Source organism: Bacillus cereus group sp. BfR-BA-01453 (genome assembly GCF_022662915.1).
Classification (GTDB): domain Bacteria; phylum Bacillota; class Bacilli; order Bacillales; family Bacillaceae_G; genus Bacillus_A; species Bacillus_A paranthracis.
Map to the genome: position 1 here is coordinate 345203 of NZ_JAKUEN010000004.1, position 57671 is coordinate 402873.

The following is a 57671-nucleotide window of genomic DNA, read 5'->3' on the forward strand; positions in this document are numbered from 1 at the left end:
ATACAGCACAAAGAGATCCTGAGTATGGTTTTCAAGATGAAGTAGATTTAGTTCAAGTAGATTGGGAAGGAAACATAGTCTGGAGATTTAACCGTCTGGAATACATTAAAGACCCAGGCCATGATTCGCAGTGGATGGCTAGAGCTCATCATGATTATCAACGTGAGGGGAATCCCGTTGGCTACTATGCACCAGAATTAGAACCGAAAACAGACAGTGGAAATACGCTAATTTTAGCACACAAAAATGTACATAATCCAAATATATCCGATAAGCCGTTATTAGATGATGTAATTATTGAAGTAGATTGGGAAGGGAATATTATTTGGGAATGGGCTGTCAGTGATCATTTTGAAGAACTTGGATTTGATGAAAGTGCTAAAAATGTACTATTCCGTAATCCTAATATTAGATCCTTTGGTGGTAATTCGGATGGAGATTGGATGCATATAAATTCTATGTCTACAATTGGTCCGAATAAGTTTTATGACCAAGGAGATAAACGTTTTCATCCTGATAATATTATTTGGGATGCTAGGGAGTCAAATATAATTGCCATTATTGATAAGAAGACAGGAAATATAGTTTGGAAACTAGGTCCTGATTATTCTAGCCCAGATGTTAAGCATTTAGGATGGATTATTGGACAACATCATGCACATATCATTCCAAAAGGATTGCCTGGAGAAGGGAATTTACTCGTATTTGATAATGGTGGTTGGGCAGGATACGGTCTCCCAAACCCTGCATCTCCATACGGTTCCAAAAATGCTGTTCGTGATCATTCGAGGATTTTAGAAATTAATCCAGTAACTTTAGAAATTGAATGGCAATATACGCCAACTGAAGCTGGATATCAAGCTCCATTAGATTCGTATCGATTTTACAGTCCATATATTAGTTCGGCCCAAAGGCTACCAAACGGAAATACATTGATTACAGAAGGAGCAGATGGTCGGATTTTTGAAGTTACTCGTGAGCATGAGCTTGTATGGGAATATATTTCACCCTATAAAAATAACAGAAACTCAAATATGGTTTACCGTGCGTATCGTGTTCCGTATGAGTGGGTGCCTCAATTAGAAAAAACAGAGGAGAAAGAAATCATTCCTCTTGATATAGCTGCATTTAGAGTGCCAAATGCAGCAGAAACTGGTACGGAATCCGTTGTGACAGTTGAAGGGACACAATCTTACGGCACCGGAGATTTCTGTGTAGCGACATTGGATGAAACAAATAAAAAACGAGGTTAACGCTAAGAGTTTAAAGTGTGGGGAGAGTAATTTCCCCCACTTATTAAAATTAACTGACAAAATGTTGCCATTTCTTTATTTGTAATAATGTAACGTAATATTTTAGTGAGACGAATTGTTCGGGAGGAATGATAAATGGTGAAACTAAAGCCTTTATTTTTAAGCTTATCAATGATTACTAGTTTAGCTGTCGCAGGATGCTCGAATGGAAGTGCGGGAACGACAAAAAGTAATGGGAAAGAAACGACCATAGTAAAACTAGCTATAGATACAGCTGCAGGCGGATCTTTTCAGTTTAGAGCTGCCGAGAAACAAGGATATTTTGAGAAAAATGGTATTAAAGCTCAACTATCGAATTTTGCTTATGGAATTGATACAGTTAATGCGGTATTAACCGAACAAGCTGATACAGGTCTTGCTGCCGATTATGCTCTTTTAAACTCTTTAGGAAAAGGGGATATGGTCGTAATTTCAACACTTACTCGAGGAAATGAAAAATCATCAAAAGACAATGAGCTTCTAGTTAAAGAGGAGATTAAAACAGAAAATGATTTAAAAGGTAAAAAGTTAGGTGTACCTAAAGGGACAGTAACAGAGTATGTTTGGGCGAAATATTTGGCAGCGAAACATATTAATGAAAAGGACATTACCTTCGTTCCATATAGTACACCAGACGAAGCTATTGTAGGGATGAAAAATGGTGATATAGATGCTGTTTGGAGTTCTGGTGCATTAAAGGATAAATTTAAAAATATAAAAGGTGTAACAAAATTAGGTGATTTAGAAAGTGCGGGTGTCACAATTGACAGCTATCTACTAGCAAAAAGATCATTTGTTGAGAAGAATCCAAAAGCTGTTGAAAACACACTTAAGGCTTTATCTGAGGGTATTAAATATGTAGATAACAATAAAAAAGAAACCGCTAAGCTTGCTTTTGAGCAATTGAAACTACCAGAGAAAGATGCGTTAAAAGATATTGAAAGACAAAACTATGTTCTTGGATTTACAGAGGAGGACGCAAAACATTTAGAAGATATGAAAGTATGGTTAGAAGAGAAAGGGAAACTGAAAGATAAATATGAATTGAAAGATAAAATTAATCTTGAAGCACTTAAAAAAGCTTTCCCTGAATCTGTTACTTATAAATAGAATAGGAGTGAAATATGTTGAGTACAGTAAGTGAAAAAGAAGTATTGAAATCTCCTGTAGCCATTTCTATTTCTGGATTATCTAAATCATTTAATAATGAACAATTTGTTTTAGAAAATGTAAATTTAACAATTGGGAATGGTGAATTTTTTATATTACTTGGCCCGAGCGGATGCGGGAAATCTACATTACTCAGTATGATTGCTGGATTTGTTGAAAGAACATCAGGAGAACTTATGGTAAATGATGAAGAAATAAAAAAGCCGGACAGAAATCGCGGTGTTGTTTTTCAACAAGCAGACGCAGCACTTTTTCCGTGGCTAACAATTAAAGAAAATGTTGAATTTGGTTTGAAAATGAAAAAAATGATAAAGCAGACTCGAAACGAAATATCCTCTTATTATATAAAACTAGTTGGGCTAGATGGGCATGAAGGAAAATATCCAAGAGAACTTTCTGGAGGTATGAAACAAAGAGTCCAATTAGCACGTGTTTTAGCCAACGAATCGGAATTTTTATTAATGGATGAACCATTTGGAGCGCTCGATGCAATGAATCGAAGAACGATGCAAATAGAGTTAATTCGAATTTGGAAAGAAACAAACAAAACGATTATTTTTGTCACTCATGATATTCAGGAAGCTCTATTACTTGGGCAAAGAATAGGGGTAATGTCTAAAGGACCTTCTTCAAAAATTGAAAAGATTTACGATATTCCACTACCGTATCAGAGAACATTTACAGATAAAGAATTTAATTACTATTATCAAATGATCCAATCACACTTTGATTGAAAGGAGGTCCCAATATGAGCGCATTGAAAGATGAGAGTGCAAGAAAAGATACTATTTATGAAACAAATAATTTCAAAACTGGTTTAAAAAAGAAGCTATTACAAAGTGGAATTATCGCTTGGATACTTATCCTTGCAATATGGAGTGTTGTGGCGAGGTTTTCTGATCCGCAATTTTTGCCAAGTCCGATAGCAGTTTTGTATGGAGCGATTGAACTGAGTCAAAATGGTTCCTTATTTATATATATAGGAGTTAGTTTTTTAAGAGTAGTAGCTGGATGGATTTTAGGGAATTTTGTAGCTATTCCAGTAGGGTTATTAATTGGCCGAATCCCATGGCTAAGAGCGCTATTTGATCCCGTTATCAATTTTATTCGCTTTATTCCACCTCTTGCCTTTATAACATTATTTATGCTTTGGTTTGGTATTGGAGAGCAATCTAAAATTTTCCTCATTACGTATGCAACTTTCTTTATCGTGACGATTAACACAATTACCGGTGTGCAAGCTGTGGAAGAAGATAAAATTCGTTCAGCGAGAAGTATGGGAGCATCAGAATGGCAAATTATGTTCCATGTCATCATACCTGCTGCACTTCCTTATATTTATACGGGGGCAAAGCTTGCGATGGGATCCTCATTTATGGCCATTGTTGGAGCTGAAATGGTTGCAGCTAATGAAGGAATTGGCTATATGATTTGGAATGCAAGGTTATATTTCAAAACAGATTGGATTTTTGTTGGTCTTGTTATTCTTGGATTGATGGGCTTCTTGATGGATCGGATATTTAATAAATTCGGAAGTGTAGTTTTGAAAAGATATAATGTGGTGAAAAAATAAAAAAGAGCCATTTAGCTGACTAAAAACGGTTAGATAAATGGCTCTTTTGTATGAATAAAAGTCGATGTGTGCTTTCGTCTTATTATTTTTCTATTTCGGTTTCAATCCTCTTCACCAAATCAGCTGACACTTTATGAAAATACCCTAGAACGACCTTTCTAATATCATCGGATATAACTTTCAAGTCACTAGCTAAGTTTTCAGCAAGATGTTCTTTTTCTATCGGTTTTAACTTCGCATAAAATTCACTAGGCTGCGTAAAGTCATCTTGTTTCGGTATAGAAGTTCTCTCAAGTTTACCTTCAACGTACCTTCCGTCACCGCTCGTTATTTGATTAGCAGGTGTCCAATCTTGCTGTTGGTTAATTGCTAATTTACGAAATTCAGGACCAATTCTTCTTCTTTGAGAATCACTATAAATGTTTGCACGTCCTTGCAACATTTTATCATCTGATAATTCAGCACCGTCAAGTAAATTAGAAGGGGAGAAAGCGACTTTTTCTATTTGTTCCATAAAATTTTCAGGGTTTTTGTTTAATACCATTTTGCCTACTGGTATAAGAGGATACACCTTTTCATCCCATACTTTTGTATCATCTAGAGGGTCATAAGAAAGATGCGCTTCATCTTTCGGGTTCATGAGCTGGACATATAAACCATATTCCACTGGTTTACCATTTGCAATTGCATCATATAAATCTTTCCCGCTATAATCTGGGTTTTCAGCAGCCAGTTTATTTGCTTCCTCGCTAGTAATGAATTGTACACCTTCAAATGGGTACCAATGATACTTTACATACTTTCGATTGCCTTCTGCATTTCTCCAAACATATGTATTTACACTATGTCCTGGGATGTGGCGAAGGCTTTTGGCCGTACCATTATCAGAGTACAAACGGACAACGAAATGTATGGATTCAGGTGCTCTAGCGACAAAGCTCCAAAATCTATTAGGGTCTATTAAGTTATTTTTAGGTGAAGGTGACAACGCTTGAATGGTTTCAGGGAAACGCATCGGATCGCGTACAGAAAAGACAGGAATGTGATTACATAATAGATCGAAAATACCTTCTTTAGTATAAAATTTTGTAGAAAAACCGCGTACATTTCTAGAAGTATCAGGTGTTCCTTTCGTGCTAACAGCTAATGAAAATCTCACCATAACGGGAACTTTCTCATTAGCATTTTGTAGGAAATTTAGTTTCGTATGTTCGGGCATTGGATAGATTGTTTGAAAATAACCGAACGCACCAAATCCTTTTACATGAACAGGTCTTTCTAAAATTTTTTCGTGAATAAATTGTTGTAACGCCTCGTGAAGCACACTATCTTGCTCTAGAACAGGTCCACGTGAACCAACTGTTTGAGAGTGAAGTATAGCTTGTTCATTACGTTCTCCATTATCATTAAAGTCTTTCCTTAGTAAAGATTGTCTCTGTTTATCATAGTGTTCATTCATCAATATAGCCTCCAAATCTTTTTCGTCCATTGTTACTAAATATGATTTTATTGCCTTGATTATGTATAACACGCAAAGCTCAAAATAGTAACAGACCGCTAGATGAGAAAAACGCGTATGTAGTGGACCTGTTGAAATAGAAGAAATTATGGAAAAATGAATATCGGGAAGAACATTACTATTAAAATTTCAATCTTAAAAATGAATTTATACATGACTTTATAGAAAATGAACATAAATAAAACAGGGAAAATAACTAGGAGGAATGTAACATGTCAGATTGGTTTCAATTAGATAAAGAGTATATGATGTCAACGTACTGTCGTACAAAGCTTGCGATAGAAAGAGGAGAAGGGTGTAAGCTGTATGATGTGGATGGTAAAGAGTATATAGATTTATTTTCTGGTGTCGGAGTAAATGTATTAGGATACAATCACCCGAAAATCGTACAAACAACAATGGATCAAGTTACGAAATCGTTGCATCTACCGTTTCATTTTTTAAATCCAGTTGCGATTGAATATGCAAAGAAATTAGTTGATTGCTCTTTAAAAAATGGAAAGGTCTTTTTTACAAACTCAGGTACAGAAGCGACAGAAACAACGTTGAAATTAATTGATAAATATAGAGCTATTATGCATGAAGAACGTGAAGGAATTGTAGTGTTGAAGAATAGTTTCCACGGGCGTACGTTGGGGGCACTTCATTTTACAAGACAAGAAAGTGTATATCAAAATTTCCCGAAAACATCGATCCCAGTATATGAAGTTGAGCGCGAGAATATAGAGCAATTAGAAGAGACAATAATTCATGAAAATCCAATTGCAATTCTGTTAGAACCTGTATTAGGAAGCGGGGGAATTTATCCATTATCGGGTGAATATTTACATGGTGTTCAAAACTTATGTGAGAAATATAATGTACTACTTATCGTTGATGAAGTGCAAAGTGGTATGGGGAGAACAGGGAAACTATTTGCCTATCAAAATTGCAATATTACACCAGATATTATTCAAATTGGTAAAGGAGCAGGAGGCGGGATACCACTTGGCGGAATTATTGTAGGTGAAAGGTTATGTGATGTATTTGCGCCAGGAGATCACGGCACAACATTTGCTCATTCATCAATGGGGACGGCTTTAGGATTAACTGTATTAAATACATTACTTGATGATGGGTTAATGCAAGAAGCTTATGAAACGTCACTATATTTGAATGAAAAACTGCAAGACATTCAGAAAGAAAATTCGTATTATATTCAGGAAGTGCGTCATGCGGGGATGATGTTTGGGATAAGTGTGAATGACACGAATGAAAATGTGAAGAAATTACAGATTGAGTTAATGAATAAAGGAATGTTAGTCGATGTAACACAAGGGAATATTATTCGATTACTTCCGCCGTATATAATTACAAAAGAAGAAATTGATGCATTTATTACTCAATTTATTTCTTGTATGGATAAAGTTGCTGCTGTAGTAAGTGCTTAAAAGTTAAAAGCTAAATTTTATATAAAGTGCACTCTAATTGTTAAAAATAGTTTTGCAATTGGGGTGCATTTTTTATAGTAGAATTTTGTGAAATACAGTCGTTATTAAATGATAATGAAAAAATAGAAAAAATTTTATTAGATTTGATACATTATATATTGATATTTAGTTGGTGAGGAAAAGAGAAAGTAAATGAGTAAAGATAGTAGATAAAACGAGTGGTACTAACAACTAATGATAGAACGTTTTAAAAATAATAGCATACGAATATATAAATAATAAGAATGAGGTGATATATTGGAAAATAATGATATTCAATTTACTTCTTTACAAATGAGAACGGATAAATATGGTTGGGCTAGTATTCAATATACAAATAAAAAGCAAGCCATCTTATATACTCAAAACGGAGGAGTAGAATGGGATGTTGTTAATCCTTTGAATTCAATTGTATTATTTGCATATCCAATAAATACTCGAAGCTCTTGGGTATATGGTTTAACAAAAACGAATGATGATTTATTGCCAGCTATATTTTATACAGTTAATAGAGGGGAAAGGTGGAGTGAGTTTATATTACCAATTGAAGAAGGTTGGGAAAAATCGACTGATGTTCAAGTACAATTGCATGCCACGAATATGGATCGTATATGGATTGTATTATCTAGAAAGCTTGCATCAAATAAATTTGAACATAATTTATACTATTTGAAAACGAAAGGGAAAGTATGGAAAGTAATAAAAAATATAAGTATTAGAGATAGTATTTCAGGGATAACATTTATAAACGATCTAATCGGATTTATTTCAGTACAAAAACAATATGAAACATCGGTGGTATTTAAAACAATAAATGGTGGGGAAAGTTGGCATCCTATAAAAGATATTCCAAGTCTTGAAGGAATGAATAATGGGATTGCTATGGCTTATAAAGCAATCTATAAAAATAACCTATTAGTAATACCAACAAAAACGAATGATGATAAATTTTTAATGAATTACTCATTTGATAAAGGGAATTCATGGCATATTTCAAATAAAACAATAAATACGAGTAAAGTGGCTGTTTCGTTTTTTAGTTCCTATTATGGCTGGGTGATAAATAGTGAAAATGGAAGTGTGTATCAAATAATAAAAAAAGGAGCAAAATGGATTAAAGTATCAAGTAATCCATTATTAAAAAATGTATTTTGTTTACATTTTTTTAATCGGCGTAAAGGTTGGGCGTGTAATAAAAAAGAAATATTTACTACAAAAGATCGCGGTATAACATGGAAAAAGGTAGTATATAAAATTAATAATATTAATAAATTTATTTAAAAGAGGGCTGTCCCAAAAGGTGCTTTTTATCCAAAAATAAATAGAAAGTAAAAGGAAGAAACGTTGATTTCATAACGTTTCTTCCTTTTTGATTTCATGTGATTTTACTTCTAAAGAGACTTATGAGACAGCCTCTTTTTTGTACTTTTTATGGTGAGAGTTGTAAGAAACAATGATAAGAGGAAGGAGGTAAGTTCAGAACTTATATTTTCAAAAATAGACGATTGTTTTTACACAGTATAATTCACTTTTGAATATGTTAATAAAGTAGCAAATTCATAGGAAATGGTAATACTTAATATTTTATCCCGCTTTAATGGGCAGTAAGACCCCCACCTCAAAATTCAGCGAAAGCAAAGAATTTAGGGGGAGCGGGCTGCCCATTAAAGTCCGATTGGTGAGGGTTAATAATCAGTGGGGGACGAAGAAAACCCCACTGATTAAAGTTTCACTTTATGTCACATGATGTGTAAAGGGGGCGTGTAATGAAATCGTTAACGGTTATTATTTTGTATAGTGAAAGAGAGCAGATATTAGAAGAGTCAATTCAATCTATATGGAAGCTAAATCCTCTTGAAATTATAATTTTCGTTCCTAACGATAGAAGTAATTTGTATGAAATAGCAAAAAAAAATAAATGCCATATTGTTTTGATGGATAAATATAGTACGTATTATGATGGGTATGAAGCTTCTGTAAAGGAAGCAAAAGGAGATGTTTTGTTATTTGTAGATAGTAATTTTTCAATATCTACAAATGAGATGAAGAAATTTATTGAACCAGTTGTTACAAATCAGGCTGATGTAGTATTAAACAAAATAGATAAATTTGTAGAAGTTGGTAAATGTCCAAATATGGATATTGTATGGAGAAAAATGTTAAATGAAATTTTAAGTCGACCAGATTTAAAAAGCAATTCAATACTTTCATTACCATATGCACTTACGAAGGAAGTAGTAGTAAATATTGGCTTTGATTATATGAAAAATATCGTTCTAGCTCATATGAATATAGTGAATCAAGGCTGGCGGATTAACGATCGATATGCAATAAAAACGTTATCTAGAGATGAGACATTACAAGAAGAAGGGTATTTAGTTAAAAAAGAATTGTTAGAAAATGAAAAAGAGAAAGTGGAAAAATATTTAATCGGTATTTCTAAATGGATAGAGAAAAAGGGAAGAAGAGTAGGGTTTACTGATGCAGGAAAAAGAAGAGATATTATTCAAAGATTAGGTGAAAGCAAGCAATATCCTTTTTATCATCGAGGCTGGGGAATGCATTCTTCAATTTATGACGGGAAGCAACTTTCTGTCATTATACCAGTGCAAAATGAAGAAGAAACTATAGAACAAGTAATACTTGAGGCAAGAAAAATAGAACCGCTAGAAATAATTGTCGTTGTAAATGGTTCGACAGATCAAACGGCCAGTATCGCTAAAAGACTTGGTGCTACTATTATTGAATATAACGAACGACTTGGTCATAATGTTGGACGTGCTATTGGAGCACTTGAAGCTACAGGAGATATTCTTTTATTTATTGATGGTGATTTTAGTGTTTCAGGAAGTAATTTGCATCATTTTACAAAAGCAGTTTCAGCTGGTGTAGACATAGCATTAAATGATTTGAATCCGATGTTACATCCTCCGTTTTATGTTGTAGATGTCGTAAAGTATATGCTTAATTTAGCATATGCTCGTCCAGAATTAAGTAATGGCTCATTAGTAGCCATTCCACATGCTATGAGTAGATCATGCTTAGATGCAATAGGCTGGGAAAGTTTACTATGCCCTAGTCTTGCACAAGTAAAAGCTATATTACAAGGGTATAGAGTAGAATGTGTGCATTACGTTGATGTTGTAAAACCGAATAGAATTCGTTTAATGGAGAATGTAAGTCACAATGGACATCCTCCGGCAGTATTAAGAATAATTGGTGATCACGTTGAAGCTCTCTCTTACTTAATAAAACATCTTAAAATGGATGGAAAGGGTGATTAAACTGTTAGACCAGTACAAAAAAATTAACATTTCATATGAAGAATTATGGCAATTAGATTTTCAAACTACGGAACCATTTATACTCAAGGTTGATTGGGATAAAGTAACGTATGAATTTTTAATTCGTATTAAGCCTAATGCTTCCAACACTATTGTTTTTGGATCTGGAGCAGGTGGATTTCAAGAACAGCCAATTGGTCCGCCTATTTTTCATCGACATTCATGGATGGATGAATTTGAAGATACTGTTATATATTATAATGATCCTACATTATATCTCGGAAAATTATCTTTAGGTTGGGGACAGGGGGAGTTAGATAGATTTTACTTGCAAGATATAGCAAATATTTTAGAAATAGTATTTACAAAGTTAAAAATTGATTCGAAAAATGTGTTGTTTTATGGCAGTTCCGGGGGAGGGTTTATGTCTTTAATTTTAGCTGGATTCGTTAAGGGCTCCACAGCTTTCATTAATAATCCTCAAACAAATTTATTAAAATGGATACCTGTACCAATAAATCTAGTTTTCGATTTGTCTTATCCAGGTTTATCAAGAGAAGAAGTTGAGGAGAAATTTGGGGAAAGAATTAATGTTGTGAAATTTTTTAATCACATTAAATATGTACCGAATATTTATTTTTTGCAAAATTTCGCATGTGAATTTGATGTGCAAAATCATTTACTACCATTCATTTCTGAGTTAGAACAACTGGATAAAGATACGGAAATAAATCAAATTGTAATAGATTTATATTTCGATAAAAAAGCAGGGCATGCAGCTGTAGGAAAGTATGAAACAATTGAATATATAAAAAAAGTAAGGCCTAATCCGACTATGAAAGAAGAACAAGAAGAAGTGGATTTGTCAGTCGTTATAGTTTTAGGAGAAGAAAAATCGAAATTGAATCAAATTTTAAGCAAAGTGCAGCATATAAAACCACTAGAAATTATAATTGTAGCTGATGATAGAATGAGTGCAATACAAGCTATACCTACATTTGTTGAGAGTAATGTTGTTGTTATTGAAGAGAAAAATAAATGGAAAGCACCGGTTCATGGGGCGAAAATTGCCAGTGGAGATATAGTTTTATTTTTAGATGGAGAAGATATTATCTTTTCGGTAGAATTAGAACGATTTATAGAACCACTACTAAAAAAGGAACAGGATGTAATTTTGAATAACATAGACTCTGTCTGTTTTGAAAAGATGAGTGTAGAATGGCCAAGTATTGCTATGGTGTATAGAAAAATAGTAAACGATGTATTGGGGCGTATGGATTTAAAATATGATTCGATGTTATCTATGCCATATGCTATTACTAAAAAAGCAATTGAAGACATTGGATATGACACTTTGCAAAATCCCGTTCTATCTCAAATAACTCTTATTGAGAAAGGGTGGCGACTACATTCCTCATCAGCTATAACTAAAACCTCTTTAAATGATATACCCGCAAACAAAACCTCTTTCTATAAAAATGAATTAACTAAATTAGAAGTATGTGAAATTAAAGAGAATATAAAAGCTTTGGAACGTTGGTTACACCGAAAAGATGACAGAGGTAACTATACAGATGGAGGAAGAAAAAGAGAAATTATAGAGCAATTAAAAAAACAAAAAAATTATTCGCGTTTCTATAAAGGTTGGGGGATGAACTCATCAATTTATAATGGAAAGCAGTTATCAATTATTATACCAGCACAAAATGAAGAATCAACGATTAAAGAAGTTATTCTTGAGGCAAGAAAAGTTGAACCGAAAGAAATAATTGTTGTCATTAATGGGTCAACAGATCAGACAGAAGTAATCGCTAAGCAATTAGGGGCAACAGTAATTGTTTATCAAGAAAGATTAGGGCATGATGTAGGACGGGCAATTGGTGCACAAGAAGCCACAGGGGATATACTTCTCTTTATTGATGCTGATTTTGCTATTCCAGCAAAAGACCTTCATCCGTTAACGCAGGCTGTTGCGGATGGTGTTGATATAGTTTTAAATGATTTAAATTTAAATCTTAGATTTCCTCTATATATTGTAAGTTTATATAAATATATGTTGAATATTGCTTGTAACCGTAAAGATTTAGGTGTGGGATCCACAATTGCTGTTCCCCACGCTATTAGTAGAAAATGTTTAGAGGGAATCGGGTGGGACACTCTTCACACAGCGTGCGTTGCACAAGTAAAGGCAATATTAGAAGGGTATAAAGTCGAATGTGTCCATTTTGTAGATGTAATGAAACCAAATCGTATTCGTCCAAATGAGCACTTTGCAACAGTAGGACATCCACCAGCTGTATTGAGAATTACTGGGGATCATTTAGAAGGACTTTCATATTTATTGAAGCATAGGGATTTTAAAGATTTATTTTAAAAGGTAAATTTGTCTATTGATTGAGTAATGTAAACATTTCATTTAAGAACTTGACGATATTTAGTATTGCAATGAAACTAAATCAAAAGTTTTTATTATTTTTAGCTTAGGTACAAGTAAAGAGCATGTTTCACTGACTGATAATAAATGAGCAAGTAACAAAAAGGTAAAGGTTTCTTTATATACATGAAGAAGCTTTTATCTTTTTTATTTTAAGTATGTAAAGTAAAGAATGGATAAAGTTGTAACAGTATTTTTATTTCTGCATAAATTGATGTTAGATATAAGAAAGGAGGGAATACTTTGTCTTGCATCAATAAAAGTTGTTTTAATATTTGTTTAGAAACTAAAGTCAATCCAAATGGTGGCGCAGAAATATTCGTAAGGTGCAATGATGAATGCTCATCTAATTTTAATGTAATACCATTTACCGCATGTGTTTCTATTTCAGTAAAAGATGACTTGAGTTTCTTAGTTGATTTAGATAGTTTAATCAAACGTTAATTGCCTATTAAACGAATAGTAAAATAGCATCTAATTTATAAAATTTAGTACGAGAGTCGTGTCCAAATTTAATCAACTGCATATATTGTTAAAGGAAAGGAGGGAGAGTTATGGCATGTATTACGAATAATGTTTGTTTAGATGTGTGTCTTAAAATTACAATTACCCCTGGTAGTGGAATTGATGCAGAAGTAGATTGTGGGGACACATGTGGGACAAGTCCTACAATTGTAATTAATCCTAGTGGATCCATTGTTATTACTTTACCATTAGTTGCATGTTTCTCAATTGCACTAAATGATGATTTAAGTGTTGAATCTTCATTAACAAGCCTCTCTTTTCAAACTTCTTAAGAAATGAAAAGCCTACCTTCTACTTTTCTTTTGAGTTGATGTAAAAATAAAAAAGATGGTTACAAACCATCTTTTTTATTCTGTCATATATTAAAAATGAGATAACATATTACTTAGTAGGCAGGATGTAGAATTAAAAGTATTCTTTTTGTTCGATCAGGTAAGAAATTGCTTCTATATGATCACCAATGATTTGTTGTGTTGCTAATGAAAGGCAACCTTCCTTAGAGAAGTGTTTTTCAGGTCGAACACGATTCAATTTATCAACGTCGACAGAATGGACATTTTGTACATGAAAGCCTGCTAAAATTGTTTTCACTTGACTTAAAGTTGGTGAAAGAAGGGAATCAAATCCAATTGTATCAATGCATTTTCGACTAAAAGCATGAGGGACAGCAGTTGTGGATCCCATACCTAAATCTTTTCGATTACATGCTAAATTAACAGCATACTTACATGCGGTGACGATAGTATAAGGAAGGCGATACATGTAGTAGTGCTCTAGTTTATTTAAAGCTAAATCGGCTCCGTTTTGAATAGATTGTACAAATGGTAATAAATCAGAACTAGGAATTAAGAAATCACCATCGATAAATAATAATATATCACCTTTTGCAAAATATGCACCAACGGCACGTCCGGTATCAATGCCGAGTGCTTCTTCGTAACTTATAACTGTTGCACCGCAACCCTTCGCCAATTCTTCTGTTTTATCTGTTGATCCATTAACAATAACGATAATTTCAAAAGGTTTTAATTTTTGCACCTCAAAAATGATAGATTCTATCGTTTTTTCTTCATTTTGAACAGGGATAATGATGGATAATTGTTTATTTCCATAAGTATTCGAATAAAACTCTTTACCTGTAATTATTTTGGGTATAGCTCTTTGTTCGCCGTTTTGAAGTTCCAAAATAATATCCCGTCTTCGATTATTATCGGTATAGTTTCCTCGTGGATTTTGCTCTATATTGATCCAATTTGCAATAGCTTCAAGATGATAATGAATGAGTTGAGTTGAAGGAAAAGAGGGAACTTGAGGGATAGAAATGTTGAATTGATCGCAAATCCGAAATTTATGTTCAATAATTTTCATTTGAGCCAATATTGGATTTGATAAACTATTTGGAGTAATTACGTCAAGCACTTCTTTTGTCATTGCATAGGGAGGAAATAATAAGGAGTTAACATGTAAATCTGGGCGATGAAAAAAATGATTCGTAACTTGTTGCCAAATCATTGCTATATTTGGCTGTTGTTTTTGATAAAAAAAATCGTCTAAATTATTTAATACGACGTCAGTAGATCCATTTTGTAATGGTTGAAGAAATTGTATAAGTAAGGGGGGAGGAACCATGTAATTTTCATCTAAAAATAAGAGATACTGCCCCTTTGCTTTTTTTGCACCAATTACATAAAGATTAGTAGAATCTATCGGTTCTTCTAGTGTAATGATTTCAAAATTGTAGGGATCTGCACTCTCAATTGAATCCTGGATATCTCCGTTAATAGTAAGGATAATTTCTAAAGGCTGTAGTTGTTCACAGGCTTTCAAAATTTCAGGTAAAACTCTTATGTTATGCTGTATACGAATAATAATAGAAATAGGATTTTTACACATAAGCAGTCTCCTTTTTAATCAGAGGTAGTTGTTAATAAGATTAGATAAAATAGGAGATAAATTTTCTTCTTGTTATAAACATAACAATCATTTATTTTTATCAGACTCACAATTTTCATTGCTTGCATTAGAGTTTTTATTTATTCCAGAAGCGAGTAAATTATTGAGAACGCTAAGGTCTAATTGCATAGGGATGGAATTTTCGGATGAAGTTTTCTCATTTTCTTTTTTTGTAGTTAATATAGTCTTTATATTTTTTATTTCTTTATATTGTTTTAAGGTAATGAAAAATCCTGAAATAATTAAGAGAAAAGAAACAGTAGCAAATAAAAGTATTATTTCCAACATAAAAGAGCCTCCTTTAAAACTATAATAATATTATAGTTGAATGTCATAAGACAAAATTCGAGCTAATGAGTTCACTTTTTAAATATATGCAAATCTTTAGTAAAAGTTACTGATTTCTAGGTTAAAGGAAGCAATTATAGAAACGTTATAAATATAAATAAATTAAAGTTTTATTTGTAGTGTAAAGGTATGTATTATATAAGCTAAACGTCATTTTATAACAAGTTCAATAGGGTGTAAATTTATATAAAAAGAGCATTTAATTGGACAAATAATTAATTATGTGAAATAATAATAACAGAAAAGGAGACGTTGTTTTTCCTTAAGTGCTTCGAATTAATTTTATTCAATAAGAGAAGGTGTGCTTAAAGAAGTTAAATTAAATAAGGAGCTGTTTTATTATATGCAACAAAATAATGATTTAAATTTTGAACCTCAAGACGTTAATATTGTTAATCCTAAACAAGCCAGGAAAGCAGTAGTTGCTACTGGTATTGGGAACGCAATGGAGTGGTTTGACTTCGGATTATACGCGTATTTAGCGGTAATTTTAAGTCAATTATTCTTCTCAGGTGTTGATAATAGTGGATTGCAACTTGTACTTACATTCGGTACATTTGCAGCGGCCTTCCTCGTTCGACCAATCGGAGGTGTATTCTTTGGTAGAATAGGAGATAAGTACGGCCGAAAAATTGTGTTAAGTACTACTATTATTTTAATGGCACTTTCTACATTATTCATCGCATTACTACCAACCTATGAACAAATTGGTGTATGGGCACCAATACTACTTTTAGTTGCCCGAATGATTCAAGGCTTCTCTACAGGCGGCGAATATTCAGGAGCAATGGTTTATATCGCAGAATCTTCTCCAGATAAAAAGCGTGGTATACTCGGTAGTGGTCTTGAAATTGGAACACTCTCAGGTTACATTGCTGCATCGGTAATTGTTACCATTTTGACGTTATTGTTAACAGATGAACAAATGCTCAGCTGGGGCTGGCGTATTCCTTTCTTAATTGCTGCACCAATTGGTTTGGTCGGTTTATACTTACGCCGTCATTTAGATGAATCTCCCATCTTTGAAGAGATGGAAAAAGCACAAGAGGAATCTGAAGACAATGAACAATTTTCATTTATGGATATTATGAAATATCACAAAAAAGACTTCTTATTAAGCACAGTAATTGTCGCCTTCTTTAATATTACAAATTATATGATTCTTTCGTATATTCCTTCTTATCTAACTCAAGTACTTAAAGTCAAAGAAACAACTGGCTTATTAATTATTTCTATTACGATGGCACTTATGATTCCACTAGCACTATATTTCGGTAAATTAAGTGATAAAATTGGTAATAAACGCGTCGTGCAAATTGGTTTACTTGGTTTAACTGTATTTGCAATTCCAGCATTTTTACTAATAGGTAACGGGCATATTGCAGCTATATTTGCAGGTATTTTCGTATTAGGTTTCTTCCTAAGTGTATATGAAGGAACATTACCTTCATTATTACCATCACTCTTTTTCACTGATGTACGTTATCGAGCACTTTCAATCTCATTTAATATTTCTGTATCGATATTTGGTGGTACAACACCACTTGTATGTTCATACTTAGTTCATGCAACCGGTAACCCGCTTGCACCGGCATTTTATTTAACAGGTGTAAGTATTATTGGATTAGTTGTATTTAGTGTACTATTCGTTACAACATCAGGACGTGCGCTAAAAGGTTCATATCCTACAGTAGAAACGAAGAAAGAAGCACACCAAATCGCTAAAGAAGACCCTGAAGAAACACTTTGGTGGCATGAAGAGTCATTAGAGATTGAAGCAGGAAAAAACGCCTCAATTTAAAAAGTAACGTAGAAGTATAAAAAGACTCCTATGAAAATAGGAGTCTTTTTATTGTGTTACTTCTTCCTTTTCTTTAAACTCTTCTGATACATATAAAGCTTATGAATCTCTTCCTTAAATTCATACAAAAGTACGGTGTTTTCCTCATTAGAATAACGCACTGTATTATAAGCATTTATAATAATATGACTCTCAATATTTACATTTTCTTCACTATTTATTCTTCCTAACCATGCTTCAACAGTTTCTCCGCGATTTCTATTTAAAGGAGGAATTAACTTACTCTCAAGCTTAAAAATTTCTTTTCGAATTTCGTTATGTGGCGGTTTGTTTCGTTTCAAACGTTTTTGGCTCATTCCTTCTTTATCAGTGATGATAGTAGATTCGAAAGCAGGCATATTTGGTAAAATTAATTGTTTTCGTTTTTTGATTATTTTCCAAACGACGTAAATAGCGATAGCTGTACAAGTAATTATGGTCATGCTATTTATGAGAGTTGGATCAAAATCAGGAAGTTTCCCTCTATTTTCTTCAATTTGAGGCTTTAAGAGATGCCCTTTACTTGCCCAAACCCCTTCCGTATCTTTCAATTCAGCTGCTACGAGAAATGGATTTAAAATATAACCGACTCCTAATGCTACTACTTCTATGATAAAACTAAAAATGACTCGAATAAAAGGAAATACTTGAACAATTAATATACTCATTACACCAATCGTAATGATAGAAGTGAAACGTAATAACTGTTGATTCCGATTTGCCCCGGTTAACCAAAATGTAATCATAATGTGTATAACTAATAGTAACAGTTTCTCGAGCGTTGGAAAGGGAGCATAAAATATAGCCGAAACACCAAACCAAACAATACCGCCTAACGATTTTTGAACTTGGTAGCCAGGTCCAACTACATGTACGATAAAGAAGAAAAGCGGTAACATAATTGTGCCAAATAGAGAGAAAGGGAGAAAAATAGAACAACCAATTATTTGAGTTATTAACAGTATGACAAATCCTGGCGTTCTTTTTTCCATGAACTTATGAATAAGAAATACTCCAATATAGCCAGTTGTTAAAAATATAGCAACAGCAACAAGTTCTTCCCTTTCCGTTAATAACGAAAGGAGGAGCAGCAGAATAAAGTCATTAACGTGATAGAGCCAAGTTTTCAAGCTTTTCCACCATCCCTTCGTTATTTATGAGAAACGTAGGTTGCGATAGAAGGGAGAGGTCATTCTTCTGCAAGCCAATGTAAATCATTGTAGACGATCGCTCTCCTTTTCTATTTGTATAATGGAGAAATCCTTGCTTCGGAATTAATGTGCTATCGTCTGAAATACGTGCCAATTCCTCTAAAGCTTTTGCGTAATGTGTTTGCCCTTCGTTTAATGGTAAATGCAGAGGACCACCTTCTGCTAATACACTAATAAATAATTCAAACGGTATTTGATGCTTCGTTGCGTATTGACAAATGTATGTTGCAAATGAAATAAGATCTTCTATATTATCTTTCCAACCAAACCCGCGATCAGCAGCTAATGAAAGACAAATTGTCCAACTATAATTTTTAACAGGTTCATATTGCTTCGCCTGTAATTCCTGCATTTTAGCGGATGCTTTCCAATGAATGGAGCGGAAAGATTCACGTTCGTACCGTTTCACACCGATAATAGATGTTTCATCATTGTAAAAAGAAAAATTCGTTCGATAAGATCCATTTAAAAGTTGCTGTAGTTCTTGCAAACCTGGTACTTCTTTAGGTGATGGATACACAATAATTTCAGTTCTTAATTTATCAAATACAGGTAAATGTACAGATAATAAATGAAAAGGATCTTTCAAAACACATTCGAACTGTTCAATTTGAAACACACCACGCTTCGTTGCAGTTAATGTTAAATCCCATTTTTGCGCCGAATGAGCAGGTTGTGAAAACGGGAAAGAAAATAACGTTTTCGATATTTGTTCAATACCTTGATCTTTTTGTGGCAGTAGAGACGGATTTAAATGAAAATAACAAACGCCGTTAACGAGTGGTATGTTTGCTCCATTTTTTAAATGAATAAAAAACTGTCCAGATTCATTAGGAAATAAACGAGTTGTTTGTTTTTCGTTAAGCACTTGAAACTGTTTTTCTATATATGCGACATATTTATAAATGAAAATCGCAAATAAATAGTAGAAGAAAAAGAAAAACATAATGATTCGTTGCGGCATAAAAAATGTAAATAGTATAGCGCCTGGAACAGATAGTTGAATAATATGAAGTTGGAAAAATAAAGGTACAGTTACAACGCGCTGTCCATTCATGCTTGCTCAATCTCCACAGGTACGTCCACTTCTTTTAAAATCTTTTGCATCATTTCATTTTTTGTCGTACGTAATGCGCCTTCCATTGATAAGATGATACGGTGATTCCAAACAGAAGGAACTAACAATTGTATATCTTCTGGTGTGCAATATTCTCTCCCGCGTAAAAAGGCTAGCGCTTGAACAGCACGTACTAAAGCTAGTGTGGCACGCGGACTTACACCGTTAGCGATATAATCATGATTTCTTGTAGCATGAGCAAGCTTAATGATGTAATGTTCTAACGGTTCTGATACGAAAATTTCTTTTACTTGTTTCTGTGCATCTAAAATATCATCTAAAGTAATAACAGATGTGACACTTTCTAGTGGTGCATCGTTACGAAAACGTCGCATCATTTGTAGTTCATCTTCAGGATTTGGATAACCTATAGAAATTGTCATTAAAAAGCGATCAAGCTGTGCATCTGGAAGAGGGAACGTTCCTTGTGATTCAATTGGATTTTGCGTCGCAATAACAAAGAACGGTTTTGGAAGAGGAGTTGACTGCTTTTCAAGCGTCACTTGTCGTTCTTCCATCGCTTCTAATAAACTAGACTGTGTTCTCGGCATTGCACGGTTAATTTCATCTGCCAGTAAAATGTTTGCCACGACTGGTCCGAGTCTTAACTCGAATTCGCTCGTTTTCGGATTGAAATATTCAATACCTGTCACATCACTCGGAAGTACATCCGGTGTAAATTGAACGCGAGAAAAATTACCACCAATACTTTTTGAAAGTGTTTTCGCAAGTAACGTTTTCCCTGTACCAGGCACATCCTCAAGAAGCACATGTCCATCAGCAAGCAAGGAAACGATTAATAGATCGATAACATTTTCTTTACCTATAAAAACTGATCCTATATTTTCCTTCAATTTATTTATCATATATATCATTCCTTTCAAAATATAAACGGATATTTCTATATTTTAACAAATTATTCAGAAAATTTATATGATTTTTCAATTCAAAGAAATAAATATTCAATTATTAAATTATACTCTTGCATATTTTGGAGTGTGAATATATAATATCGGTATATGATGTATCGTAAGTCGATATATCATGAAGCGATGTATCGGAGGTGGTTATATTGAATACGAAAGCGAGAAAATATATTCCGTTAACTGAGGCGACATATTACATACTGTTATCACTAGTGAAACCAATGCACGGATATGGAATTATGCAAATGGTAGAAGAGATGACAAATGGAGAAGTAAAGCTCGGTCCTGGAACTTTATACGGGAATACGACGAAGTTATTAAAAGAGAAATTAATTATTGAAGTTGCCTCAACAGATAGAAAGAAGTGCTATGAGTTAACGCCACTTGGTAAAGAAGTATTAGAGCTAGAGTATAACAGGTTGCAGAGATCTGTAAGGAATGGGAATAGTATATTAGGGGAGTGAATGGAAGATGGAGACAAAAAGGGTATTCAAGTTTTTTACGGCATGGAATTTAGAAAAAAAAGAAGCTTTTTTACGAAAGATGCATCAGCAAGGTTGGGCATTACAAAAATATAATTTAATGTATACGTTTCAGAAAACGGAGCCAAAAGATGTAATATACAAAGCTGATTTTAGATTGGTTTATAGAGATTCGAAAGAACAACAACAAGAGTATTTCGAAATATACGAAATATCAGGTTGGAAACGCGTAACAAGTTTCACAAGATGGAATTATTTTTGTAAAGAAGTAGAAGAGGTAAATGAATTGCCTGATATTTACTCGGAAAAGGAGACGAGGATACAAAAATTAAATGAGTTATTAGTATTCTTTGTTATTATGTTAGCAGCTATATTACCATCGATGTATAATCTATTTATAAGTCCGATGGAATCAAGAGTGCCAATTTGGGCGAAAGTTATAACAGGTCTTTCAGGTTGTATGTGGATATACTTCTTTATAAGACTAACTTGGAAAATTAAGGAATTAAAAAGTGAAATATTATAATAAAAAGTGGAGTTTAAAAGAAGTTGATTTTGTAAAGAGGTAATTAATATGGGAATCAACTTCTTTTGTTTCTATATAATCGTATTTTTGCTCACTCTTTTTTATATAATAAAAATCTATATGAAGGCACAAAATTAACAATATCAAAGCCCAATTACCCTGAAAATAATAAATGAAGAAAAAAGATTCATATTGAGGATCAAAAAATAAAAGATGACTAAAAAGATATGGGGTGTAACTTATAATAAGGAAGAAACACGTTTTTTATTAAAGTATAAAACGAAAAAATCCCCTATAGAAAAATCTATTTCTACAAGGGATAATCATGTTTTTATTAGAAAGACTGATTTTGAGCAGGTTTAATAAATTGTTCAGGATTTTCAACAAGTCCGCATACAGCACATTGGACACGGTAAGTAGGTCCTTGATAGGCCATATGAAAAGCATTCATCGTTTCATTTGTGTATTCTTCTTCTACTTGACCAGTTTGTGGATTTAATTTGACTGGTTTTACTTGTTGCTCAAGAATATTAAAGCGAGTGCGGTTCGTTTTACAACTTGGACATAGCATTGGTTCCATATGTATACACCTCCATTTGTAGCATTTCTTAAACTCATTAATTTTATGCAAGTAAAAAAACTTTCTCAATATAAATAGGTGTTTAATGTATTTAAAATTCAGAAAAAATAAAATATAATAAGAGTACGAACTGGTTATGTCCAAACCAAATCTCCTGTTTTATGCCAATAAGCTGGGGGGCCGAGAAATCGGCCTCATTTTTTTGTGCGCGTTATTATAGGAAACAAGGTTTTTATGAGGCTTTTGTCGAAATTTTAGGGATGGATATAAAGGGGGATTAATAATGGATTTGAAGATGAAGTACATCATTTTATACGTAGAAAAGTTTGAGGAATGTTTAAAATTCTATAAAGATATTTTACAGTTACCTATAAAAGCAGAGCACGGTACATATATTGAATTTAATACGGGATCTACAATATTAGCGATGAATACGCGGCAAGACGTGAAAGAATTAACGGGACTATCACTTACAGAAGGCGAGTTACAATCTTCTCATTTTGAATTAGGATTCGTTGTTGAAAATGTACAAGAAACGATTGAGCAATTTAGAGAACAAGGTATTACGGTTTTAGTTGAACCAATTGTAAAGCCATGGGGGCAAACCATTGCATATATTGCCGATCCAGATGGGAATTATATTGAAATTTGCAGTTCATTAGAATAGAAGGAGAAAAAGAGATGGGGTTTCCGAAACTAGAAACAGAACGTTTACAATTAAGAGAATTAACGCTGTTAGATGCAGAAACGATGTTCCGTTATTTTTCAAAAGAGTCTGTCATACGTTATTTCGGAATGGATTCTTTCGAAAATATTGAGCAAGCGAAAACAACGATTCAAACGTTTAAAAATCGTTATGAAGAGGGAAGTGTATTTCGCTGGGGAATAGAGAAAAAGGGGACGGGCCAATTAATCGGAACGTGCGGTTTTCATTTAATTAACCATCATCATAAGCGAGCTGAAATTGGTTATGAATTGGATGATACATATTGGGGACAAGGATACGCCTCGGAAGCGTTACAGGCGATTTTAACTTACGGATTTGAAATGCTGCAACTTATAAGAATTGCTGCTGTTGTATATGTAGAAAATAAAGCTTCTCAAAAATTATTAAGTAAAGCAGGATTTCAAGAAGAAGGATTACTTCGAAAACATATGATTCAAAATGGAGTTGCGCATGATACCATTTTATATTCTTTATTAAAAGAAGAGTGGAAGAAGTAATGAGTACAAACGAACTTATAACTATTATGAAGAAGCATAGGGAAAATAAATTTATTTTAGGTATAGATGGTTTAAGTCGTTCGGGAAAAACAACATTCGTTGCAAATTTAAAGGAAAATATGAAACAGGAAAGCATTCCGTTTCATATTTTTCATATTGATGATCATATAGTGGAGCGTAATAAACGCTATGATACCGGATTTGAAGAATGGTATGAGTATTATTATTTGCAATGGGATATTGAGTGGCTTCGGCAGAAATTTTTTCGAAAGTTACAAAATGAAACAAAACTAAAATTACCGTTCTATAATGATAAGACAGACTCATGCGAAATGAAAAAAGTACAGATCCCCATAGTAGGTGTAATTGTAATTGAAGGCGTTTTTCTACAGCGAAAAGAATGGAGAGATTTCTTTCATTATATGGTGTACTTGGATTGTCCAAGAGAGACAAGATTTCTACGCGAGAGTAAGAAAACACAGAAAAACCTTTCAAAGTTTGAGAATAGGTATTGGAAAGCAGAGGATTATTACTTAGAAATGGAATCGCCGAAGGATAGGGCGGATTTAGTTATAAATTGATTTGAAGAAAACCTCAACTTTTTGTTTGAAAAGTTGAGGTTTCTCTATGTAATAGCAGATTAATTATTTCAATTAATGAGAAGGAGAATATTATTATAATTTGAATTATATATTTATAGATAAATCTATAGATGAAAAGATTTCAATAAAGCGAGTGATTACATGAGTATTTTCATTTTAGAAGACGATGTCATACAAGCACAGCAAATGAAGCGGCTAGTTGAAGAGATTTGTGAGAAGTATAGGTTGCCTTTTGATTTTATTGAGGTGACTAGTAAAAGTGAAAACATTATTACTAATATTCCAAAGGCGAAGTATGTCCCAATCTATTTTTTAGATATAGAGATAAAAAGAGAAGAGCGAAAAGGGTTACACGTGGCGCAAGAAATACGAAAGTATGATACGCAAGGAATTATTGTGTTTGTAACGACACATTCTGAATTTGCACCTATTTCATATCAATATATGGTATCAGCATTAACTTTTATTGATAAAGGGTTGTCATATGAGGAGAGATATAAAGTTTTTGAACAATGTTTACTTCAATATGAAGCAAGAAATAAGCATATTATTCCGTCCGATGACTTTATCGTTGAAAATAGTAATGCCACTGTGCGGGTTCCTTTTTATGAAGTTGAATATGTTATGACTGATGAACCGCACCGGTTAGCATTAGTGACGTTAGATCGAATCGTTTATTTTTATGGAACCTTAAAGGAAATTGAAATAATCGATGAACGTTTATTGCGTTGTCATCAATCATATATCGTGAATACGAAGCAAATGTCTTCTTACGATGCGAAGCAAAAAATGATAGTTTTAAAAAGCGGAAAACGCATTCCAGTGTCACGGCGTTTAGTGAGTAAAGTACGTAACATGTTAAAGGGTGAGATGTAATGTATATTTATGATTTATATGCAATACTGCTTACTAGTATGTGTCACACGTTTTTATACATACAATTAATCCGGTACAATAGATTATCATATAAAATGTTAATAGCTTTAAGTGCGGTATTCATTATTTTACTTGCTATTGTTGTAACAGTAACGAGATATCCAGAATTGAATAGTACGATTGTGTTATTTTTAATAAGTTTAGGATTAATGCAAAATGAATTGAAATTTAAGCATAATTTATATTTTGCACTGGTGAGTATGGTGATTATAACGTTAGTGAAAATGTTGCTATTAGATTTAGGGATGAAAATCTTTATGTTAACGCCATTCAATTTATATTTATGGACAGGTAGTATTATTCATCTTATCGTATCAATCCTTACTTTTATCGGTATTTTAGTAGCGCGTAAAAGAATTCAAAAAATCGCTCAATATATAGTAGGTAGTCCGTTATATTATATAACTTACATATTATTAATTATCGGGTTTATTATTGAACTAATTTTAACTCAGCCGTCAACTGAGTTTTTAGCAAAAATAAATCAACAATACAGTGAAGTAAGTTATAATTCAGCGATTATTATTTTTTTATTATTACTAATCATCGTACTAATAAGCTCACATTTATCGAAAGAAAAGTTACGAGAAGAGCATGAAAAACGTTTAGATAAAGAGTTATTAGATTATGTGGAGAAATTAGAGGATATGCATGATGAGCTTGCTAGTTTTCGTCATGATTATATGAATGTATTACTATCGTTAGAAGAAGGAATACGTACAAAAAATGTGAAAGAAATTGAGCAAGTGTACTACGATGTTATTGCTCCCACATTAAAAACAATAAATGATCATGAACTTGATATCGCAAAATTATCTCGCATACAAATTCCTGAAGTAAGAAGCGTATTAAGAGCAAAAGTTAGCACTGCTCAGCAGCAACAAATAAAAGTAATGCTTGATATACCAGAGAACATTGAAAGTGTTTCCATGACGATTATTTCATTTATTCGTATCATTTCAGTTTTAGTAGATAATGCAATTGAGGAAGCAGTATGTAGTGAGGAAAAGATATTACAAATCGCATTCTTTGAAATGGATTCACGACAATATTTTATCGTGCGTAATAGTTCAAAGGGTGAAGCGATTGATTTACAAAAAATTTATGAGAAAAACCATTCAAGTAAAGAAGGTGCTAGAGGGTACGGGCTATTTTCGTTAAAACGAATCATAAATAAAACCAATAATGCGACGTTAGAAACAACTTATGTAAGTCCTTATTTCACACAAACATTTATATTAAATGAGATGAAATGACCATCTATGATGAAAAGGAAACCGAATAAGAAATAACTACATACTTTCTTCACTCAATTTTATACACTTCAAGTAAGAGGTGAAGCGAGATGAATGGTCTTATTTTTACAACAATGATTAGCTTTGGTTTACCGCTTATAGCACTTTTATATGCTGTTTGGAAGAAACGCTATATTCCATATATGTTAGGTATATTGGCTTTTGTTGTATCACAAATATTGATTCGCATACCAATGCTAAATTATTTAAATGGAACTAGCACAGATTTTCAAATGTTTTCTGTTATGCAGCCTATACTATTTGCAGTTTTGCTTAGTATATCAGCTGGAATTTTTGAAGAGATAGCTCGTTTTATCGCAATGCGTTATTTTATGAAGCAACGAGATTGGCAGTCTGGTTTTTTATTTGGAGCAGGGCATGGTGGTATTGAGGCGGTGTTGATAGTCGGTATCCCAGTAATATCCCTATTATTATCACAAACAGTCATTCAAAATGGTGACAGTTATTATCTCGGTGGTATTGAGCGCATCTTTGCGATGGTATTACATGTTGGGCTTTCTTTCATTGTATTGCAAGCTGTTGTCCAAAAGAAATTTCGTTATGTTGTATATGCAATTCTCATCCATGGGACTGTAAATGCATTAGCTGGCATTATATCGCTATATGTGCCAGGGAAAAGCGGGATTATTATGTCAGAAGTTTCAATAGCAATTTTTGCGTTACTCACTTTTAGTTATAGTTTCATTTTAAAAAGAAAGGGGGTATTAAAATGAGAAGAATGTTACTTCTTATTATAAGTGCTATCGCGGCGTTCGCGCTCGCAGCATGTACCGGTAATAAAGTAGATGAAAGTACGTCTAAAAAATTTATTTCAAAAGCGGAAGAAATTGTATCATTATTAAATGAGGCAAAGTATAAAGACGTGCGTGAAAAATTTGATAGTAAAATGAAAGCTGGATTACCAGAAGAAAAAATGAAAGATCTTACACCTGTAATTGAGAAAGCCGGAACGTTTGAAAAAATTGAGAAGAAATCGATTGAAGAAAAAGATGGTTTATATACTGTTATTCTTGTAGCGAAATATAGTAAGGAACAACGGACATTTATTATAACTTATAATGATAAAGAAGAAATAGCAGGTTTATTTATTAAATAAAAACAAGTGCAGTGGAAATTTCCACTGCACCTGTTTTTATAACCAAATTATGGGTATTTATGCTAATATAAACACATAGCTATAGAGAAGGGGTGGGTTAGTATGAAAACTGAAATAGTTCCTAAAAAGAAGTACAGCATAATAAGTTACATATCTTTACTCATCGGCGTTTTATGTTTTTTGTTCGTTTTTATTACTCCGACAAGGATTGCGAATGCAGGTAATATAGTGGGAGATTATATTACAGTTGCCCTCACAGTGGCAGGTATTATACTTTCTATCATTACGATGACGAGAAAAAACGAGAAGAAGGGCATTGCTATTCTTTCATTACTATTGTCCTTATCATTCTTTATATTTTGGATCATCGCGATTATTTTATTGTTTACTGGTCAAATTAGTTTTGCGCCGTAATGTGCAATAAAAAGAGTCCTTCTCGTATGAAGGACTCTTTTTATTCGCTTTCTTCTGGTTGATATTCTAAAATATCCCCAGGTTGGCATTCTAATGCTTTACAAATGGCTTCTAAAGTTGAAAAACGGACTGCTTTTGCTTTACCATTTTTCAAGATCGAAAGGTTAGCCATTGTAATTCCAACCTTCTCCGAAAGCTCTGTTACACTCATTTTTCTTTTCGCTAACATTACATCAATATTAATAATAATTGCCATATTATTCACCTCAGACCGTTAAATCATTTTCTGATTTTATATCTATCGCATCTTTTAATAGTCTTTGGAGAACGGCAGCAAAGACCGCGATTACCATTGAAGCAAAAATTATAATCATTCCAATAATAATAATACCAGGGGCGTCATCTCTCTCTGCCACAAGATAGAAAAGTGGCATACCTAATACATATAATACACTAATTGCTAGTGCGCTGTACTTAATATTTTTTAAAGCTTTAACAGATAACTCTGAGAATGCGTTGTTTTTATCAATATAGTTTAAAAGCTTAAATGTTTGGTACAGTGCGAAGTAATAAGGTATTGCTGTCGCGTATAAATTGATAAATACAAGATATTTAATATATGCCATTTCGGGATATAATTCAGCAGCGAAATTCCCTATGTTAGGGACTAAAAAAATGCACATAGCAAGAACAGGGATACCCATTAGAATCACAGCTGTCTTTAAGAAAAGTGTTGATCCTTGTTTCATAAAAAGCACCTCATTTATTTAATATCTTATTAATTTACCATGAAATTTATTGTTTAACAATAAATTTTTATTTATTTTAATTGGAGATTTGTTGTTAAGCAAGTTAATGATGGGGAATTTTCTTTATAAGATAGATGAACTATATCAGCATGTAATGAATGAGAAAGTTACTATTGTTAGCTTTAGAAGAATTGGGAACTAATAAAACATATATAGGTTGTGAAAAGTAAAACGAAACCATAACTTTGTATGTAAATGAATGAGAAACAAATGGAGGCGCAATAATGTCGGAGTTAGCTTTAAAGATGAAGAGATTACTGTTAGTAGGCACAATCATACTAAGTATGTTATGTACTGAAAATTTGATGAATGATCATACAGTGGAAGCTAAAGTGAAAAAAGTAGAACGGAAGCCTAAAAATGTAATCATAATGGTTATGGACGGAACAAGTTCTTCAGCAACTACATTAGCTCGCTTGTATAAAGGGAAACCACTTGCATTAGATGAAATTGTAACAGGAGGAGTTCGTACATATTCGGCGGAATCAGCTATAACAGACTCAGCTCCAGCAGCTACAGCTTTAGCGACGGGGAATAAATCGAATTCAGGATATGTAGGGGTATTACCTACTATTGTGAGTTCACCTGGCTTAAAATCAATAAAAGAAGAGGACAAGTTACGTCCAGTTGCCAACGTTTTAGAAGGTGCGAAACGTACTGGTCGCGCAACTGGAATTGTTGCTACAGCTGAAATTCAGCATGCTACTCCTGCTGGGTTCTCTGCTCACCATGTAAACCGCAAGCATTTTGACGTAATTGCAGAGCAACAAGTGTATCAAAATATAGATGTCGTATTAGGCGGGGGAAAAGCAGCACTTTTACCTGAGAGAGATAGTGGGATTCGAAAAGATGGTGAAGATTTAGTAAAAGTGATTCAAAATAAAGGCTACGACTTTATTGAAACGAAAGAGGCATTATTGAAATCCAAAGCTAATAAAATTTGGGGCTCTTTCTCACATAATGCTTTAGCGTTCGATATGGATCGTGAAGCAACAACTCCAGAGCAACCAACACTCTCTCAAATGACGGAAAAAGCAATTCAAACGTTATCAAAAGATAAAGATGGCTTCTTTTTATTTGTGGAAGGAAGTAAGCCAGACTGGGCAGCTCATGTGAATGATCCAATTGGGATGATTAGTGATGTATTAGCATTTGATAATGCAGTTGCAGAAGCATTGAAATTTGCAAAAAAAGATGGTAATACGATGCTAATAGCCGTAGCTGACCATGGTAATAGCGGTATTTCTATTGGGAATATGAATACGACAAAAGGATATAATACTACGCCGGTCTCTGCGTACATTTATCCATTGAAAAAAGCGAAGATGACACTTGAAGGGACTATCAATAATTTGAAAGCTGATATATCCAATGTAGAAGAGGTAGCTAAGTTATACGGCTTGGATCATTTAACTTATGGTGAAAAAGAGAGGTTACAAGCGGCTAAAAAGAAAATAGATGTAGGTCCAATTTTCACTACATTATTGGCTAACCGTGCGAACATAGGCTTTACAACAGGAGGTCATACTGGTGAGGATGTATTTTTATATTCATACGGTCCTCAAAAGCCAGTTGGTTTGATTCAAAACACGGACGTTGCAAAGACAATAGCGAAAGCGATGGGCTTTAATTTAGAAGAAGTAACAAACAAATTATTTGTAGAGAGTGAATTAGCCTTTAAGCAGAATGGTGCAACTGTAACAATAGATAAAACTGATGTAGCGAATCCTGTACTCATAGTAAAACGTAATAATGTAACAGCTCAATTATTTGTTAACAAAAATATAATTCGTATTAAGAATAAAGATTATGAACTAGGAAGTGTTGTTGTAGAAAGCAATGGTAAGTTCTATGTACCAGAAGAAGCAAGGCGTTTATTCATAAAGCATTCTCGTTAAAAAAATGCCAATTCCTTAGCTACTACTTAGGAATTGGCATTTTTTGTATAGATGAGATTTCATTCGAAAAAACGAGGAAAGAGAACCAAAAATTCTAGAGTGAACTTCCTGTAAATTTACCTATTTTATGTTTTTCATCTTAGAAACAATATTTCTCAACATTTTAGCACTTTAAAAAGATTGAATATTCGTATTATAACGAATATTATATTGCTATCGGCAAAAATCGATAATTTGCAGACACTGGGGAGGAAATACATTGAGAAAGAAAAAGAAATTAAAACCTTTAGCGGTATTAACAACAGCAGCAGTGCTAAGTAGTACGTTTGCTTTTGGAAGTTATGCAGCGTATGCTGATACGCCACCATCTCTACCAATTGATGAGCATTTAATACCAGAGGAACGCTTGGCAGAAGCGTTGAAGCAACGGGGAGTAATCGATCAATCTGCATCACAAGCTGAGACATCAAAGGCTGTCGAAAAATATGTTGAGAAAAAGAAAGGGGAAAACCCTGGAAAAGAAATCTTGACAGGAGAAAATCTTACGCAAGAAGCTTCAGATTTTATGAAAAAAGTAAAAGATGCAAAAATGAAGGAAAATGAACAGGCGCAGCAATCCGAAGTAGGACCAGTAGCTGGGCAAAGTGCAGGATTGAACCCAGGAAAATTAAATGGAAAAGTACCGACTACACCAGCGAAGCAAGCTGAGTACAATGGGGCTGTTCGAAAAGATAAAGTACTTGTATTACTCGTAGAATTTAGCGATTTTAAGCATAATAATATCGATCAAGAACCGGGGTATATGTATTCTAAGGACTTTAATCGTGAACATTATCAAAAAATGTTATTTGGTGATGAGCCATTTACGTTATTTGATGGATCGAAGATTAATACATTTAAACAATATTATGAAGAACAATCTGGCGGAAGCTACACAGTTGATGGAACTGTAACAGAATGGCTTACTGTTCCAGGAAAAGCGTCAGATTATGGTGCTGATGCGGGAACTGGTCATGACAACAAAGGTCCTTTAGGCCCAAAAGATTTTGTGAAAGAAGCATTGAAAGCAGCAGTAGCCAAAGGTATCAATTTAGCAGATTATGACCAATTTGATCAATACGATCAAGATGGTGATGGAAATAAAAATGAGTCAGATGGAATCATCGATCATTTAATGGTAGTACATGCAGGCGTGGGTCAAGAAGCTGGCGGTGGTAAATTGAAAGACGATGCGATTTGGTCTCATCGCTCAAAACTAGGATCGAAGCCATATGCGATTGATGGTACAAAATCTTCTGTTTCGAACTGGGGCGGAAAGATGGCTGCATACGATTATACAATCGAGCCTGAAGACGGAGCGGTTGGTGTATTTGCACATGAGTATGGTCATGATTTAGGCTTGCCAGATGAATACGATACAAAGTATTCAGGACAAGGTGAACCAGTTGAATCATGGTCTCTAATGAGTGGCGGTAGCTGGGCTGGAAAAATTGCAGGTACAGAGCCAACAAGTTTCTCACCGCAAAATAAAGAGTTTTTCCAAAAAAATATGAAGGGGAACTGGGCGAATATTGTTGAGGTAGATTATGATAAACTTCGCACGGGAATCGGTACTGCAACGTATTTAGATCAAAGTGTGACAAAATCAAAACGACCAGGAATCATTCGTGTAAACTTGCCAGACAAAGATATAAAAAATATTGAGTCAGCATTTGGTAAGAAGTTTTATTACAGCACGAAAGGAAATGATATTCATACAACACTTGAGACACCAGTATTTGACTTAACGACTGCAACGGATGCTAAGTTCGATTATAAGGCATTTTACGAACTGGAAGCGAAGTATGATTTCCTTGACGTATATGCGATTGCAGAAGATGGAACGAAGACACGCATTGATCGAATGGGCGAAAAAGATGTAAAAGGCGGTATAGATACAACGGATGGTAAGTGGATTGATAAATCATATGATTTAAATCAATTCAAAGGAAAGAAAGTAAAACTGCAATTTGAGTATGTAACAGATATTGCAGTAGCATATAAAGGATTTGCGTTAGACAATGCAGCATTAACTGTAGATGGAAAAGTTGTTTTCTCTGATGACGCAGAAGGCCAACCAGCAATGACACTAAAAGGATTTACTGTGTCTAACGGATTTGAACAGAAAAAACATAATTACTATGTAGAGTGGAGAAATTACGCTGGTTCTGACACTGCATTACAATATGCGCGTGGCCCAGTATTTAATACAGGAATGGTTGTATGGTATGCGGATCAAAGCTTTACAGATAACTGGGTAGGCGTTCATCCAGGTGAAGGGTTCCTTGGAGTAGTAGATTCTCATCCAGAGGCAATTGTAGGAACATTAAACGGACAACCTACTGTGAAGAGCAGTACGCGTTATCAAATTGCCGATGCGGCATTCTCATTTGATCAAACGCCAGCATGGAAAGTAAATTCACCAACTCGCGGTATCTTTGACTATAAAGGATTACCAGGAGTTGCAAAATTTGATGATTCTAAGCCATACATCAACAGCGTTATTCCAGATGCCGGACGTAAGTTGCCAAAACTAGGATTGAAGTTTGAAGTAGTAGGTCAAGCTGAAGACAAATCTGCAGGTGCAGTTTGGATCCATCGATAAAATAAAATGAAATGAAGAGGAGCTGCCATAAGCCGGTGAAACTGACTTATGGAAGCTCTTTTCTGTTTGTAAAAAAGTTCTCGGTTTTAATTGTAAAGATTGGAAATGTATTTGATAAATAAAATGCTCAATCTGTTCAATTATAGCGCTATTTTGAGCGTAAGTAATTTGTAAGTATTGAGTAAGAAAAAAGAGATTTTTATAGTATATAATATTTATTACATCTACTTTTAACACCTGATACTAATAGTATGCTATAATGTGAATTAGCAACAAAAAGGAAAGGAATTAGAAAAATGACATTAGAAAATACTAAAAATTTAAAAAAACAAGTTGCTCCGTATGAAAAATCAACGATTAAAAAAAGTGTGTGGCAACTTATTAACACAGTCGTGCCATTTATTGTTTTATGGTACCTCGCTTATAAAAGTTTGTCTGTTTCTTATCTGTTAGCATTAGTTCCATCTCTGTTAGCTGCTGGTTTTATGACACGAATTTTTATTATTTTTCATGATTGTACCCATTATTCATTCTTTAAAAGTCGACGTGCAAATAGAATAGTAGGGACATGTATGGGTGTGTTAACATTATTCCCATTTGATCAATGGGGGCATGAGCATGCGATTCATCACGCTACAAGTGGTAATTTGGATAAGAGAGGTACAGGAGATATTTGGACGCTTACAGTCGATGAATATGTAGCTGCACCATTTAGACTTCGTTTAGCATATCGTTTATATCGCAATCCATTCGTTATGTTTGGATTAGGTCCGATTTATGTTTTCTTGCTTAAAAATAGATTTAACCGAAAAGGTGCAAGACAGAAAGAACGTATGAATACGTATTTGACGAATATTATAATCGTTGCTGTAGTAGCTATCCTTTGTTGGGCAATAGGGTGGCAATCGTTTCTGTTCGTACATGGTACTATATTCTTAATAGCAGGTTCAGTAGGAATTTGGCTGTTTTACGTACAGCACACATTTGAGGATTCTTATTTTGAAGAGGATAAAGATTGGGAATATGTGAAAGCCGCAGTGGAAGGAAGTTCATTTTATAAACTTCCAAAAATCTTGCAATTCTTAACTGGTAATATTGGATTCCATCATGTTCACCATTTAAGCCCAAGAGTACCTAACTATAAACTAGAAGAGGCACACAATAATACGCTTCCGTTAAAAAATGTACCAACAATTACACTTGCTACAAGCTTACAATCACTACGTTTCCGTCTTTGGGATGAGAAAAGTAACAATTTTGTTAGCTTTAAAGATGTAAAAAATATAATTAAAAATAATGTTTCTGTTCGGGTGAAATCGGAACTATAAATTCATCGTATATAAAACTCCCCTTAATCATTTTCGATTTAAGGGGAGTTTTTCTTTAAATGTACGTATAGGTATAAAGGGTAGAAAACAATAAATATGTTATGTAAACAAAATGTCATTATAAATTATTATTATTGTGAATGCTATAATACATATAAAGTGTAAAGCAGCAGATTAATGATTAATCATAAGAATAGATACAACGTAATAAAATAATTCTTTCAAAGGGAAGGGGCAAAAGAAAGATGTTGAATTTACGAGGGAAATACAATGAAGCGAAAGTATTTACTAATAATATTGATGAAACTGCAACTGGGCAGATTATTGACCTTTGTAATCAAGAATTCGTAAAAGATAGTCAAATTCGTATTATGCCAGATACACATGCGGGAGCAGGGTGTACGATTGGGACAACAATGACAATACAAGATAAAATCGTTCCTAATCTTGTAGGGGTAGACATTGGTTGTGGTATGGAAGTTGTTGTAATTGATAAGAAAAAAGAAGAAATTAATTTCGATTGTTTAGACGAAACAATTCGTAAATTCGTTCCAAGTGGTTTTCGTGTACGAGATAAAGAACATCGATTCTCAAAAATGATTGATTTTGATGGTGTGAGAGCTCCATTTACATTACAACGCGCTCAAAAAAGTATAGGTACTCTTGGAGGTGGAAATCATTTCATTGAATTAAATGAAGATGATAAAGGTAATGTATATATTGTCATTCATAGTGGTTCGCGTAATTTAGGTAAGCAAATTGCAGAGTATTACCAAAACTGCGCATATGAACAACTCATTGATGTTACATCAATGAGAGATGAGATTATTAAGAGGTTAACTGAAGAGGGTAGAGCAAAAGAAATACAAGAAACTTTACGAGGAATTCAGAAGCCTAAGATTCGTAAAGAACTAGCTTATTTAGAAGGGCAAGGATTCAAAGATTATATGAATGATATGAATATTGCCCAAAAGTACGCTGCGTTAAATCGTAAAGCAATGATTGATGAAATTGTTACGAAAATGGACTGGAAAATTACAGATCAATTTACTACAATACATAACTATATTGACATGGAAAATATGATTCTAAGAAAAGGTGCTATTTCAGCTCAGAAAGATGAACGAGTCATTATTCCAATTAACATGAGAGATGGTTCAATTATTGCATTTGGTAAAGGTAATCCAGACTGGAATTTTTCTGGTCCGCATGGGGCAGGACGTATCATGAGTCGTAAGAAGGCTAAAGAATCATTGAGTCTAGAGGACTTCCAAAATACGATGACAGAGGTGTGGACTACATCGGTAGTAGAAAGCACAATTGATGAGGCACCAATGGTATATAAGCCAATGAATGAAATTATCGAAAATACGAAAGAAACAATAGATATAAAGCATATTATTAAGCCATTATATAATTTTAAAGCGAATTAAAATGATAAAAGACCGCACATGAAGTGAAAGCCATGTGCGGTCTTTTATATAAGCAGGGTATTACATTGTCTCGCTAATTTTAGTTTCACTATTAGTGTTAGTAGAAATTCTTTTCTTAACTTTTAAGTGATAATAAGTGTAGCAAAAGATAATAAATGGTACAGTGCAATAGATTCCAAGTCGTTGTTCAGGGATAAAGATAAGACTAATTAATATAATGCCATACAATCCAAAACCAAGAATTGGTACAAGTGGATAAAGTGGAGTTTTAAATTTTAAGTCTTCTAATCTTCCACCGTCTGCTACATAATGTTTACGGAAAAAGAATTGAGAAACACAAATTGACATCCAAACGATGATTGTTATGACGCCAGAAATAGAAATTAACCATAAGTAAACTGTTTCAGCAGCTACAACGCTTGTTAAAAGAGAAAAAGCAGAAATGGCAATTGTCATAATTAAAGCGTTTAGAGGTATTCCTCGTGATGATAATTTTTTTAAAAAGGCTGGAGCCATTTCATTTTTTGATAATGACCAAAGCATGCGAGTTGCCGCGTAAAGTCCTGAGTTTGCGACAGAAAGAACAGCTGTAAGAATAACAAAGTTCATAATATCAGCTGCATATGGAATACCGATATTATCAAATACAGCAACGAACGGGCTTTTTGTTAATCCTGCTTCTTCCCAAGGAATTAAAGCAACGAGAACAAAGATTGCTAAGACGAAGAAAAACATCGTACGCCATATAATATTTCTAATAGAACGAGGTAAAGTTTTTGCTGGATCTTCACTTTCACCTGCTGCGATTCCGACAAGTTCTGTACCTTGGAATGAATAATTGACCGTAACCATTGTTAATAAAATAGCTGCTAGTCCATTTGGGAATAAACCACCATGATTTACGAAATTTGAAAATAGCGGAGCTGGTTCGTCGCCTTTTAAATCAATTAAACCGAACATAGCGGCGCCGCCAAGAATAATAAAAGCGATAATGGCAGATACTTTTATACTTGAAAACCAAAATTCTGTTTCTGCATAACTACGAGCAGATAATGCGTTAATAGTGAAGATTGTAACGCCAAATATTAAACACCAAACCCAAACAGGAATATCAGGAAACCAGCGCTGCATTGTAATGCCGGCAGTTGTAAATTCAAGGCCGGTTGTATTTGCCCAGCTTAACCAATACAACCATCCGATTGTAAAGCCAGTTGCAGGATTGATAAACTTAGTGGCATATTCCTGGAAAGAGCCTGAAACAGGCATGGCTACAGCTAGCTCACCAAGACATAGCATAACGAAATACATTAATAATCCACCAGCCATAAAGGCAAGTACGGATCCACCAGGTCCAGCTTGACTTATAATAAAGCCAGATCCGTTAAATAACCCCGTTCCAATCACACCACCGAGTGCAATCATGAATAAGTGTCTACTTTTCATCGTACGTTTTAATTCATTGTTTGTATTATTTACTTGCGCCATTGTTTTCCTCACTTTCGTAGTTGATAGAATAAAGTTTGATGTTTTTCCGTATTATGGAATGTATTCCGTGATGTGAAATCTTGTTATAATTTTCAGATAATTAAAAAGAAAAGTCAATATTTTTTTGTTTGCGCTTTCAAATTATTGTCCGCAACATATTTTTATTTTTAGAAAATTGAATAAATAGATTGATTTCATTTCGAATGTTTGTTAAATTGATAGGTAATTGAGCGTGCTAACATATTACAAGTCAAGTAGAGGTGAGTTATGGTACAGTCCATTGATCGAGCGATAAGTATTATAAAGTTATTAAATTCTACTAATGAAAAAGAGTATTGGGCCATTTCTGATATAGCGGACAGAACACATCTCCCAGTTAGTACAGTACATAGATTACTTAACTCTCTAATCGAGCATGGGCTAGTTACACAAATTTCAGAGACGAAACAGTACAAAATTGGACCAATGTGGATGGAAATAGGATTACGACAATTGGAGAAGGTAGACTACAGATCAGTCGCAAGAGAAGTAATGAAACGATTGGCCTATGAAGTGGAAGAAAGTGTTTATTTGAACATTCCAAATGGAACACATTCTATTATCATTGAAAGAATGGATAGCCCTTTAAAAATTCGAGTGATTGATAACTTAGGGGAACAGATTCCTCTTTCGATTGGTGCTGCAAATAAAACGATGCTTGCCAATATGAAACAGAATGAAATGGAATATATTGTTGAGCAACTACTTTCTGCTTTACCAGAACAAAAGCAAATTCTTCTTGATCAAATAAAGCAAATAAGAAACGAAGGATATGCTGTCAGTTATGGAGAAAAAACAGAAGGGACAGCTTCAGTAGCTGCACCTATTATCGGATTTAATCATAAAGTAGTAGGAGCATTAAGTGTTGGGTTAATTAGTCATCGCATTAATGATGATCGACTTTCTTTTCTTATTAGTAAGGTAAAACAAGCAGCACATGAAATATCAATAAAAATCGGCAGTACATCAGAACTATAGTTTTGATAGCTGTCGTCATTTTTTATTCATATACTGGAATTCATTTTCATAATACGGAAAAATAGGGGGATTTATATGTCAAAGTGGCAATCAAAAGAACAATTGATTCAATTATTAAGCGGTCTTGTTGAAATTCCTAGTATTACAGGTACAGAAGCTGAAGTGATATTGCCAGACTTTGTTGTGGAACAATTATCTGATTTACAGTATTTCAAAGAAAACCCGCATCATTTGCAAAAAAATCCGACAGGGGACGGAAGATATTTTATTACAGCACTAGTAAAGAAAAGTGACCGTACAAAAAATACCGTAGTTCTAGTTAGTCACTTTGATGTTGTAGATGTGCAAGATTACGGAGTGTGGAAAGAAGATGCATTTAATCCTAAAAAGTTAACATCTATGTTTTATGCTCATAAAGATGAGCTTCCAGACCATGTACGTGAAGATATAGAACATGGAGATTGGCTGTTTGGTAGAGGAACAATGGATATGAAATGCGGCCTCGCATTACAAATGGCAATGATTGAGCAAGCTTGCGAAGGAAGGTTTGATGGGAATGTTCTTTTATTGGCTGTACCAGATGAAGAAGTAAACTCTGTAGGGATGAGAGCTGCTGTTCCAAGATTACTAGAGTTAGCAAGAGAACATGATTTAGAGTATAAAACGGTACTAAATTCAGAGCCTATGTTTTCAAGGCACCCTGGTGATCAAAAGAAATATATTTACACTGGTTCTATTGGTAAAGTGTTACCTGGTTTTCTTTGCTACGGAAAAGAGACACATGTAGGTGAACCTTTTGCGGGCCTAAATGGGAGTTATATGGCTTCATTAATAACAGCAGAATTAGAGTTGAATACAGACCTTTGTGATATTGTAGAAGGGGAAGCGAGTCCTCCGCCAACTAATTTACTTCAAAGGGACTTAAAGGAGGATTACTCTGTACAAATTCCGCATCGTGCAGTCACATTATTTAATTTGTTTTTACTAGAAAAATCAATGACAGATGTCGTTTCATTGTTACGTCAAAAAGTAACGAAAGTAGCAGAGAAAATAGAAGAGTCGTATGAAAAACATGCATATCGTTTTTCTAAATATAATCCATTCATACCACCTAACCTCAAAGTAAATGTATTAACGTATGAAGAGCTTATCGCATATGCAATTGAACAACATGGGCAAGAGAAAATAAATGAAATTCAATCTAGCATTATAAAAAATAGAGAAGATAAAGATGATCGTGCGGTAACGATTGATTTAGTAGATAAATTAGCCATCTTATGTAAAGAAAAAGCACCGATGATTGTACTTTTCTTTGCTCCGCCATATTATCCAGCTGTAAGTTCACGCAACAACCAATTAATTAAAGAGGTAGTTGGAGAGATGGAAAAGTATGCAAACTTCAATCATAATATTTCATTTGAAAACCAAAACTATTTTGGAGGAATTTCAGATTTGAGTTATGTGGGCTTACAAAATCCATTACATTCAATGAGTTCACTTGTAGACAATATGCCATTATGGGATAAAGGTTACTCAATTCCACTTCAGGAACTAGAAGAATTTGATGTTCCAGTTTTAAATATGGGACCGGTAGGAAAAGATGCACATCAATGGACAGAACGTCTAGATGTAAATTACGCATTTGAAACGCTATTAGACATGTTACCGATTTGCATTGAAAAATTACTTGTTTCTAATAAAATTACACAAGTATAGTAGGGAAGGGAAAAGTGAAATTATTTTAATATAATTAACAACTAAAACGGCTAAACTCAAGTAAATTCGAGTTTGGCCGTTTATTATGTAGTGCATTTCTAATGAAATTCATAACTAACGTGATCTCTTTTATAGTTTTACTTTTTCGTTTGACCAGATAGTTCGACAGACTTTTGTGTACAACGTTGCATAGCTGAAATGATGGCTGTTCGTAAGCCTTTTTCCTCTAATGTAGCTACAGCTTCTATCGTTGTTCCGCCAGGGGAACAAACCATATCTTTCAATTCACCAGGATGTATTCCTGTTTCTAGTACCATTTTTGCAGATCCTAATACAGCTTGAGCTGCGAATTTATATGCTTGATTTCTTGGCATACCATCTAGTACAGCAGCATCTGCCATCGCTTCTATTATCATATATACGTATGCTGGTGAAGAGCCACTTACAGATGTTACAACATCCATTAATTTTTCACTTACAATCTCTGATTGACCAAAACTATTGAAAATGTTTAGCACATCTTCTAAATCTTTTTCTGTCACCATTTCATTCGGGCATAATGCTGACATTCCTTCTCCAACAAGAGCAGGAGTATTAGGCATTACTCTTACAACTTTTAAGTTTTTATTAAAGGCATTTTCAGTACTTTCAATACTTTTACCAGCAGCGATCGTAACGATGATAGCATCGTTTTTTATTACTTCTTTAATTTCGTTAATTACTAACGGGTATAAGTCTGGTTTAATTGATAAAATTAAAATATCAGCATTTTTAGCGACTTCATTGTTGTCAGTAGTTATAGTTATTCCGTACTTTTCACTAGCATTTTCTAAATTTGTCGTGTTTAAATCTGAACAAATGATATGATTTGAAGACACTATCTTTTTGTTTAGCATCCCGCCAATTATAGCCATCCCCATATTTCCGCATCCGATGAATCCAATTTGTTTATCCATAATAATTCAATCTTGCTCCTTTTTAATAAATTATATCATTTCGAAATTGTTATCTTAATATAACAATAACATCTCTGTGCAATATAAAGAAACATTCTAAGAGAATATATTCCTTTTTGCAACATGAAAAGATAAAAAATAATTATATTCGACATTATGTAAATATATACACTATAATGTAAGGTTTATGTTTATAAATATGAGTTGAACTTTTATCAATTTGTATTTTCATTCAGTAGAGCAATAACTTCATACAAGTAACTCGCAGCTCTATTTATTTTTAAAAATACCTCTTGACACCAAATCGAACTATATCGCATAATATAAAAAAATTAAACCGAAAATCGTTGAAGGGAAATAGTACATATGTCTTCTTGCGAAAGAGAGTGGAATTCACCGGCTGAAAGATTCCTCGTATAGAATATATCGAACCTATCCCTGAGTCTTAAATGAAAGTTTAGGCGTTCGCCTGCGTTATAGGCACCAAGTGGATATCTATGTATATCAATTAAGGTGGTACCGCGGAACAATGACCGTTTCGTCCTTTTTATTTTATTAAGGGCGAAGCGGTCATTTTTATTTTGCTCTTAAATAGGCTACGTGCAGCACTCATAAGAATAGAAATCGCTGCAAGCTGTATGAATAGAAGTGTAATTTAGACTTGGGGGATAAAAAAGTGAAGAAACAGCGAATTGTTGTAAAGATTGGGAGCAGTTCCTTGGCAGATAGTCACGGAGGCATTTCTAAAGAACAACTTTCAGATCATGTTGCCGCATTAGCTCGATTGAAAGAGGAAGGGCATGAAGTTTTGTTAATTACATCTGGGGCTGTCGCTGCAGGTTTTTCTGCTCTAGGATATCCTAGCAGACCTGTAACAATTAAAGGAAAACAGGCTGCTGCGGCTGTCGGACAAAGTTTGTTAATGCAGGCGTACACGGAGGAATTTCATAAATACGGTATCGTTACTGCACAACTATTGCTGACGAGAAGTGATTTTTCTAGAAAAGAACAATATAGTAACGCTTACGCGACGTTAGGAGAGTTACTAAACCGTTCTGCTCTTCCAATCATTAATGAAAATGATTCCATCTCTTTAGAGGAGTTAACGTTCGGTGATAATGATATGCTGTCAGCTTTAGTAAGCGGACTTGTTTCGGCAGATATGCTTATGATTTTTACAGATGTGAACGGTTTATATGATAAAAATCCTCAAAAAAATGAGGATGCGAAAAAATATTATTTCCTTCCTGAAGTTACAGAAGAACTCGCTTCTCTTGCTGGAGATGCTGGTTCAAAACTTGGGACTGGTGGTATGAAATCAAAAATCGACGCTGCAAAGACAGCGCTCTCTCTTGGAGTAAGTGTATTTATCGGAACAGGACGTGGACAAGAGAAATTTGTTGATGTTTTAAAGGGGAAAGGTGACGGGACGTATGTCGGAAATGCCCCTCAAAAAGAAATGAAGATGAACAAGCAATGGATTGCCTTGCATTCGCTTGTTAGCGGTCAAATTGAAATAGACGCTGGAGCAACTACAGCTATCATTCAGCATGGCAAGAGTCTTCTTCCTGCGGGTGTTACAAATGTGTCAGGATTTTTCAAAGTTGGTGATGTTGTAGAAGTCATGACGCAACAAGGGCGCGTAATTGGAAAAGGACAATGCACATATAGCGCAGAGGAATTAAGAGAGATAAAAGGTATGCAAAGCCAACATATTCAAGCAAGAGGCGAAAGGCATAATTATGAAGTCATCCATAGGGATCATTGGGTTTCACTTTAAGAATAGTGATGTTAAAAAGGAGGAAATAAAAATGAATGAAGTGTTAGCAAAGGGGAAAAGAGCGAAAGAGGTTGCTAGGGAACTGGTACTAAAATCTACACATCAAAAAAACGAAGCACTTGATGCAATTGCAAATCAATTAATAAGTGAAACAGCTTATATTTTAGAGGAAAACAAACGAGATATCGAAGAAGGTAAGGCAAAAGGATTTTCGGATTCACTCCTTGATCGTCTTAGGCTAACTGAAAATCGTATTATTGATATGACAGAGGGGATTAAGCAGCTAATTGAATTACGTGATCCTGTAGGAGAATGTGTAAGTGCATGGGAAAGGCCAAATGGATTATCTATTCAGGAGATGCGTGTACCACTTGGTGTTGTTGGCATGATTTATGAGGCAAGACCGAATGTGACGGTGGATGCTGCTACAATTTGTTTAAAAACTGGAAACGCAGTCATATTACGTGGTAGTTCTTCTGCTATTCATTCTAATAAGGCGATCGTTGCCGTTATTCACAGGGCGCTCAAACAAACAAGCTTACCTCAAGAAAGCGTACAGCTTATAGAAGATACAACGCGAGTTAGCGCAAAGCAGTTGTTTACAATGAATGATTATTTAGACGTTCTTATTCCAAGAGGTGGCAAACAATTAATCGATACTGTTGTGAGAGAAGCGTCTGTTCCAGTACTTGAAACAGGTGCGGGAAATTGTCATATTTTTATTGATGAAACAGCGAATACGCAAATGGCAATTGATATTATTATAAATGCAAAAACGCAGAGACCATCTGTATGTAATGCGATTGAAACGATTGTACTTCATGAGAAGTGGGCACAGCAATATGGTAGCGAGTTGTTTTCTTCTTTGAAGGAAAGAGGCGTGGAGCTACGTGGTGATCAAAAAGCATTGGCATTGGATTCTTCAATTGTACTTGCTTCAGAAGAAGACTGGGGGACAGAATTTTTATCTCTCACGCTGGCAGTTAAAGTAGTTTCTTCTATAGAAGAAGCGATTCATCACATAAATACGTATGGATCTATGCATTCTGAAGCGATTATTTCAGAAAACGAGGAAAACGTTAGCAAATTTTTCGTATCTGTTGATGCGGCTGCACTGTATCATAATGCATCAACTCGTTTTACTGATGGATCTGAATTCGGATTTGGAGCAGAAATTGGTATCAGTACACAAAAGCTACACGTAAGGGGACCAATGGGGCTTCCTGCATTAACTTCTACAAAATACGTCATTCGTGGAAATGGACAAATTCGAAAATAAAAATAAAAGACACTCCATTTGTTTGGGTGTCTTTTATTTTAAAAATTATTTACCATACAAAAAGCCCAACAAGCATAGCGCTTAATAAGGAAACAGCCATTCCGCTCACAAGAAGCTTCCAAACATTTTTCCCGATGACTGATGATTTTTCGCCGCCAAATAATGAATTGTAAGTTCCATAAATCATACCTACTGTACTAAAGTTAGCAAAAGAAGCTAGAAATGTTGTGGCAACCGCAACCGTATGCGGTTGTAAAGACTTTAAGTTTGATTTTAAATCCATCATTGCAACAAATTCATTCGTCGTTATTTTGATCCCCATTAGTTCAGCTACATACATAGCATCACTGCCCGATAAACCGAGTAAAAAAGCGAAAGGACTAAAGATAATGGAGAAGATTTTTTGTATTGTTAACCCCGTTACAAAAAATCCTAAAATCCCATTTAAACATGCAGTTAAAGCTACATAACCAATTACCATAGCTAAAATAACGATAACCATATTCATCCCGACTAACATACTGTTTGAAATAGTAGAAAAGAAATCCTTTTTTTCATGTTTAGAAGGTGTGTAAACAACATCTTCTTCTTTCGAAACTTCCACAGGATTTAATACATTGGCTAAAATTAATGCGTTAATACAGTTTAATGGGATTGCGCTGAAAATATAAGTTGCTGGAACCATTGATAAATAAGCGCCAAGAATGGATCCGCTAACGCTACTCATACTCATAATCCCAAAAGTTAATAATCGATTTTCTTTTAAAACAGATAATTGATCACGAACAACCGCAAGTGCTTCGGTGTTTCCTAAAAACATCATTTGAATCGAAAAGAAACTTTCTAACTTTGGTAAACGAGAAATCTTTGAAATAACTGCACCTACTTTATCAATAATCCAAGTTAAGATTCCAAAATAAGAAAGAATATCAAAGAACGTGATAACAAAAATGATAGGAAGTAATGCGCTAAAGAAGAAATCAATTGTTTGATTTTCCATAGCGGAAGGAAATGCAAATCGAATTCCTTCATTTGCACATGCCAGTAGCCAACTGAAAAATGAAGCAATTTTATTAATGATAATACTGCCTAGCTTTGTGCCTAACATAAACCACGTAATAAAAAGCTCCAATATGATGAGAATTACAATTGGTCTCCATTTTATATGTTTTTTATTAGGCGAACATAAGTAAACAATTAATATGACAACGAAAATCCCTAACATATTCAATATGAAATACATGTCAACAACTCCTTGAGGCTTATTATTTGTATATAAAAAAGCCTCTATTCTTCCAAATTTGGATTATGATTAGAAGTTATGAAGAAGGTTAATGATGTTTGGGATTCCTGTATTTTAATTTGCTTTATTTTGAGCAATCGCAGTATTTACAAAACAAGTAGCTATTTTCAATTATTTGGTTGCATGTTAAACGTAAGCAAATGTAAACATCGCTTATAAATAAGAACGGTGAGTTGGCCATGAACCTTGGAGTTTTCGAAGTTGTATAATTTGTCCTGTATGATAAGCATCGTGCAAAAGGATATTCATATATTGTTGCCAAATTGGTAGAGAAGGCTTTGGTTGGTCTAGTTCTGCTTCTTGAAAGGATGTTAATGAAGATAGTAAGGCATCATGTACTTGAAGCGTTCGTTTCACTGTTTGCTGCCAAGCATCATCATCATTAGGTCCACCTTGGCTAAACGTATCATCATTATTTTGTGGAGCAACAAATGTATCATCTTCATGAATGCGGGAAAGTAAGCGCTCTTTAAAGACTAATAAATGGTTCACATTTTCCCAAATCGTATTACTGGCAGCACCTTCTGATTGCCAACATGCTTGTTCAGCGGTAAGATTCTTTAACGCTTCTGATATTGGTGGGTACCATTCTTCTTCGTAAAAAACTTGTTGGACTCCATTTTGCAACATTTCTTTTCTTCCCATCCGTATAGCCTCCTGTTCATTTTCTTCATAAAATACATTCTCTTTTCGTTTCAATATACCTTCTCTATAGCTGAGCAAGAGAAGGAAATGCAACGTATAACAGGGCCGTTAATAATCAAGATTTTCATTGAGTCAGAATGAAAAAGAGTATAAACCTTTCTCTATTTGCTCATTGATTAGAGTTTTTTTGAAGTCGTAAAATAATTCTAAAAATATAGAAGGTTAAATTCGATAAAAATAGAATTTAATATATAGCAAACAAGGAGGGATAAAAATGGAGGTCTATCACATAACGAGTAGAAAGAGGGAAACTTATAACGTTCAAGTGAAATATTCGATACTTTTCGAATGTGCGCTTGGCATTGCTGCGATTACTCATAAGCGGTTAATTGATACTCTTGAAAAGAGCCAAAATGAATGGGAAGAAATTAAGAAATCATTAACAGAAGAAATGAGAGAGCACTTACAATTTGTCGAAGAACATAATACGTGGAAAGCATTGCTTCAGTTGTTGTATGAAGAAGATTTTCACGATGTATCGCAGTTTCATACTACAATCGATTCACTTTCAGAAGTAGATTTGAAGTATATATGTTTACCGTTTTTAGGGGAGAAGTATGAAGAGAAAAGACGTTTAGCCGCAAGTAAAGATGTAAATGCAATACATGAACTAATGGAACTGACAAAAGATCATCAGTTTTTCTCTACTTATATTCGTTTTATATGCGATGTTGATGTACAAGTGCTGAAAGCCCATTTAATTGCTGTTATGACAGGATGGTATGAGAGCGTTATTCAAAAAAAGGAAGAAGAAATACGTTCTATATTAAAACGAGATTATGAAGCAAAGGTTGAAATGAATAAAAAGATGAAACCAGAAGAGTTTGTCGAGTGGGCTACAGGTGGCGTTCATTATATGCCAGAACCAAGTGTTCATTACGTGCTTCTTATCCCGCAAATGACGTACAGGCCTTGGAATATTGAAGCGGATATTGAAGATACGAAAGTATTTCATTACCCAGTTGCAAACGAAAGCATCCATCCTGAAGATCCATATGAACCGAACTATTTTTTAGTTCAAAAACATAAAGCTCTTGGAGATGAAGCGAGGTTACGAATTGTAAAAATGTTGTTCGAAAAAGAACGAACATTGCAGGAAATTACAGAAAGACTGCAACTTGGTAAATCTACTGTACACCATCATTTGAAATTGTTACGTGCGGCGAAGTTAGTGGATATACATGACGGAAAATATGTATTAAGAAAGAAAGCAGTACAGTCTTTAGCGAAAGAATTAGATATGTTTTTGAATAGATAATTAACAACGAGAATGTACATAAAGGGAGGAATATAAAAGAAAAGTTGGTGTGTGAAATTGAAACATGTATTGAAAAACCGTTCGTTCTTTTTTATGTGGATTGGTAGTGCAATCTCAGAATTAGGAGGGGCTTTCGGAACGTTATGTAATTCAATTCTAGTATATGAGTTAACAGGATCGGAAATGGCTTTAAGTAGTATGTGGTTATTATATTTCATTCCATCACTCATACTGCAATTAATAAGTGGCCCATTTATTGATAAATGGAGCCGGAAGTGGATTATGATTTTTTCGCAATGGGTGCGAGCTTCCGTTTTCTTACTACCGTTAGTCATGTTACTTACTAGTAGTATAGAAGTTTGGCATGTGTATATCGTACAAATTATAATCGGGCTTATTACGCCGCTGTATACACCTGCAAGTCAAGCAATTACACCGAGCATTGTAAATGAAGAACAACTTCAAGACGCAAATGCATATATTGATGGGATGGCTCGACTTATGATGTTTCTTGGACCAATATTAGGCGGAGTGGCCATTCATTTGATTGGAGTAGAACTTACACTATCTTTCGTATGTATTTGTCTATTTGTTAGTGGCGCTTTTTTACTTTATATAAAAGAAAAGCGAACAACACAATCCATTCGGAAAACGTGGCTAGAACAGTTTCTTCACGGTTTTACATATTTTTTCACAAAACCAGTTATCGTTTGGCTCAGTGTCTTTCTTACTTTCGTGCAATTTGGAGTTGGGGTTACGCTAGTTACAAACCTTCCTTATATAAAAGATGAGCTGTCAGCAGGGTATGCGGAGTTTGGTTATTTTATGGCTGGTTTCCCGTTTGGCTATGTAATTGGATCAATACTAGTCGGAAAAGTAACATATAAAAGCCGGCGTATACTCATGCTTGGTGGATTGTTTATAGGAGGACTAACATACATTTCTCTAGGGTTCAATCATAGCATTATCATTGCAATAATAGTTGAAGTAATAGCAGGGATTTGTATTTCATTTTTCAATGTTCATAACACAACAATATGCCAACAAACAGTACCAAACAATATGACAGGACAAATATTTTCAGTGCGTTTATTTTTCATACGATCCGCTATGCCGTTAGGTGTGTTATTAGGAGGCATACTAAGTGAAATGTGGGGAGTAAGATCACTTTACTTTATCATCGGTGCGATTATATGTGTTACTTCTTTAATAGGAATATTCCTTCCATATTTCAAATTTTTAGATGAAGCTGTTGAAGAGAAAATAGCATAATTCAAACAATTAAAACTTTTTAATTGAAAATAATTATCATAATCAACTATAATAGAAGAATACTAGTATTCGTATTAAAAAGAGGGAGTGGAATATATGTTTATCGAAACGAAAACATTTACAGTCAAAGAAGGTACATCAAATATAGTTGTAGAACGTTTCACTGGCGAAGGTATTATTGAAAAATTTGAAGGCTTCATCGACTTGAGTGTTCTTGTGAAAAAAGTAAGACGCGGCGACGAAGAAGTTGTCGTTATGATTCGCTGGGAATCTGAAGAAGCATGGAAAAACTGGGAAACAAGCGAAGAACATTTAGCAGGGCATAGAGCGAGTCGTGGGAAACCAAAACCAGATCATATCATTAACGTTGATCACGCAGTTTATTATGTAAAATCATCGAAAGCGGCTTATCAACAGTCGTAATATATATGTATGTAAAGGTAGAGGATATTTGTTTAGGAATAAACAAATATCCTCTTTTTTGATTTATAGTAAAATATGGATGTGATATATGTTTTATTGTTTCGTTAAATGGAGGTAAATGAAGTGAAAAAAATGTTTGGAGGTTACAAATGTTAGAAGCACAGACATCTATTAAACATGAACAACATAAAAAATTAGTGCAAACAATAGTAGCTGAAATCTTATCAATAGATAAGGTAACTGGATGTATGCTTATCGGTTCTGTCGCAAGAGGTGATGCATATCCTGATTCGGATTTAGACTTATATATTCTTTTAGAAGACGGACAAAAGAAGAAGTTTCATTCTGAAACGAGAGAAGAAATTTTAGTTGAATATAAGTATGCGGGTGTTAATCAAATACTAGTAAACTTTCAAAACAATCCGATGGAACTATACTCATTTTTAGAAGGGGAAATTTTGTTTGATAAAAGCGGTGAGCTAAAAAAGTTAAAGGAAATAGCTGCATATGAATTTGAAAACTATCGTGTTTCTAGCGACAAAGTGAAAAGTATTTCTCATTGGTTACATAGTTCGCTCATTAAAATTCAGTCTGCTTTGAAAGCAAATGATGAGTTAAAAGCTTCATACATCGTTCATACTTCAACTTGGACATTGTTAGAAGGGATATGGGCTATTAATAATAAACCTACACCGCCAGCGGGATCTGTTTTAAGGTATATTCAAACGCTGCCGAATAAGCCAATTCATTTGAAAGCATTCCTTCATAAATTATTTTTAGGGGATACGAAAGAACGTATTGAATCGGCAATCGTGTTAATGGAGTGGGTGTTACATAAATAATAGTGTCTAATGTTGTTGGTAAATCGATATCTCGTTTCTAAGAGCCTATATATTGGGAAAATCGTTGATATAAATTTCATATACTACATAACTAGCAACTAAAAGAGCGTAATCTAGTCTAATTTCCAGCTAGATTACGCTCTTTTTAATCCAATTGAATCTCAAATTCAAGCACAGCTTGATCTTTCCTAAACGGCATATTGAGTTCTTTAAATCGTAAGCTTATTCCAGACGAATTCTCAGGAAGGGCAGGAGATATAACGAAATGATGACTAAAATGTCCATCAGTGCCGCCACCACCTTCTGGCCAGCAGTCATATGTATTATCTATTGATAATTGGAAGAAACTATGAGGCTTATTTTCATTGAAAACTTCATCAGTGGAATCCCAATCGCTATATAAATAAACTACACTAGCATTTGCGTATTGCCGAATAAAAGTTACCGTATACATGATACCATTATGTTCATATGTTTTAAAAACCGGTATATGTTTTGGGAATGCAGTTGGTTCAACGCGAGGTTTAAATTCCCCTTCGTCCATCATGGATGAGAAAAGTGAATTTAGATAATCTGGATAAAATCCGTATTGCTTTGCCCATTTATAAATAGCTTCATCATGTGGAAAACCTGGATCACCACCTGAAAGTTCTTTCCGTTCTTTTAATAGGGCACAAATTTTTTCATCGATAGTATATAATCTTTCATCGTAATAATCAGTAGGGCGTTCAAAATTCATTCGTTGCATAATCATTCCTCCTTTTCTTTATTTTAACAAAAAAAAGAAAGGGCAATACATTTTTAAATATAAGTATTAAGTGTTAATTTAAAATCATTTATAAATCAAATATTGTAGACTTAAAATGAAGTTTGAAAACAAGTTCTATTTTGCAAAGAAATTGCTTATGCATAAAATAATAATAATGTATGAATCAAGCAGGTATCCCATATGGTAAAGTACGAAACTATTAGTAGTACAGTGAAATTAATAGGAGGTTACCGCTATGACAGCTGTTTTTAAAGATATGGCATTCCAGCTAAAAACGGAACGACTCGACCTGAATATGTGGGAGGAATCAGATGCAGTCTGGCTGAGACAATTAATTGGTGAACGTGGTGTGGACATGCCAACCATTGAATCTGTTCGTAGCTCTCTTATCGAAATGCGCAAGAAAGCAACTGAAAATGGCATTTCTCTTCTTACTATACGTAGGCGAGAAGAAGGGGATTTCATCGGATACTGTGGCTTAATTATCGGTCGAGCCACGCTTGAAGAGCCGGAGATTGCATACGAGTTGTTCCGTAGTGCTCATCGCATGGGTTATGCGACAGAGGCAGCATCAGCGGTATTGGAGGCTGCGATTGCTACGGGGCGCAAAAGACTATGGTCTACTGTAGGCGCTTGGAATACTGCGTCTTTTCGGGTGTTAGAGAAGTTAGGATTTAAGCGACATCATAGTACGTTTGGCGAACGCGGTGAGATTGTTTGGAATGTGCGCGATCTGTAGAGACCTGGCCAAATTTGAAATAATAAGAAATGTCAAAGAAAGCCCATATGTTAGGTATGGGCTTTTCCTTATAGTAAATCTTGATTTTTTATTTATTTAAGTGTAATAGTCTATCTCTCACCTTAATTTTTCACATCATTATATAATTCCAATGCCTCTTTCACATTCAATCCATTTTTCACGATACCATGAATCGCTTGAATCATCGCAGCAGGATGTTCAGATTGCCATATGTTTCTGCCCATATCGACGCCAATTGCGCCTTCTTGCAGTGCATTGTACGTAATGTTTAATGCGTCTTCAATTGAATCTAGTTTTGGACCGCCAGCGATTACGACTGGGGCAGGGCAAGTGCTGGTGATTTTTTCGAATCCTTCGCAGTAATACGTTTTAATAATGTCAGCACCCATTTCAACGCATACACGGGAAGCGAGTGCTAGAAAGCGTGCTTCACGTTTTTGCAGTTCTTTTGCAACTGCGGTAATGCCGAGTACTGGCAGACCATAATCGTGTGCTTCTGAAACTACATTTGCGAGATTTGATACGGTTTGTGTTTCATAGTCTGATCCGATGAAAACAGAAACACCGACGCCAATTGCGTTTTGTTTTACTGCTTCTTTTACAGGTGTAACAATTGTTTCATTTGCTAAGTCTTTACCGACGACAGTAGCTCCGCCTGATACACGCATAACCATCGGTGTGCTGCAGTTTTCAGGAATACAGGAGCTAAGTACGCCTCGAGTTAAAAAGAGGGAATCTGTGTAAGGAAGTAAGTTTTTAACTGTTTCAAGTGGTTGTTCAAGCCCGTGAATTGGTCCTAAAAAGTAGCCGTGATCTATCGCTAACATAACCGCTCTGCCATCAGGTAAAATTGTATTTAATCGATTTTTAAATCCCCAAGTCATTCAAAATCACTCCTTCGTTAATGTTGGATTTTCCGTTTGAACAGTATCTTTATTTGGTAAATGTGGTGACTTTATAAAAACCGCTTTAAAAGGTTTGTCAGAATGGTTAATAAGATAGTGAGATTCATGAGGACGAACTTGCAGGACATCACCTTGTTTCATTGGAACTCTTTCGTTATTTACATAGAAATCTATTTCACCTTCTAATGCATAAAAGACCTCTTCGCACGTCGTATGATAATGGTTTTGAAACTCTTGCCCAGGCTGAATGACAACAAGGCCAAGATCAATATTCGGACCTTGTATTAAATATTTCGGCCCGTTATCACCGAAGCGATAGGAGAAGTCATTTTCATTCGCTTTTAACATACATTCCACTCCTTTATGTAATGTGTTACAGTGCACCAGGCGCAATCCACATATGTGAAGTGAGCCCTTTATCAGCTAAAGCGAGCTGACTGTCATATACAGTTTTCCATGTTTCATAGAACTCTTTATATAGTTCGTGATTTTCAGTAACTGGTTCGAATGTTTGCTCCCACTGTACAAACTGTTCGGCAGTCTCTTCCATAGATGCATATATGCCAGCACCAACTCCTGCAGCAATCGCAGTTCCTAAAGCAGCTGCTTCTTTCACAACAGGTACTTTTACAGGAATACCAAGGACGTCTGATAAAATTTGTGGCCATAGTTTTCCTTTAGCGGCACCACCAGCAAAAATAACTTCAGAAGGGAATAGACCAGTTAGATTTTCTATTAATTGTAAGTTTCCAAGTGTTACGAAGGCGGCATTTTCTTCAATAGCACGGAATAGCTCTTTTTTTCCACATTTGTCAGCATCTAAACTTAAATTTAAAAAAGAAGGTGCGGCATGACGCCAAGAAATGTAGTTCATAACGTTTGAAAAAGTAGGGATAATGCCATGTGAGCCGACAGGTACGTCTTTCGCTTGTTCTTCTAATAATTCATAAGCATCTACACCGAGTTTGTCAGCAAGTTTCTTTTCCTCTTGGCAAAAAGCGTCTCGAAACCAGCGCATAACGAGGCCTGGGAAAAAGGCAATCGTTTCGTATTGCCATAGGTTACGTACGACGTGACAATTTATACGAATCGCAGCTTGTGGATCTGGTATTGGCTCAGTAACATTCACTTCTTGTTGCCAAAAACTACCTCCGCATATTAATGTTTGATTCGGTTTTACGACTCCAGTTCCGAGTGATGCCATTTGAGCATCTCCGCCCCCGGCTACGACAGGAATTCCTTCACGTAATCCAGTTAATGCTGCACATTCTTTTGTAACATTACCAATCACAGTGCCAGCTTCATTTACTTTTGGCGAAAATAGTAAAGTTATACCACACTCTTTAGCTACATCGTTATCCCAATTTCTATTTTGTAAATCAAAGATTCCAGACGTACAACCGTTTGAAGGATCAATTTGCAGCACGCCGCTTAGTTTATATAAAATCCAATCGTTTAACATTGTAAAAGAGTGAATAGAATTATAGACGTCGGGTTCATGTTTTTTTATCCAAAGTAGGCGAGGTAAAGCACCTAATGAAAAAGTTTGACCAGACTTTGTATATAAATCTTTTTCAAGATGTGACCGAATTTCTTTTAGTTCACTAACCTCCGCGGATGCACGCCCATCAACATTTGCACACGCCCATATTTCTTGCCCATTTTTATCATATAAAACAAAACCTTCTCGCATACTAGTAGCGCTAATAGCTTGAATGGAAGAGGGCGAGATATTACTTCTTTGTAAAACTTCTTTCGTGCATTGTTGTACAAGCTTCCAATTTTCTATTACATCAAAGTTCATAGAGCCTGAATAACGAGGGTCAGATTTATGAATCCATTCTTTTTGACTTACTGCAATTTGATTACCCTGTAAATCAAAAAGAACTGCTCGTATGCTTCCTGTACCAGCATCGAAAGCTAATAAATTGGACATTAACAATCACCATCCTTTCGTAATAAGGAGAGGGCAGTTTCCTCATCGGTAATTAATGTATGAATAAACTTTCCTTTTAAGGCACCATAAATTGCATCTATCTTTTCAGTACCTCCAGCAACACCAATGACATGCTTCATTTTACGTAGAATCGAGAGTGGCGTACCAATTAGTCGATTATGATGCGGGAGGTTTAATAAATCCCCATTCGTATTATAAAACTGCCCTAAAATATCGCCAGCTCCGTTTTGACTACGAATATATGTCATCTCACGTAGCGTTAACTTTTCTTCTTTTACAATCGTTGCATCTTGAGATAGCCCACCAATCCCAACAACAGCCGTATGAGCAAGTGAAGCGACATGAAGCATATCTTTTACACTCGGTTCTGATAGAATACTTTGTGCCATTTCGGTTGTAGACGCTAGAAACGGCGTAGGGATAATGTGAAGATCACCTTGCATGTAATGTAAATAGTTTTGTTTTCTCGGGAGATAGTGATTTACTCCGCCTGTTAACGTTACGATTGAGAGATTAATAGAACTTTCGAAATGAATGTTTTCTAGCATTTTGCTAATTGTTTCTCCCCAGCCAATACCGAGTAAATCTCCTTGCTGGAGCTGAGTTTCTAAATATTGTGCAGCAGCTTTTCCGAGAGAATCGTGATAATTGTTTACTGGGGTCGGGATAATAAAAGCATCTTTTAAGTGGAATTTTTTCATTAGGTCACGCTCAATACTTAAACAGTGCAAACCAGTCCCTTTTACGTGAAATGTAACGATACCTTCACTCCGCGCCTTATCTAATAACCGGACGACTTTATTTCTTGAAATATGAAGAAGTGAAGCGATCTCCTGTTGTGTTAATTGGTCCTTATAATAGTACCAAGCTACTTTCGTTAATAAATTTTCTTCAAAGTTCAGCTGAGTCATACTTTTCATCCCTTTCAACAATTGACCACTGCTTAAACATATGTGCCACATATTTTGTTTATTCCAGTTGAAACGATTAATTGTCTGGTGAAAAAAGTGTTCTAGATATGAAAAAAGGAATATACAATGCTACAAAACAAGTAGAACAAATAATCATTTTCTCAAAAAATGTTCTGAATAGAGGTAGGTGACATCATGTGGAGAGCATACCCTTATTACAAGTAAAGAAAGTGAGTAAGGCGTTTTCAAATCAACTTGTGCTAAAAGAAGTGAACTTACAAGTAGAGCGTGGCGATATATACGCTTTAGTTGGTGGAAATGGTGCTGGAAAATCAACATTAATGAAAATATTAACAGGGTTATATTCGTATGATAGTGGAGAAATGTATGTAAAAGGAACGAAGCAACAGTTTTCAAATCCGTCAGAAGCACATCGAAAAGGTATTTATTTAATACCGCAAGAACCACTCATTTTTCCGCATATGACTATTGAAGAAAATATATATATCGGACTAAAAGGGAAGAAAAAGGAATTAAGAGTAAAGATTCAGCAATTGATGGACAGTTTAGGGTGGGATATTGACCTTAAAGAACTAGGAGGATCACTATCCATTGCGCAGCAACAGTTAGTAGAAATCGTTAGAGGATTAATACGGGAAGCCGAGATTCTTATTTTAGATGAGCCAACATCGACATTAACAACTCACGAAATTAAGAGTCTTTTTGTGCTGATGAAAAGTTTACAAGAAAAAGGAATTGGAATGATATATATTACGCATCGCTTTCCAGAAATCTTTGAAATTGCCAACAAAGTAGCAATACTACGAGATGGAATGATTGTAAGTCAAGGAGATGTATGTGACTATACATATGACATGCTGATGGAGGGACTATTGCCAAAAGGGTATAAACAGAAAGAGAAAATAGAAGTAGTTCAAGAGACCACAAGGATGAAAGAAATATTAGAAGTGATTGATATAAATGGTCACGCATTCGAAAATATTTCATTCACTGTACATGCTGGTGAGATTGTAGGTATTGCTGGCATTGTTGGATCGGGCAGAACGGAATTAGCAGAAGCGATATTTGGATTGAAAACTGTAAAAACAGGGTCTATTTTATTAGATGGGAAATCAATTGATACATGTTCTTTGCATAAAAGGCTAGACGAAGGACTAGTTTATGTGCCGGAGGATAGGGCGAGGAATGGAATTTTCTCAATGGCTTCTGTTAAAGAAAATATTGCAGCAGCAAGTTTACAGCAAAATAATCGCTTTTTTATAAATCAAGAAAAAGAAAGCGCTTTAGTTAATTCGTTTATAGAACAGTTCCGAATTGTTGTACAGGATATGAATGAAGAACTGGCATCTTTATCAGGAGGTAATCAGCAGAAAGTCGTGCTTGCAAAGTATCTCGCATGTAATCCTAAAATTATTATTCTTGATGAACCGACACGCGGAATTGATGCGAAAGCAAGGATTGAAGTGTATGAGACGATCGAAAAAATGAAAAGAGAAGGACTCGCAATTTTATTAATCTCTTCAGATGTTGAAGAAATTGTTCAATTAGTAAACCGTGTATATATAATGCGAAATGGACAATTTGTTTCTCATTTAGAGAAACAAAATATGAATGTAGATGAAGTTACACGTCTTGCATACGGAGGTGTAACGGAATGAAGCGCATGTTAAAAATTCACGAAACGTCTATCATAACGTTACTACTAATTTATATAGCTATTGTAGGAATGATAAATCCTAGTTTTATTCAATTTAACTCGTTATCTTTAATGGTGAAATCAAGCGTTATTTTAGTCGTGCTAGCAATCGGCCAATCGTTCGTCTTATTTACGAAAAATATAGATGTATCAGTTGGTTCAAGCATGGGGTTAAGTGCAGCAGTTTGCGGAATGTTGCTAACGAATGAATATAGTGCATCCTTGTCGATATTTGCTGCTATTACACTTGGCGCTATTATTGGTTTCGTAAACGGAGTTGGCGTTGCGAAGTTTCGGGTACCAGCCATTATTATGACATTAGGCATGTTAGGAATTATTAGAGGTGCCATGTTAATTTTCACAGGCGGGAAGTGGATTGAAGATATTCCAAACGATTTTAAGCAGCTGTCATCTATCGTCATTCTTGGTTTACCTATAACTGTATGGTTCGTTCTTATTATTTTACTACTACTATACTTCTTTTTAAGGAAAGTGCCATTTGGAAGATACTTTTATGCAGTAGGTGATAATGAAGATGGTGCGAGACTTATTGGTATACCTGTTAATAAAGTGAAGATATGTGCGTTTATAATTTCAGGCATAAGTGCTGCACTCGCTGGTTGCATATTTGTTATGAATATCGGGTTCATTCCAAATCAAACGGGTA

General features: G+C 34.6%; 54 protein-coding genes and 1 other annotated feature (2 of these 55 running past the window's edge). Of the genes, 36 read left to right on the forward strand and 18 right to left on the reverse strand.

The features are described 5' to 3' along the window. The 4 genes from MR070_RS11840 to MR070_RS11855 all read left to right on the forward strand — a co-directional run. A protein-coding gene (locus MR070_RS11840) for an aryl-sulfate sulfotransferase (RefSeq protein ID WP_242261359.1) crosses the window boundary here: on the forward strand, positions 1-1253 show its 3' portion. Its footprint begins 193 nt before the window's first position; the window shows 1253 of its 1446 coding nt (coding positions 194-1446); the start codon falls outside the window, past its left edge; the stop codon is at positions 1251-1253. 135 nt (positions 1254-1388) lie between these two features. Further along, complete coding sequence (locus tag MR070_RS11845; protein WP_242261360.1) at positions 1389-2402, forward strand: ABC transporter substrate-binding protein; 1014 nt, start codon at positions 1389-1391, stop codon at positions 2400-2402. Between the two features lie 14 nt (positions 2403-2416). Further along, positions 2417-3196, forward strand: coding sequence for an ABC transporter ATP-binding protein (locus tag MR070_RS11850; RefSeq protein WP_242261361.1), 780 nt, complete (start codon positions 2417-2419; stop codon positions 3194-3196). Positions 3197-3210: 14 nt separating this feature from the next. After that, positions 3211-4035, forward strand: coding sequence for an ABC transporter permease (locus tag MR070_RS11855; protein ID WP_242261362.1), 825 nt, complete (start codon positions 3211-3213; stop codon positions 4033-4035). 82 nt (positions 4036-4117) lie between these two features. On the opposite strand, the gene MR070_RS11860 is transcribed toward MR070_RS11855, so the two are convergent. Continuing rightward, the gene (locus MR070_RS11860) at positions 4118-5494 is read right to left on the reverse strand and encodes a catalase (protein ID WP_242261363.1); all 1377 of its coding nucleotides are present in this window, start codon (positions 5492-5494) and stop codon (positions 4118-4120) included. Between the two features lie 272 nt (positions 5495-5766). Between MR070_RS11860 and MR070_RS11865 the strand changes: the two genes are divergently transcribed. The 6 genes from MR070_RS11865 to MR070_RS11890 all read left to right on the forward strand — a co-directional run bounded on the left by MR070_RS11865 (position 5767) and on the right by MR070_RS11890 (position 13538). After that, complete coding sequence (locus tag MR070_RS11865) at positions 5767-6984, forward strand: aspartate aminotransferase family protein (RefSeq protein ID WP_001286493.1); 1218 nt, start codon at positions 5767-5769, stop codon at positions 6982-6984. A gap of 297 nt (positions 6985-7281) precedes the next feature. Beyond that, positions 7282-8304 carry a hypothetical protein gene (locus MR070_RS11870; protein ID WP_242261364.1) on the forward strand — a complete coding sequence of 341 codons (1023 nt, stop codon included), beginning with the start codon at positions 7282-7284 and terminating at the stop codon, positions 8302-8304. A 485-nt stretch (positions 8305-8789) separates the two neighbouring features. Beyond that, positions 8790-10307 (forward strand): glycosyltransferase family 2 protein, encoded by a 1518-nt coding sequence (locus MR070_RS11875; protein WP_242261365.1) that lies wholly within the window; start codon positions 8790-8792, stop codon positions 10305-10307. Continuing rightward, positions 10291-12681 carry a glycosyltransferase gene (locus MR070_RS11880; protein WP_242261366.1) on the forward strand — a complete coding sequence of 797 codons (2391 nt, stop codon included), beginning with the start codon at positions 10291-10293 and terminating at the stop codon, positions 12679-12681. The genes MR070_RS11875 and MR070_RS11880 overlap by 17 nt, the downstream gene beginning before the upstream one ends. A gap of 303 nt (positions 12682-12984) precedes the next feature. Continuing rightward, positions 12985-13185, forward strand: a complete 201-nt coding sequence (locus MR070_RS11885) for a hypothetical protein (protein ID WP_041184329.1) — start codon at positions 12985-12987, stop codon at positions 13183-13185. Between the two features lie 110 nt (positions 13186-13295). Beyond that, on the forward strand, positions 13296-13538 hold the full coding sequence (locus MR070_RS11890; RefSeq protein ID WP_000752185.1) for a hypothetical protein: 243 nt from the start codon (positions 13296-13298) through the stop codon (positions 13536-13538). A gap of 133 nt (positions 13539-13671) precedes the next feature. Here MR070_RS11890 and MR070_RS11895 read toward each other — a convergent pair whose 3' ends face one another. Both MR070_RS11895 and MR070_RS11900 read right to left on the reverse strand, forming a co-directional pair. Continuing rightward, entirely contained in the window at positions 13672-15159 is a 1488-nt protein-coding gene (locus MR070_RS11895) for a glycosyltransferase (protein WP_242261367.1), read from the reverse strand. Between the two features lie 87 nt (positions 15160-15246). Then, on the reverse strand, positions 15247-15507 hold the full coding sequence (locus tag MR070_RS11900; RefSeq protein WP_242261368.1) for a hypothetical protein: 261 nt from the start codon (positions 15505-15507) through the stop codon (positions 15247-15249). 403 nt (positions 15508-15910) lie between these two features. Between MR070_RS11900 and MR070_RS11905 the strand changes: the two genes are divergently transcribed. Beyond that, positions 15911-17368 carry an MFS transporter gene (locus MR070_RS11905; protein ID WP_001186945.1) on the forward strand — a complete coding sequence of 486 codons (1458 nt, stop codon included), beginning with the start codon at positions 15911-15913 and terminating at the stop codon, positions 17366-17368. A gap of 56 nt (positions 17369-17424) precedes the next feature. Here the strand turns inward: MR070_RS11905 and MR070_RS11910 are convergent, their stop codons facing one another. From MR070_RS11910 to MR070_RS11920, 3 genes are read right to left on the reverse strand one after another with little or no spacing between them, the layout of a single operon-like run. Beyond that, positions 17425-18537 carry a DUF4018 domain-containing protein gene (locus MR070_RS11910; protein ID WP_242261369.1) on the reverse strand — a complete coding sequence of 371 codons (1113 nt, stop codon included), beginning with the start codon at positions 18535-18537 and terminating at the stop codon, positions 17425-17427. After that, positions 18512-19675, reverse strand: coding sequence for a DUF58 domain-containing protein (locus MR070_RS11915; RefSeq protein WP_242261370.1), 1164 nt, complete (start codon positions 19673-19675; stop codon positions 18512-18514). Before MR070_RS11915 ends, MR070_RS11910 begins: the two co-directional genes overlap by 26 nt. Then, entirely contained in the window at positions 19672-20601 is a 930-nt protein-coding gene (locus tag MR070_RS11920) for an AAA family ATPase (RefSeq protein WP_242261371.1), read from the reverse strand. The genes MR070_RS11915 and MR070_RS11920 overlap by 4 nt, the downstream gene beginning before the upstream one ends. Before the next feature lie 206 nt (positions 20602-20807). Between MR070_RS11920 and MR070_RS11925 the strand changes: the two genes are divergently transcribed. Both MR070_RS11925 and MR070_RS11930 read left to right on the forward strand, forming a co-directional pair. After that, positions 20808-21125: a PadR family transcriptional regulator gene (locus MR070_RS11925; RefSeq protein WP_001092638.1), complete on the forward strand. Its 318-nt coding sequence runs from the start codon at positions 20808-20810 to the stop codon at positions 21123-21125. Positions 21126-21132: 7 nt separating this feature from the next. After that, positions 21133-21669, forward strand: coding sequence for a DUF2812 domain-containing protein (locus MR070_RS11930; protein WP_242261372.1), 537 nt, complete (start codon positions 21133-21135; stop codon positions 21667-21669). Between the two features lie 334 nt (positions 21670-22003). Here MR070_RS11930 and MR070_RS11935 read toward each other — a convergent pair whose 3' ends face one another. Beyond that, positions 22004-22249: a hypothetical protein gene (locus MR070_RS11935; RefSeq protein WP_000433609.1), complete on the reverse strand. Its 246-nt coding sequence runs from the start codon at positions 22247-22249 to the stop codon at positions 22004-22006. Positions 22250-22532: 283 nt separating this feature from the next. On the opposite strand from MR070_RS11935, the gene MR070_RS11940 reads away from it, so the two are divergent. The 8 genes from MR070_RS11940 (at position 22533) to MR070_RS11975 (ending at position 27837) form a co-directional block, all read left to right on the forward strand. After that, the gene (locus tag MR070_RS11940; protein ID WP_242261373.1) at positions 22533-22916 is read left to right on the forward strand and encodes a VOC family protein; all 384 of its coding nucleotides are present in this window, start codon (positions 22533-22535) and stop codon (positions 22914-22916) included. A 14-nt stretch (positions 22917-22930) separates the two neighbouring features. Continuing rightward, positions 22931-23473, forward strand: coding sequence for a GNAT family N-acetyltransferase (locus tag MR070_RS11945; protein ID WP_000506669.1), 543 nt, complete (start codon positions 22931-22933; stop codon positions 23471-23473). Beyond that, positions 23473-24054, forward strand: a complete 582-nt coding sequence (locus MR070_RS11950) for a kinase (protein WP_000106110.1) — start codon at positions 23473-23475, stop codon at positions 24052-24054. The genes MR070_RS11945 and MR070_RS11950 overlap by 1 nt, the downstream gene beginning before the upstream one ends. Positions 24055-24216: 162 nt before the next feature. Next, positions 24217-24951, forward strand: coding sequence for a LytR/AlgR family response regulator transcription factor (locus tag MR070_RS11955; RefSeq protein ID WP_000021638.1), 735 nt, complete (start codon positions 24217-24219; stop codon positions 24949-24951). Then, positions 24951-26267 (forward strand): GHKL domain-containing protein, encoded by a 1317-nt coding sequence (locus tag MR070_RS11960; protein ID WP_242261374.1) that lies wholly within the window; start codon positions 24951-24953, stop codon positions 26265-26267. Before MR070_RS11955 ends, MR070_RS11960 begins: the two co-directional genes overlap by 1 nt. Before the next feature lie 89 nt (positions 26268-26356). Further along, positions 26357-27040, forward strand: coding sequence for a YhfC family glutamic-type intramembrane protease (locus tag MR070_RS11965; RefSeq protein ID WP_242261375.1), 684 nt, complete (start codon positions 26357-26359; stop codon positions 27038-27040). Next, positions 27037-27423 (forward strand): DUF3887 domain-containing protein, encoded by a 387-nt coding sequence (locus tag MR070_RS11970; protein ID WP_242261376.1) that lies wholly within the window; start codon positions 27037-27039, stop codon positions 27421-27423. Before MR070_RS11965 ends, MR070_RS11970 begins: the two co-directional genes overlap by 4 nt. Before the next feature lie 102 nt (positions 27424-27525). Beyond that, positions 27526-27837: a hypothetical protein gene (locus tag MR070_RS11975; protein ID WP_242261377.1), complete on the forward strand. Its 312-nt coding sequence runs from the start codon at positions 27526-27528 to the stop codon at positions 27835-27837. A 40-nt stretch (positions 27838-27877) separates the two neighbouring features. Here MR070_RS11975 and MR070_RS11980 read toward each other — a convergent pair whose 3' ends face one another. Continuing rightward, positions 27878-28093, reverse strand: a complete 216-nt coding sequence (locus tag MR070_RS11980; protein ID WP_000974621.1) for a helix-turn-helix domain-containing protein — start codon at positions 28091-28093, stop codon at positions 27878-27880. Positions 28094-28103: 10 nt separating this feature from the next. Next, positions 28104-28586, reverse strand: a complete 483-nt coding sequence (locus tag MR070_RS11985) for a DUF2975 domain-containing protein (protein WP_000809105.1) — start codon at positions 28584-28586, stop codon at positions 28104-28106. 284 nt (positions 28587-28870) lie between these two features. Between MR070_RS11985 and MR070_RS11990 the strand changes: the two genes are divergently transcribed. The 4 genes from MR070_RS11990 to MR070_RS12005 all read left to right on the forward strand — a co-directional run bounded on the left by MR070_RS11990 (position 28871) and on the right by MR070_RS12005 (position 35949). Further along, complete coding sequence (locus tag MR070_RS11990) at positions 28871-30544, forward strand: alkaline phosphatase (RefSeq protein WP_242261378.1); 1674 nt, start codon at positions 28871-28873, stop codon at positions 30542-30544. Between the two features lie 259 nt (positions 30545-30803). After that, positions 30804-33188 (forward strand): immune inhibitor A domain-containing protein, encoded by a 2385-nt coding sequence (locus MR070_RS11995; RefSeq protein ID WP_242261379.1) that lies wholly within the window; start codon positions 30804-30806, stop codon positions 33186-33188. A gap of 296 nt (positions 33189-33484) precedes the next feature. Further along, positions 33485-34516 (forward strand): Delta(5) desaturase DesA, encoded by a 1032-nt coding sequence (desA, locus tag MR070_RS12000; RefSeq protein WP_000171511.1) that lies wholly within the window; start codon positions 33485-33487, stop codon positions 34514-34516. Between the two features lie 245 nt (positions 34517-34761). Further along, the gene (locus tag MR070_RS12005; RefSeq protein WP_242261380.1) at positions 34762-35949 is read left to right on the forward strand and encodes an RtcB family protein; all 1188 of its coding nucleotides are present in this window, start codon (positions 34762-34764) and stop codon (positions 35947-35949) included. Positions 35950-36009: 60 nt separating this feature from the next. On the opposite strand, the gene MR070_RS12010 is transcribed toward MR070_RS12005, so the two are convergent. Further along, positions 36010-37434 carry an amino acid permease gene (locus tag MR070_RS12010; RefSeq protein ID WP_242261381.1) on the reverse strand — a complete coding sequence of 475 codons (1425 nt, stop codon included), beginning with the start codon at positions 37432-37434 and terminating at the stop codon, positions 36010-36012. Positions 37435-37701: 267 nt separating this feature from the next. On the opposite strand from MR070_RS12010, the gene MR070_RS12015 reads away from it, so the two are divergent. Both MR070_RS12015 and MR070_RS12020 read left to right on the forward strand, forming a co-directional pair. Further along, positions 37702-38451 carry an IclR family transcriptional regulator gene (locus tag MR070_RS12015; RefSeq protein ID WP_000250772.1) on the forward strand — a complete coding sequence of 250 codons (750 nt, stop codon included), beginning with the start codon at positions 37702-37704 and terminating at the stop codon, positions 38449-38451. 75 nt (positions 38452-38526) lie between these two features. Beyond that, positions 38527-40167, forward strand: coding sequence for a M20/M25/M40 family metallo-hydrolase (locus tag MR070_RS12020; protein WP_242261382.1), 1641 nt, complete (start codon positions 38527-38529; stop codon positions 40165-40167). Between the two features lie 137 nt (positions 40168-40304). On the opposite strand, the gene proC is transcribed toward MR070_RS12020, so the two are convergent. After that, positions 40305-41123, reverse strand: a complete 819-nt coding sequence (gene proC / locus MR070_RS12025) for a pyrroline-5-carboxylate reductase (protein WP_242261383.1) — start codon at positions 41121-41123, stop codon at positions 40305-40307. A 338-nt stretch (positions 41124-41461) separates the two neighbouring features. After that, positions 41462-41672, forward strand: a binding site (T-box leader). A 127-nt stretch (positions 41673-41799) separates the two neighbouring features. Between proC and proB the strand changes: the two genes are divergently transcribed. Both proB and MR070_RS12035 read left to right on the forward strand, forming a co-directional pair. Further along, positions 41800-42903, forward strand: coding sequence for a glutamate 5-kinase (gene proB, locus MR070_RS12030; protein ID WP_242261384.1), 1104 nt, complete (start codon positions 41800-41802; stop codon positions 42901-42903). A 31-nt stretch (positions 42904-42934) separates the two neighbouring features. Further along, positions 42935-44182, forward strand: a complete 1248-nt coding sequence (locus tag MR070_RS12035; protein WP_242261385.1) for a glutamate-5-semialdehyde dehydrogenase — start codon at positions 42935-42937, stop codon at positions 44180-44182. A gap of 49 nt (positions 44183-44231) precedes the next feature. On the opposite strand, the gene MR070_RS12040 is transcribed toward MR070_RS12035, so the two are convergent. Beyond that, positions 44232-45425, reverse strand: a complete 1194-nt coding sequence (locus tag MR070_RS12040; protein WP_000273612.1) for a NupC/NupG family nucleoside CNT transporter — start codon at positions 45423-45425, stop codon at positions 44232-44234. Between the two features lie 213 nt (positions 45426-45638). Next, positions 45639-46130 carry a DinB family protein gene (locus tag MR070_RS12045; RefSeq protein ID WP_242261386.1) on the reverse strand — a complete coding sequence of 164 codons (492 nt, stop codon included), beginning with the start codon at positions 46128-46130 and terminating at the stop codon, positions 45639-45641. 274 nt (positions 46131-46404) lie between these two features. Here MR070_RS12045 and MR070_RS12050 point away from each other — a divergent pair, with 274 nt between their 5' ends. The 4 genes from MR070_RS12050 (at position 46405) to MR070_RS12065 (ending at position 49985) form a co-directional block, all read left to right on the forward strand. Beyond that, complete coding sequence (locus MR070_RS12050; RefSeq protein WP_242261387.1) at positions 46405-47448, forward strand: ArsR/SmtB family transcription factor; 1044 nt, start codon at positions 46405-46407, stop codon at positions 47446-47448. Positions 47449-47505: 57 nt separating this feature from the next. After that, positions 47506-48720, forward strand: coding sequence for an MFS transporter (locus MR070_RS12055; RefSeq protein WP_242261388.1), 1215 nt, complete (start codon positions 47506-47508; stop codon positions 48718-48720). Positions 48721-48816: 96 nt separating this feature from the next. Continuing rightward, complete coding sequence (gene hmoA, locus MR070_RS12060) at positions 48817-49143, forward strand: heme-degrading monooxygenase HmoA (protein WP_000469503.1); 327 nt, start codon at positions 48817-48819, stop codon at positions 49141-49143. Between the two features lie 149 nt (positions 49144-49292). Further along, a complete protein-coding gene (locus tag MR070_RS12065) occupies positions 49293-49985 on the forward strand; it encodes a nucleotidyltransferase domain-containing protein (protein ID WP_139895296.1) in 693 nt (230 codons plus the stop codon). A 145-nt stretch (positions 49986-50130) separates the two neighbouring features. On the opposite strand, the gene MR070_RS12070 is transcribed toward MR070_RS12065, so the two are convergent. Continuing rightward, positions 50131-50733, reverse strand: coding sequence for a hypothetical protein (locus MR070_RS12070; protein ID WP_242261389.1), 603 nt, complete (start codon positions 50731-50733; stop codon positions 50131-50133). 256 nt (positions 50734-50989) lie between these two features. On the opposite strand from MR070_RS12070, the gene MR070_RS12075 reads away from it, so the two are divergent. Beyond that, positions 50990-51493 (forward strand): GNAT family N-acetyltransferase, encoded by a 504-nt coding sequence (locus tag MR070_RS12075; protein WP_044792864.1) that lies wholly within the window; start codon positions 50990-50992, stop codon positions 51491-51493. A 122-nt stretch (positions 51494-51615) separates the two neighbouring features. Here the strand turns inward: MR070_RS12075 and lsrF are convergent, their stop codons facing one another. From lsrF to MR070_RS12095, 4 genes are read right to left on the reverse strand one after another with little or no spacing between them, the layout of a single operon-like run. Further along, on the reverse strand, positions 51616-52398 hold the full coding sequence (gene lsrF, locus MR070_RS12080; RefSeq protein WP_138321804.1) for a 3-hydroxy-5-phosphonooxypentane-2,4-dione thiolase: 783 nt from the start codon (positions 52396-52398) through the stop codon (positions 51616-51618). Positions 52399-52404: 6 nt separating this feature from the next. Beyond that, positions 52405-52767 (reverse strand): cupin domain-containing protein, encoded by a 363-nt coding sequence (locus MR070_RS12085; protein ID WP_000909989.1) that lies wholly within the window; start codon positions 52765-52767, stop codon positions 52405-52407. A 25-nt stretch (positions 52768-52792) separates the two neighbouring features. Continuing rightward, entirely contained in the window at positions 52793-54355 is a 1563-nt protein-coding gene (gene lsrK, locus MR070_RS12090) for an autoinducer-2 kinase (RefSeq protein ID WP_242261390.1), read from the reverse strand. Then, a complete protein-coding gene (locus MR070_RS12095; RefSeq protein ID WP_242261391.1) occupies positions 54355-55287 on the reverse strand; it encodes a sugar-binding transcriptional regulator in 933 nt (310 codons plus the stop codon). Before MR070_RS12095 ends, lsrK begins: the two co-directional genes overlap by 1 nt. A 197-nt stretch (positions 55288-55484) precedes the next feature. Here MR070_RS12095 and MR070_RS12100 point away from each other — a divergent pair, with 197 nt between their 5' ends. Both MR070_RS12100 and MR070_RS12105 read left to right on the forward strand, forming a co-directional pair. Next, complete coding sequence (locus tag MR070_RS12100; RefSeq protein WP_242261392.1) at positions 55485-56966, forward strand: sugar ABC transporter ATP-binding protein; 1482 nt, start codon at positions 55485-55487, stop codon at positions 56964-56966. Beyond that, positions 56963-57671 carry the 5' portion of an ABC transporter permease subunit gene (locus MR070_RS12105; RefSeq protein ID WP_242261393.1) on the forward strand. Its footprint extends 245 nt past the window's final position, so only the first 709 of its 954 coding nucleotides appear in the window; the start codon lies at positions 56963-56965; the stop codon falls past the right edge of the window. Before MR070_RS12100 ends, MR070_RS12105 begins: the two co-directional genes overlap by 4 nt.

Excerpts from the sequence above, each read along its gene's own strand:
- MR070_RS12085 (WP_000909989.1), bottom strand. The coding sequence starts at position 52,767 with ATGTTAAAAGCGAATGAAAATGACTTCTCCTATCGCTTCGGTGATAAC.
- MR070_RS12010 (WP_242261381.1), bottom strand. The coding sequence starts at position 37,434 with ATGGCGCAAGTAAATAATACAAACAATGAATTAAAACGTACGATGAAA.
- MR070_RS11980 (WP_000974621.1), bottom strand. The coding sequence starts at position 28,093 with ATGGCAATTATTATTAATATTGATGTAATGTTAGCGAAAAGAAAAATG.
- proC (WP_242261383.1), bottom strand. The coding sequence starts at position 41,123 with ATGGATAAACAAATTGGATTCATCGGATGCGGAAATATGGGGATGGCT.
- MR070_RS11845 (WP_242261360.1), top strand. The coding sequence starts at position 1,389 with ATGGTGAAACTAAAGCCTTTATTTTTAAGCTTATCAATGATTACTAGT.
- MR070_RS11930 (WP_242261372.1), top strand. The coding sequence starts at position 21,133 with ATGGAGACAAAAAGGGTATTCAAGTTTTTTACGGCATGGAATTTAGAA.
- MR070_RS11940 (WP_242261373.1), top strand. The coding sequence starts at position 22,533 with ATGGATTTGAAGATGAAGTACATCATTTTATACGTAGAAAAGTTTGAG.
- MR070_RS11935 (WP_000433609.1), bottom strand. The coding sequence starts at position 22,249 with ATGGAACCAATGCTATGTCCAAGTTGTAAAACGAACCGCACTCGCTTT.
- hmoA (WP_000469503.1), top strand. The coding sequence starts at position 48,817 with ATGTTTATCGAAACGAAAACATTTACAGTCAAAGAAGGTACATCAAAT.
- MR070_RS12035 (WP_242261385.1), top strand. The coding sequence starts at position 42,935 with ATGAATGAAGTGTTAGCAAAGGGGAAAAGAGCGAAAGAGGTTGCTAGG.
- MR070_RS11880 (WP_242261366.1), top strand. The coding sequence starts at position 10,291 with ATGGAAAGGGTGATTAAACTGTTAGACCAGTACAAAAAAATTAACATT.
- lsrK (WP_242261390.1), bottom strand. The coding sequence starts at position 54,355 with ATGTCCAATTTATTAGCTTTCGATGCTGGTACAGGAAGCATACGAGCA.
- MR070_RS11970 (WP_242261376.1), top strand. The coding sequence starts at position 27,037 with ATGAGAAGAATGTTACTTCTTATTATAAGTGCTATCGCGGCGTTCGCG.
- MR070_RS12050 (WP_242261387.1), top strand. The coding sequence starts at position 46,405 with ATGGAGGTCTATCACATAACGAGTAGAAAGAGGGAAACTTATAACGTT.
- MR070_RS11920 (WP_242261371.1), bottom strand. The coding sequence starts at position 20,601 with ATGATAAATAAATTGAAGGAAAATATAGGATCAGTTTTTATAGGTAAA.
- MR070_RS11900 (WP_242261368.1), bottom strand. The coding sequence starts at position 15,507 with ATGTTGGAAATAATACTTTTATTTGCTACTGTTTCTTTTCTCTTAATT.
- MR070_RS11860 (WP_242261363.1), bottom strand. The coding sequence starts at position 5,494 with ATGAATGAACACTATGATAAACAGAGACAATCTTTACTAAGGAAAGAC.
- MR070_RS11960 (WP_242261374.1), top strand. The coding sequence starts at position 24,951 with ATGTATATTTATGATTTATATGCAATACTGCTTACTAGTATGTGTCAC.
- MR070_RS11990 (WP_242261378.1), top strand. The coding sequence starts at position 28,871 with ATGTCGGAGTTAGCTTTAAAGATGAAGAGATTACTGTTAGTAGGCACA.
- MR070_RS12005 (WP_242261380.1), top strand. The coding sequence starts at position 34,762 with ATGTTGAATTTACGAGGGAAATACAATGAAGCGAAAGTATTTACTAAT.
- MR070_RS11950 (WP_000106110.1), top strand. The coding sequence starts at position 23,473 with ATGAGTACAAACGAACTTATAACTATTATGAAGAAGCATAGGGAAAAT.
- MR070_RS11915 (WP_242261370.1), bottom strand. The coding sequence starts at position 19,675 with ATGAATGGACAGCGCGTTGTAACTGTACCTTTATTTTTCCAACTTCAT.
- MR070_RS11855 (WP_242261362.1), top strand. The coding sequence starts at position 3,211 with ATGAGCGCATTGAAAGATGAGAGTGCAAGAAAAGATACTATTTATGAA.
- MR070_RS12045 (WP_242261386.1), bottom strand. The coding sequence starts at position 46,130 with ATGGGAAGAAAAGAAATGTTGCAAAATGGAGTCCAACAAGTTTTTTAC.
- MR070_RS12015 (WP_000250772.1), top strand. The coding sequence starts at position 37,702 with ATGGTACAGTCCATTGATCGAGCGATAAGTATTATAAAGTTATTAAAT.
- MR070_RS12095 (WP_242261391.1), bottom strand. The coding sequence starts at position 55,287 with ATGACTCAGCTGAACTTTGAAGAAAATTTATTAACGAAAGTAGCTTGG.
- MR070_RS11875 (WP_242261365.1), top strand. The coding sequence starts at position 8,790 with ATGAAATCGTTAACGGTTATTATTTTGTATAGTGAAAGAGAGCAGATA.
- MR070_RS11850 (WP_242261361.1), top strand. The coding sequence starts at position 2,417 with ATGTTGAGTACAGTAAGTGAAAAAGAAGTATTGAAATCTCCTGTAGCC.
- MR070_RS11895 (WP_242261367.1), bottom strand. The coding sequence starts at position 15,159 with ATGTGTAAAAATCCTATTTCTATTATTATTCGTATACAGCATAACATA.
- MR070_RS12065 (WP_139895296.1), top strand. The coding sequence starts at position 49,293 with ATGTTAGAAGCACAGACATCTATTAAACATGAACAACATAAAAAATTA.
- MR070_RS11945 (WP_000506669.1), top strand. The coding sequence starts at position 22,931 with ATGGGGTTTCCGAAACTAGAAACAGAACGTTTACAATTAAGAGAATTA.
- MR070_RS11865 (WP_001286493.1), top strand. The coding sequence starts at position 5,767 with ATGTCAGATTGGTTTCAATTAGATAAAGAGTATATGATGTCAACGTAC.
- MR070_RS11975 (WP_242261377.1), top strand. The coding sequence starts at position 27,526 with ATGAAAACTGAAATAGTTCCTAAAAAGAAGTACAGCATAATAAGTTAC.
- MR070_RS11955 (WP_000021638.1), top strand. The coding sequence starts at position 24,217 with ATGAGTATTTTCATTTTAGAAGACGATGTCATACAAGCACAGCAAATG.
- lsrF (WP_138321804.1), bottom strand. The coding sequence starts at position 52,398 with ATGACTTGGGGATTTAAAAATCGATTAAATACAATTTTACCTGATGGC.
- MR070_RS11890 (WP_000752185.1), top strand. The coding sequence starts at position 13,296 with ATGGCATGTATTACGAATAATGTTTGTTTAGATGTGTGTCTTAAAATT.
- MR070_RS11965 (WP_242261375.1), top strand. The coding sequence starts at position 26,357 with ATGAATGGTCTTATTTTTACAACAATGATTAGCTTTGGTTTACCGCTT.
- MR070_RS12040 (WP_000273612.1), bottom strand. The coding sequence starts at position 45,425 with ATGTATTTCATATTGAATATGTTAGGGATTTTCGTTGTCATATTAATT.
- MR070_RS11905 (WP_001186945.1), top strand. The coding sequence starts at position 15,911 with ATGCAACAAAATAATGATTTAAATTTTGAACCTCAAGACGTTAATATT.
- MR070_RS12020 (WP_242261382.1), top strand. The coding sequence starts at position 38,527 with ATGTCAAAGTGGCAATCAAAAGAACAATTGATTCAATTATTAAGCGGT.
- MR070_RS12075 (WP_044792864.1), top strand. The coding sequence starts at position 50,990 with ATGACAGCTGTTTTTAAAGATATGGCATTCCAGCTAAAAACGGAACGA.
- MR070_RS12070 (WP_242261389.1), bottom strand. The coding sequence starts at position 50,733 with ATGCAACGAATGAATTTTGAACGCCCTACTGATTATTACGATGAAAGA.
- MR070_RS11985 (WP_000809105.1), bottom strand. The coding sequence starts at position 28,586 with ATGAAACAAGGATCAACACTTTTCTTAAAGACAGCTGTGATTCTAATG.
- desA (WP_000171511.1), top strand. The coding sequence starts at position 33,485 with ATGACATTAGAAAATACTAAAAATTTAAAAAAACAAGTTGCTCCGTAT.